The organism is Streptomyces sp. NPDC054796, assembly GCF_053611545.1.
Genome location: NZ_JBSHAO010000017.1, coordinates 55,567 through 110,751, shown reverse-complemented (window position 1 = coordinate 110,751; position 55,185 = coordinate 55,567). Strand labels below are relative to the sequence as shown.

Annotated in this window: 51 protein-coding genes and 4 tRNA genes (2 of these 55 cut by a window edge); 30 read left to right on the top strand and 25 right to left on the bottom strand. The window is 71.3% G+C overall.

Going from position 1 to position 55,185, the window contains the following annotated elements; all coding sequences use genetic code 11:
• The 3 genes from fahA to ACWGJ2_RS16870 all read right to left on the bottom strand — a co-directional run.
• A protein-coding gene (gene fahA, locus ACWGJ2_RS16880) for a fumarylacetoacetase (protein WP_453346853.1) crosses the window boundary here: on the bottom strand, nucleotides 1-991 show its 5' portion. The gene continues 236 nt to the left of window position 1, outside the view; the window shows 991 of its 1,227 coding nt (coding positions 1-991); it begins with the start codon at nucleotides 989-991; its stop codon lies beyond the left edge, outside the window.
• Nucleotides 992-1,430: 439 nt separating this feature from the next.
• Nucleotides 1,431-1,721 carry a DUF397 domain-containing protein gene (locus tag ACWGJ2_RS16875; RefSeq protein ID WP_453346852.1) on the bottom strand — a complete coding sequence of 97 codons (291 nt, stop codon included), beginning with the start codon at nucleotides 1,719-1,721 and terminating at the stop codon, nucleotides 1,431-1,433.
• Nucleotides 1,694-2,548 carry a helix-turn-helix domain-containing protein gene (locus ACWGJ2_RS16870; RefSeq protein ID WP_453346851.1) on the bottom strand — a complete coding sequence of 285 codons (855 nt, stop codon included), beginning with the start codon at nucleotides 2,546-2,548 and terminating at the stop codon, nucleotides 1,694-1,696. The genes ACWGJ2_RS16875 and ACWGJ2_RS16870 overlap by 28 nt, the downstream gene beginning before the upstream one ends.
• Nucleotides 2,549-2,763: 215 nt before the next feature.
• On the opposite strand from ACWGJ2_RS16870, the gene ACWGJ2_RS16865 reads away from it, so the two are divergent.
• Complete coding sequence (locus ACWGJ2_RS16865; protein WP_453346850.1) at nucleotides 2,764-2,904, top strand: hypothetical protein; 141 nt, start codon at nucleotides 2,764-2,766, stop codon at nucleotides 2,902-2,904.
• Between the two features lie 294 nt (nucleotides 2,905-3,198).
• On the opposite strand, the gene ACWGJ2_RS16860 is transcribed toward ACWGJ2_RS16865, so the two are convergent.
• From ACWGJ2_RS16860 to ACWGJ2_RS16840, 5 genes are all read right to left on the bottom strand, one after another.
• Nucleotides 3,199-4,098 carry a hypothetical protein gene (locus ACWGJ2_RS16860; RefSeq protein WP_453346849.1) on the bottom strand — a complete coding sequence of 300 codons (900 nt, stop codon included), beginning with the start codon at nucleotides 4,096-4,098 and terminating at the stop codon, nucleotides 3,199-3,201.
• A gap of 6 nt (nucleotides 4,099-4,104) precedes the next feature.
• The gene (locus tag ACWGJ2_RS16855; protein ID WP_453346848.1) at nucleotides 4,105-6,399 is read right to left on the bottom strand and encodes a hypothetical protein; all 2,295 of its coding nucleotides are present in this window, start codon (nucleotides 6,397-6,399) and stop codon (nucleotides 4,105-4,107) included.
• 20 nt (nucleotides 6,400-6,419) lie between these two features.
• The gene (locus ACWGJ2_RS16850; RefSeq protein ID WP_453346847.1) at nucleotides 6,420-6,998 is read right to left on the bottom strand and encodes a hypothetical protein; all 579 of its coding nucleotides are present in this window, start codon (nucleotides 6,996-6,998) and stop codon (nucleotides 6,420-6,422) included.
• A 480-nt stretch (nucleotides 6,999-7,478) separates the two neighbouring features.
• Complete coding sequence (locus ACWGJ2_RS16845; protein ID WP_453346846.1) at nucleotides 7,479-9,488, bottom strand: CocE/NonD family hydrolase; 2,010 nt, start codon at nucleotides 9,486-9,488, stop codon at nucleotides 7,479-7,481.
• Nucleotides 9,489-9,579: 91 nt separating this feature from the next.
• Entirely contained in the window at nucleotides 9,580-11,118 is a 1,539-nt protein-coding gene (locus tag ACWGJ2_RS16840; RefSeq protein ID WP_453346845.1) for a peptide MFS transporter, read from the bottom strand.
• A 330-nt stretch (nucleotides 11,119-11,448) separates the two neighbouring features.
• Here ACWGJ2_RS16840 and ACWGJ2_RS16835 point away from each other — a divergent pair, with 330 nt between their 5' ends.
• Nucleotides 11,449-12,462, top strand: coding sequence for a polyprenyl synthetase family protein (locus tag ACWGJ2_RS16835; RefSeq protein ID WP_453346844.1), 1,014 nt, complete (start codon nucleotides 11,449-11,451; stop codon nucleotides 12,460-12,462).
• A 155-nt stretch (nucleotides 12,463-12,617) separates the two neighbouring features.
• On the opposite strand, the gene ACWGJ2_RS16830 is transcribed toward ACWGJ2_RS16835, so the two are convergent.
• Complete coding sequence (locus ACWGJ2_RS16830; RefSeq protein WP_453346843.1) at nucleotides 12,618-13,298, bottom strand: DUF4232 domain-containing protein; 681 nt, start codon at nucleotides 13,296-13,298, stop codon at nucleotides 12,618-12,620.
• A gap of 581 nt (nucleotides 13,299-13,879) precedes the next feature.
• On the opposite strand from ACWGJ2_RS16830, the gene ACWGJ2_RS16825 reads away from it, so the two are divergent.
• The 3 genes from ACWGJ2_RS16825 to ACWGJ2_RS16815 all read left to right on the top strand — a co-directional run bounded on the left by ACWGJ2_RS16825 (nucleotide 13,880) and on the right by ACWGJ2_RS16815 (nucleotide 17,331).
• Nucleotides 13,880-15,205 (top strand): LolA family protein, encoded by a 1,326-nt coding sequence (locus tag ACWGJ2_RS16825; RefSeq protein WP_453346842.1) that lies wholly within the window; start codon nucleotides 13,880-13,882, stop codon nucleotides 15,203-15,205.
• 157 nt (nucleotides 15,206-15,362) lie between these two features.
• Nucleotides 15,363-16,385, top strand: a complete 1,023-nt coding sequence (locus ACWGJ2_RS16820; RefSeq protein ID WP_453346841.1) for an ABC transporter ATP-binding protein — start codon at nucleotides 15,363-15,365, stop codon at nucleotides 16,383-16,385.
• Entirely contained in the window at nucleotides 16,372-17,331 is a 960-nt protein-coding gene (locus ACWGJ2_RS16815; protein WP_453346840.1) for an ABC transporter permease, read from the top strand. The genes ACWGJ2_RS16820 and ACWGJ2_RS16815 overlap by 14 nt, the downstream gene beginning before the upstream one ends.
• Nucleotides 17,332-17,372: 41 nt before the next feature.
• Here the strand turns inward: ACWGJ2_RS16815 and ACWGJ2_RS16810 are convergent, their stop codons facing one another.
• The 8 genes from ACWGJ2_RS16810 to ACWGJ2_RS16775 form a co-directional block, all read right to left on the bottom strand.
• Nucleotides 17,373-17,834, bottom strand: a complete 462-nt coding sequence (locus ACWGJ2_RS16810) for a VOC family protein (RefSeq protein WP_453346839.1) — start codon at nucleotides 17,832-17,834, stop codon at nucleotides 17,373-17,375.
• A 111-nt stretch (nucleotides 17,835-17,945) separates the two neighbouring features.
• On the bottom strand, nucleotides 17,946-19,289 hold the full coding sequence (locus ACWGJ2_RS16805; protein WP_453346838.1) for a M28 family metallopeptidase: 1,344 nt from the start codon (nucleotides 19,287-19,289) through the stop codon (nucleotides 17,946-17,948).
• 217 nt (nucleotides 19,290-19,506) lie between these two features.
• Nucleotides 19,507-20,610 carry an EamA family transporter RarD gene (rarD, locus tag ACWGJ2_RS16800; protein ID WP_453346837.1) on the bottom strand — a complete coding sequence of 368 codons (1,104 nt, stop codon included), beginning with the start codon at nucleotides 20,608-20,610 and terminating at the stop codon, nucleotides 19,507-19,509.
• A gap of 207 nt (nucleotides 20,611-20,817) precedes the next feature.
• Nucleotides 20,818-21,918 carry a 2-oxoacid:ferredoxin oxidoreductase subunit beta gene (locus ACWGJ2_RS16795; protein WP_453346836.1) on the bottom strand — a complete coding sequence of 367 codons (1,101 nt, stop codon included), beginning with the start codon at nucleotides 21,916-21,918 and terminating at the stop codon, nucleotides 20,818-20,820.
• Entirely contained in the window at nucleotides 21,911-23,929 is a 2,019-nt protein-coding gene (locus ACWGJ2_RS16790) for a 2-oxoacid:acceptor oxidoreductase subunit alpha (RefSeq protein WP_453346835.1), read from the bottom strand. Before ACWGJ2_RS16790 ends, ACWGJ2_RS16795 begins: the two co-directional genes overlap by 8 nt.
• A 268-nt stretch (nucleotides 23,930-24,197) precedes the next feature.
• A complete protein-coding gene (locus ACWGJ2_RS16785) occupies nucleotides 24,198-24,857 on the bottom strand; it encodes a response regulator transcription factor (RefSeq protein WP_453346896.1) in 660 nt (219 codons plus the stop codon).
• 121 nt (nucleotides 24,858-24,978) lie between these two features.
• Nucleotides 24,979-26,328: a sensor histidine kinase gene (locus ACWGJ2_RS16780; RefSeq protein ID WP_453346834.1), complete on the bottom strand. Its 1,350-nt coding sequence runs from the start codon at nucleotides 26,326-26,328 to the stop codon at nucleotides 24,979-24,981.
• 122 nt (nucleotides 26,329-26,450) lie between these two features.
• Nucleotides 26,451-27,653: a sensor histidine kinase gene (locus ACWGJ2_RS16775; protein ID WP_453346833.1), complete on the bottom strand. Its 1,203-nt coding sequence runs from the start codon at nucleotides 27,651-27,653 to the stop codon at nucleotides 26,451-26,453.
• A 279-nt stretch (nucleotides 27,654-27,932) separates the two neighbouring features.
• Here ACWGJ2_RS16775 and ACWGJ2_RS16770 point away from each other — a divergent pair, with 279 nt between their 5' ends.
• The 11 genes from ACWGJ2_RS16770 (at nucleotide 27,933) to htpX (ending at nucleotide 39,470) form a co-directional block, all read left to right on the top strand.
• The gene (locus ACWGJ2_RS16770) at nucleotides 27,933-28,304 is read left to right on the top strand and encodes an NADH-quinone oxidoreductase subunit A (RefSeq protein WP_453346832.1); all 372 of its coding nucleotides are present in this window, start codon (nucleotides 27,933-27,935) and stop codon (nucleotides 28,302-28,304) included.
• The gene (locus ACWGJ2_RS16765; RefSeq protein ID WP_453346831.1) at nucleotides 28,295-29,080 is read left to right on the top strand and encodes an NADH-quinone oxidoreductase subunit B; all 786 of its coding nucleotides are present in this window, start codon (nucleotides 28,295-28,297) and stop codon (nucleotides 29,078-29,080) included. The genes ACWGJ2_RS16770 and ACWGJ2_RS16765 overlap by 10 nt, the downstream gene beginning before the upstream one ends.
• The gene (locus ACWGJ2_RS16760) at nucleotides 29,077-30,282 is read left to right on the top strand and encodes an NADH-quinone oxidoreductase subunit C (protein WP_453346830.1); all 1,206 of its coding nucleotides are present in this window, start codon (nucleotides 29,077-29,079) and stop codon (nucleotides 30,280-30,282) included. Before ACWGJ2_RS16765 ends, ACWGJ2_RS16760 begins: the two co-directional genes overlap by 4 nt.
• Nucleotides 30,279-31,241: a complex I subunit 1/NuoH family protein gene (locus ACWGJ2_RS16755; protein WP_453346895.1), complete on the top strand. Its 963-nt coding sequence runs from the start codon at nucleotides 30,279-30,281 to the stop codon at nucleotides 31,239-31,241. Before ACWGJ2_RS16760 ends, ACWGJ2_RS16755 begins: the two co-directional genes overlap by 4 nt.
• Nucleotides 31,238-31,837, top strand: a complete 600-nt coding sequence (locus tag ACWGJ2_RS16750; protein ID WP_453346894.1) for a NuoI/complex I 23 kDa subunit family protein — start codon at nucleotides 31,238-31,240, stop codon at nucleotides 31,835-31,837. Before ACWGJ2_RS16755 ends, ACWGJ2_RS16750 begins: the two co-directional genes overlap by 4 nt.
• Nucleotides 31,834-32,448 carry an NADH-quinone oxidoreductase subunit J family protein gene (locus tag ACWGJ2_RS16745; RefSeq protein ID WP_453346829.1) on the top strand — a complete coding sequence of 205 codons (615 nt, stop codon included), beginning with the start codon at nucleotides 31,834-31,836 and terminating at the stop codon, nucleotides 32,446-32,448. The genes ACWGJ2_RS16750 and ACWGJ2_RS16745 overlap by 4 nt, the downstream gene beginning before the upstream one ends.
• A complete protein-coding gene (nuoK, locus tag ACWGJ2_RS16740) occupies nucleotides 32,448-32,918 on the top strand; it encodes an NADH-quinone oxidoreductase subunit NuoK (RefSeq protein WP_453346828.1) in 471 nt (156 codons plus the stop codon). Before ACWGJ2_RS16745 ends, nuoK begins: the two co-directional genes overlap by 1 nt.
• Nucleotides 32,915-34,984 carry an NADH-quinone oxidoreductase subunit 5 family protein gene (locus ACWGJ2_RS16735; protein ID WP_453346827.1) on the top strand — a complete coding sequence of 690 codons (2,070 nt, stop codon included), beginning with the start codon at nucleotides 32,915-32,917 and terminating at the stop codon, nucleotides 34,982-34,984. The genes nuoK and ACWGJ2_RS16735 overlap by 4 nt, the downstream gene beginning before the upstream one ends.
• 26 nt (nucleotides 34,985-35,010) lie before the next feature.
• Complete coding sequence (locus ACWGJ2_RS16730; RefSeq protein ID WP_453346893.1) at nucleotides 35,011-36,750, top strand: complex I subunit 4 family protein; 1,740 nt, start codon at nucleotides 35,011-35,013, stop codon at nucleotides 36,748-36,750.
• Nucleotides 36,747-38,435, top strand: a complete 1,689-nt coding sequence (locus ACWGJ2_RS16725) for an NADH-quinone oxidoreductase subunit N (RefSeq protein ID WP_453346826.1) — start codon at nucleotides 36,747-36,749, stop codon at nucleotides 38,433-38,435. The genes ACWGJ2_RS16730 and ACWGJ2_RS16725 overlap by 4 nt, the downstream gene beginning before the upstream one ends.
• 171 nt (nucleotides 38,436-38,606) lie before the next feature.
• Nucleotides 38,607-39,470: a zinc metalloprotease HtpX gene (gene htpX, locus ACWGJ2_RS16720; RefSeq protein WP_453346825.1), complete on the top strand. Its 864-nt coding sequence runs from the start codon at nucleotides 38,607-38,609 to the stop codon at nucleotides 39,468-39,470.
• A gap of 23 nt (nucleotides 39,471-39,493) precedes the next feature.
• Here the strand turns inward: htpX and ACWGJ2_RS16715 are convergent, their stop codons facing one another.
• Both ACWGJ2_RS16715 and ACWGJ2_RS16710 read right to left on the bottom strand, forming a co-directional pair.
• Nucleotides 39,494-39,895, bottom strand: coding sequence for a YccF domain-containing protein (locus ACWGJ2_RS16715; RefSeq protein WP_453346824.1), 402 nt, complete (start codon nucleotides 39,893-39,895; stop codon nucleotides 39,494-39,496).
• Nucleotides 39,896-39,970: 75 nt separating this feature from the next.
• A complete protein-coding gene (locus ACWGJ2_RS16710; RefSeq protein WP_453346823.1) occupies nucleotides 39,971-40,609 on the bottom strand; it encodes a TetR/AcrR family transcriptional regulator in 639 nt (212 codons plus the stop codon).
• 229 nt (nucleotides 40,610-40,838) lie between these two features.
• On the opposite strand from ACWGJ2_RS16710, the gene ACWGJ2_RS16705 reads away from it, so the two are divergent.
• Nucleotides 40,839-42,446 carry an MFS transporter gene (locus ACWGJ2_RS16705; RefSeq protein ID WP_453346892.1) on the top strand — a complete coding sequence of 536 codons (1,608 nt, stop codon included), beginning with the start codon at nucleotides 40,839-40,841 and terminating at the stop codon, nucleotides 42,444-42,446.
• Here the strand turns inward: ACWGJ2_RS16705 and ACWGJ2_RS16700 are convergent.
• The gene (locus tag ACWGJ2_RS16700) at nucleotides 42,433-42,921 is read right to left on the bottom strand and encodes a YajQ family cyclic di-GMP-binding protein (RefSeq protein ID WP_453346822.1); all 489 of its coding nucleotides are present in this window, start codon (nucleotides 42,919-42,921) and stop codon (nucleotides 42,433-42,435) included. The two genes, ACWGJ2_RS16705 and ACWGJ2_RS16700, sit on opposite strands and share 14 nt — an antisense overlap.
• Nucleotides 42,922-43,111: 190 nt before the next feature.
• Here ACWGJ2_RS16700 and ACWGJ2_RS16695 point away from each other — a divergent pair.
• Nucleotides 43,112-43,193 (top strand) — tRNA-Tyr (locus ACWGJ2_RS16695).
• Between the two features lie 131 nt (nucleotides 43,194-43,324).
• Nucleotides 43,325-43,540, top strand: a complete 216-nt coding sequence (locus ACWGJ2_RS16690) for an EF-hand domain-containing protein (protein WP_453346821.1) — start codon at nucleotides 43,325-43,327, stop codon at nucleotides 43,538-43,540.
• A 353-nt stretch (nucleotides 43,541-43,893) separates the two neighbouring features.
• On the opposite strand, the gene ACWGJ2_RS16685 is transcribed toward ACWGJ2_RS16690, so the two are convergent.
• Together ACWGJ2_RS16685 and ACWGJ2_RS16680 are read right to left on the bottom strand one after the other, a co-directional pair.
• On the bottom strand, nucleotides 43,894-44,565 hold the full coding sequence (locus tag ACWGJ2_RS16685) for an NAD(P)H-binding protein (RefSeq protein ID WP_453346820.1): 672 nt from the start codon (nucleotides 44,563-44,565) through the stop codon (nucleotides 43,894-43,896).
• Between the two features lie 112 nt (nucleotides 44,566-44,677).
• The gene (locus ACWGJ2_RS16680) at nucleotides 44,678-46,054 is read right to left on the bottom strand and encodes an amidohydrolase family protein (protein WP_453346819.1); all 1,377 of its coding nucleotides are present in this window, start codon (nucleotides 46,052-46,054) and stop codon (nucleotides 44,678-44,680) included.
• A gap of 239 nt (nucleotides 46,055-46,293) precedes the next feature.
• On the opposite strand from ACWGJ2_RS16680, the gene ACWGJ2_RS16675 reads away from it, so the two are divergent.
• From ACWGJ2_RS16675 to ACWGJ2_RS16650, 6 genes are all read left to right on the top strand, one after another.
• Nucleotides 46,294-46,366: transfer RNA gene (locus ACWGJ2_RS16675), tRNA-Thr, on the top strand.
• Nucleotides 46,367-46,412: 46 nt separating this feature from the next.
• Nucleotides 46,413-46,485: transfer RNA gene (locus ACWGJ2_RS16670), tRNA-Met, on the top strand.
• 89 nt (nucleotides 46,486-46,574) lie between these two features.
• Nucleotides 46,575-46,739, top strand: coding sequence for a 50S ribosomal protein L33 (rpmG, locus tag ACWGJ2_RS16665; protein WP_003956487.1), 165 nt, complete (start codon nucleotides 46,575-46,577; stop codon nucleotides 46,737-46,739).
• 154 nt (nucleotides 46,740-46,893) lie between these two features.
• Entirely contained in the window at nucleotides 46,894-47,370 is a 477-nt protein-coding gene (locus ACWGJ2_RS16660; protein ID WP_453346818.1) for an FAS1-like dehydratase domain-containing protein, read from the top strand.
• Between the two features lie 5 nt (nucleotides 47,371-47,375).
• A complete protein-coding gene (locus tag ACWGJ2_RS16655) occupies nucleotides 47,376-47,810 on the top strand; it encodes a MaoC family dehydratase (RefSeq protein WP_453346817.1) in 435 nt (144 codons plus the stop codon).
• 123 nt (nucleotides 47,811-47,933) lie between these two features.
• Nucleotides 47,934-48,989: a UDP-N-acetylmuramate dehydrogenase gene (locus ACWGJ2_RS16650; RefSeq protein WP_453346816.1), complete on the top strand. Its 1,056-nt coding sequence runs from the start codon at nucleotides 47,934-47,936 to the stop codon at nucleotides 48,987-48,989.
• A 37-nt stretch (nucleotides 48,990-49,026) separates the two neighbouring features.
• Here the strand turns inward: ACWGJ2_RS16650 and ACWGJ2_RS16645 are convergent, their stop codons facing one another.
• A complete protein-coding gene (locus ACWGJ2_RS16645) occupies nucleotides 49,027-49,662 on the bottom strand; it encodes an NAD(P)-dependent oxidoreductase (protein ID WP_453346815.1) in 636 nt (211 codons plus the stop codon).
• A gap of 84 nt (nucleotides 49,663-49,746) precedes the next feature.
• On the opposite strand from ACWGJ2_RS16645, the gene ACWGJ2_RS16640 reads away from it, so the two are divergent.
• Nucleotides 49,747-50,361: a TetR/AcrR family transcriptional regulator gene (locus ACWGJ2_RS16640; RefSeq protein ID WP_453346814.1), complete on the top strand. Its 615-nt coding sequence runs from the start codon at nucleotides 49,747-49,749 to the stop codon at nucleotides 50,359-50,361.
• 92 nt (nucleotides 50,362-50,453) lie between these two features.
• Here ACWGJ2_RS16640 and ACWGJ2_RS16635 read toward each other — a convergent pair whose 3' ends face one another.
• Nucleotides 50,454-51,527 carry an adenosine deaminase gene (locus tag ACWGJ2_RS16635; protein ID WP_453346813.1) on the bottom strand — a complete coding sequence of 358 codons (1,074 nt, stop codon included), beginning with the start codon at nucleotides 51,525-51,527 and terminating at the stop codon, nucleotides 50,454-50,456.
• A 155-nt stretch (nucleotides 51,528-51,682) separates the two neighbouring features.
• Nucleotides 51,683-52,921 carry a pyridoxal phosphate-dependent aminotransferase gene (locus ACWGJ2_RS16630; RefSeq protein ID WP_453346812.1) on the bottom strand — a complete coding sequence of 413 codons (1,239 nt, stop codon included), beginning with the start codon at nucleotides 52,919-52,921 and terminating at the stop codon, nucleotides 51,683-51,685.
• Between the two features lie 236 nt (nucleotides 52,922-53,157).
• Here ACWGJ2_RS16630 and ACWGJ2_RS16625 point away from each other — a divergent pair.
• From ACWGJ2_RS16625 to rplK, 4 genes are all read left to right on the top strand, one after another.
• A tRNA-Trp gene (locus ACWGJ2_RS16625) sits at nucleotides 53,158-53,230 on the top strand.
• Between the two features lie 107 nt (nucleotides 53,231-53,337).
• Nucleotides 53,338-53,619 carry a preprotein translocase subunit SecE gene (gene secE / locus ACWGJ2_RS16620; protein WP_453346811.1) on the top strand — a complete coding sequence of 94 codons (282 nt, stop codon included), beginning with the start codon at nucleotides 53,338-53,340 and terminating at the stop codon, nucleotides 53,617-53,619.
• A 75-nt stretch (nucleotides 53,620-53,694) separates the two neighbouring features.
• Nucleotides 53,695-54,567 carry a transcription termination/antitermination protein NusG gene (gene nusG / locus ACWGJ2_RS16615; RefSeq protein ID WP_453346810.1) on the top strand — a complete coding sequence of 291 codons (873 nt, stop codon included), beginning with the start codon at nucleotides 53,695-53,697 and terminating at the stop codon, nucleotides 54,565-54,567.
• Nucleotides 54,568-54,772: 205 nt separating this feature from the next.
• Nucleotides 54,773-55,185, top strand: partial view of a 50S ribosomal protein L11 gene (gene rplK / locus ACWGJ2_RS16610; protein ID WP_453346809.1) — the 5' portion only. 22 nt of this gene lie beyond the right edge of the window; the window shows 413 of its 435 coding nt (coding positions 1-413); the start codon lies at nucleotides 54,773-54,775; the stop codon falls past the right edge of the window.

The window sequence follows — 55,185 nt, the reverse complement described above, 5'->3', positions numbered from 1 at the left end:
AGGCGCCGTTGACCGTCATGTGGGCGAGCTGCTGCGCGGCCGTCCAGTACATGGCGGAGAAGGGCGGCTCGGCGACGGTGTGGCCGTTGAGCGTGACCGTCAGCCGCAGGTCGAGGCCGCCAGGATCGGGCTCGGCCGCGTCGTCCAGGTAGGGGAGCAGGGGGACGTCGCGGGCCGGGGGCGCGGTGCGGGCCGCGTCGAGTGCGGGGAGCGGGGTGATCCACGGCGAGACGGACGTCGCGAAGGACTTGCCGAGGAACGGGCCCAGCGGCACGTACTCCCACGCCTGGATGTCGCGCGCCGACCAGTCGTTGAGGAGCGTCACCCCGAAGACGTGGTCGCGGAAGGAGGAGAGCGGCACGGAGGTGCCGAGCTGGGTCGGGGTGCCGACGACGAAGCCGACCTCCGCCTCGATGTCCAGCCGCCGCGAGGGCCCGAACGTGGGCACGGTCTCGTCGCGCGGCTTGCGCTGCCCCTGCGGGCGCACGACCGGGGTGCCGGAGACGACGACGGTGCCCGCGCGGCCGTGGTAACCGATCGGCAGGTGCTTCCAGTTGGGCGTCAGCGCGTCGCCGTCCGGGCGGAAGATCCTGCCGACGTTGGTGGCGTGGTGCTCGCTCGCGTAGAAGTCCACGTAGTCCGCCACCTCGAACGGGAGGTGGAGGGTCACGGCGGACAGCGACCACAGGTGCGGGGTGACGACCGCCGCGTGGGCGCGGTCCGTGAACCAGCCGCGCAGCTCGGCACGTACGGCGTCCCAGACCGGCCGGCCGGCCGCCATCAGCGGGTTGAGCGCGGGGGCCTGGAGCAGCGCGGTGTGCTCCGAGCCGAGCGCCGCCGCCACGGCGCCCGCGTCGAGCACGTGGGCGCCGTACCGGACGCCGATGCGGTGCCGCTCGGGTGTCTCCGCCGTGGTGAACAGCCCGTACGGCAGGTTGTCCGGTCCGAAGGGGTCGCCTTCGGGGAGGTCGAGCGGGTGCGCGTCGGTCATACGGGTGCCTCGCCTTCGAGGTCGCTGCGGGTCCCCTTCGCGGGGGCGGAAGGAAACGGGGGGTTGGCCGCTTCACGGGGGTGTTGCGCGGGACGGTTTGCCGGTGGGGTGGGTGCCGTAGGGTCCCGCGCTGGGTTTTGTGCCGCTGCACGGGGTGGGGGCGGTGCGTGGGGGTGCGGTTTCGAGTCCGGGGGCGGGCCGGTGGCTTCGGCGCGGCGTGTGGACCGGTAGTACGCGGCTGGCGCCGCGTGTTTCTTGGCTGGTGCCGGTGGCCGTGTGGGATTGCTGTGTGGTGGGGGTCGGTGCCGCGCCGGGGTGTCTCCTCGGGCGGCGACAAGTGCGGGTCTCGTTGCTGGCTGTCCGCCGTCACTCGTCGCCACCACTTGCGGGGACACCCCGCCACGTCCCCTCCCGCCCGGTGACCGACCTCAGCGCCTCTTCAGATCCGCGCCTCTTGCAGCGCCGCGACAAAGGCCGCCCAGGCCGGGCCCTGGAAGACGAGCGGGGTGCGGGCCGGGTCCTTGCTGTCGCGGACGGGGACGAGGCTCTTGACCGTGTCGGCTACCTCCACGCAGGCGCCGCCTTGGCTGTCGCTATGGCTCGACTTGCGCCATGTGGCGGCGCCGGGGAAGCCCTCGGCTATCTCCAGACATTCGCCGCCCTGGCTGTCGCTGTAGCTCGACTTGCGCCATGTGGCAGTGCTCAGGTCTCGTTCGTAGGCGGGGGACATCGGTTGCGTTCCTCCATCGTGGCCCTGATCAGTTCCCGACTGTCCGTAGGTGGCAGCGACTTGACCAGGAGGTGGTCGTAAATCGTTGAGTACCGCCTCACGGCTCGCGGTGACTCTACAACTTCACCGGTTCCCAGCCCTGCCAGATAGGCGGCGTCCGGCCCGTCCGGAAAGCTCAGCAAGATGAGTGAGCCACCCAGGGCTGCGTGTATGCCCGCCGCAAGCGGCAGTACCTGTAGCTGAATGTGGGGGTGCTCCGTCATCGCCAGCAGATGTGCGAACTGCTCGTCCATGATCCTGGGGTCGTTGCTGAACGAACGCAGGAGAATGGACTCGTCCAGCACCACCCACAGGTGAAGTGGATCTTCTCCCTCCAGGAGGCTGCGGCGGCTCATTCGCGCTTCCACCTGCTGCTTCAACTGCGGCTCTGAGAGGTCTGGCTGTCCGGCCAGCAGAAGCGCTTTGGCGTAAGCCGGGGTCTGGAGAAGCCCAGGCACGAGCTGAGACGCGTAGTACCGCATCCTTACCGCGCGCTCCTCCAGTTCCATGTATGGGCGAACCCAGTCCGGGTGCCGCTCGCGGTTCATGTGCCACCAGGCGACGTTGATCTCGTCGTCGGCTTTGAGGACGCGGTCGAGGTCGCGTGCCAGGTCCTCGTTCGGTGGCTCCGTGGCGAGTTCGATCTGGGCGATGCGGGACGCGGAGACGTAGACGCGATCCGCGAGAGCCTGCTGTGACCAGCCCAAACCCTCGCGTAGGCGGCGGACTTTGGAGCCCAGCGCCGCCGCAAGGGAGGAGCGCGGATCCAGGGATTTGGAACGAGGCATGGGTCACCTGCTCTGGATGATCTTAAATTCGCGGCTCTTAAAGATGTCACCCCTGGTGAGCGTACCGATACGCAGACAACATCTTCCGTGGAACAGGGCAACTGTCGGTGAGGGAGACGCACATGGGGATGGACGCAGAGCGACCGGTGCCGCCGTGGGGTGGGCATCTGGGGCGGACGGTGAGGGATAGCGCGACGGGGCGGGTGGGGGTGCTCATGGCCGTGTTGCCGTACGCCGAAGTGAGCCATCTCGCGGGCCTCGGACATCTCGGGAACGCGCACTGGGTCGTCTATCTGCGGCCCGTCGGCGGCGGACGGGAGTGGACGACCGTGCCGGAGGCGGTGACGTGGCCGTGAGCCCCGGCGACGGCCGCTGCCACCGGCCCGGGGTGCGCGGCCTTGTCCGTCGGGGCTGCGGCTGGGTCCTGTCCCGGCTGATACCGCCGACGGGGAGGCGTCGGCGGTGCACGGCTGTCGCGGGGTGGCCGTTACCGACGGCGGGCCCCGCGCCGGGCCCGCTCCCCGCGCACCGCAGCCCGTACGCGGAACGGGCGGCCGATGTGTGGCCGTGGGTCATGGACGGGCGGCCGTTGATCCGCCCGTACTTTCTCGCGTACGAGCGCGAGCGGGCCGCCAGGACGGAGCGTCGCCTCATGAACCGTTGAAGGCGCCCTCCGCATCGTCGAAGAGCCCCTGCGTGCGGTCTCCGCGAAGCTGGTTTTCGGAGAGCCCCACTTCTTCGGTCCTGTTCTGGATCAGCGCTTCGAGGTGGGGGAAGCCGTTCTGCTCGTAGTGCCTCACCGAGAGCTTCTTCGCCTCCGTGGCATCTTCCGATGTGCGACTGTCGATGGCCTCGCTGCGAATCCGGTAGAGGCGGCCCAGCACGGAGCCCGCGTCCTTGACGACGGCCGTGGCCTGGTCCGCGTGGTCCGGGGTGTCGATGAAGTCGTCCTTGCCGAGGCCCTGGAGGTTCGCGGAGACGATGTGCGTCTGGGACTTCTGCACGGTGGCGAAGGCACTGCCGTCCTCGAAGACCGCGCGCAGGACGCGGGTGACGTCCACTGTTTCCAGCTCTCCGTCTCCCGGGCCCGGAGCGCCTTCGTCACCGGCCGGGCCGTCGCCCTCGTGCAGCGCGCCGTGCACCTCGCGGGGATGGTGTGCCAGGGCGTTGGCCAGGTGCTGACGGATCTCCGTGGGCATGCTCCCGGGGTCCTCCGCCGTTCGGTCCGCGTAGGCGGCGACGGCCTTCTCCAGGACGCGACGCTGCTCCGCCGTGTGCCGACCGGGGGTCGCGGGCGGCCGTTCCCCGGCGGCCCGCCCAGTGGCAGCGGTTTCCAGCTTCGTGCCGCATTCGGTGAGGGAGGCCGACTCCTCGGCGTCCTCTCCCGAGGGGAGAAGGGACTGGCAGAACGCCGCCTCTTCCGCTGAACTGTCGCTCCCGCCCCACAGGCATCCGCCTGCCGTCACGGCGACGACAGAGGTGGCGACGGCCGCGAGGACGAACGCCTTGCGGCCCGGAAGGCGCGTACTTGTACTGGCCGGCTCCGTCATGCGACCTCACTCACCCGTGAATCCCTTGGAATCGCCGATTCCTTTGCCGTAGCCGCCTTCGGCCTCGTCCTGGAGGTCCGCGTAGCGGCCTCCCTCCGTCATCTTCTCGGCCCTGGTGACCCCGACGTCGTCCGCCCGCCTCTCGATCATTTCCTCCAGCCGGGGGTAGCCGTTCTTCGTGTAGTGGTCGATGAGCTGCTCGCGGGTCTTGTCCGTCACCTCGCTGTTGAGGTCCGCGGCCTGCTGCCCGGTGCCGATGTCGACGATGCGCTGAGCGGCGTCCCCGACGTAGGGGATGGGCGTCAGAGGTGCGCCGTAGGCGTGGTACTTGTACGTCTTCGCCCAGTTGTTCCGGTCGATCTGGCTGTCACGGTCGTCGGCCAGCACGTCGGCCCGGATCTGGTCGAGGTAGCCCATCGCCTTTCCGCTGGAGCGGACGACGCCCTCCGCACCGTCCGTCGCGCCGCCGGGTTTCCGGGTGAAGTCGTCGTGGTCGAGATGCTGGATCCGGTCTCCGATGTAGCCGACCTGCGAGTCGTGGATGGTACGGAACGCCTGGCCGTCCTCGGCGGCTCCTCGCAGGAATTGGACGAGGTCGCCGCGCTCGGTTCCGACGCGGTTCTCCGTCGTCTCGCTCACTCCTCGCAGGCTGAGCACCTCGTGTACATCGCTCGGGTAGTGGGCGATGGTGTTGGCCATGTTCTGCCGGATGTTCTCCGGCATCGCGCTCTGGTCGACCTTGGTGATGTCCGCGTAGGACTCCACGACCTTCTCGAAGACACGCACTTGCGCGTCACTGTGCTTGGAGAAGTCGTCCGTCGGCTTCTCCCCCGGCACATGCCCCGTCATCGCCGCCTCCAGCGCGGCCCCGAAGCCGCTGCGCGCGTCCTTGTCCTCGGCGTCCTGGCCCGGGACGATCTGGACCATGCCGCCGGGGGAGACCTGGGAGTGGTTCTTGTCCACCAGGTCCCAGTCGCGGTCCTTCTGGAGGTACGTGAGGCGGTCTTCGCCGTCGGCCGTGGCGGGGTCGAAGTAGGACGTCGCGACGGCCGGGTCCTTGCTCATCACGCCGAGGACGCCGTCGAGCGGGTCGTTGGCGAAGCGGCCCGTGCCGGTGTGGTCGAAGAGGCCGGTCTTCTTGTCCTTGTCGCCGGAGAAGTCGCCCTCCAGGTCCCAGATGTCCGGGTCGCCGCCCTGCTTCTCGTCCTCCGCGGCGCGGATGTCGTCGGCGACGCCGTGCAGGAAGGTCCGGCCGAACTTCTCGTCGCTCTGCTCCATCAGGCTGACGAGGCTCTGGTAACCCCGTACCTTCTGGTCCGGGTCGTGGCCGGTCTTCTCCGCGAGGGTGAGGTCGTACTCCTTCACCCCGTCGGCGCGCAGCCGCTTCCGCCACCGCTCGGAGAAGGCGTCGGCCGACCCCGGCTTGTTGACGCTGTCGGTCTTCGTCGCCGTCGCCAGGGAGTTGGCGAGGCTCTTCTCCAGGCCGAGGTACTGCTTCCTGTGGTCCTTGTCGTCGTAGTAGGCGAGGTTGTCCAGGGAGTTGGCCGCCTTGATGACGCCCTCGGGGCCCATGGAGTCGAGGAGGGTACGGCTGTACTCGGGGTCGTCCTCGTTCTGCTTCGTGAGGAAGCGCAGCTCGCTCATCTCGTGCGCGGACAGCTTCTCGCCGTCGGCGAGCTTGTCGTACAGCTTCTCGGCGCGGTCCGCGTTGGCCGCTCCCGCGTCGCCCTTCAGCGCGCCGTTGAAGCCGTCCTCGGTGCCCTTGCCCCCGTCGGAGGGGTCGGACTTGAGGGCTTCCATGAAGTTGCGGTCGGCGTCACGGACGTTCTTGACCTTCGCCGCGATGGCGTCGGTCCACTCCGTCTCCAGCTTCTCGCGGGCCGCCTTGTCCTCGCGGTACTCGTCCGCCTTGTCCTTGCCGTACTTCTCCTCGACCTTGTCGAAGTCCATCGCGCACTTGCCCGTCGCGCTGACGTGCATGCCCGCCTCGCGCGCCGCCTTCGCCTCGTCGAGAACGCGCTGCCGCATCCTCTTGAGGACCCTGTGCGCCTCGTCCAGCAGGGAGCTGACGGCCTTGGCCTCCTTGCGGGCGCTCTCGTACTCCTCCAGCGTCTTCTGCGCCTCGATGCTGTAGAGGGTCGCCGAGAACCCCTTCCAGCGGGCCTCGGCGACGCCCTTCACGTCGTCGCGGTAGCTGGTGTGCAGGTCGTCGAACTTGTCGCTCATGTCCTGCCACGAGCGCGAAGCCTCCTTGAGGAAGCTCAGGTCGGTGTCGACGATGGTCTCGTAGTCGACGGGCATGCCTCGTGTCCTCTCCGGTCTCAGAGGTCCGTCAGCTTGCTGCGGCCCGGGGCCCAGGGGCCCGGCGGGCCCTCGGTCGTCGTGAGGAACGGGCTGTCGGAGGGGGAGGAGCCGCCGGGGATCAGGCCGAAGCCCGACTCGCGGCGGCCCTCGGTGCCCTGGAAGAGGAGGTTGGTCTGACGCAGGTTCGACATCTCGCTGTTGAGGCGCCCGATCAGCTTCTTGAGGTGCCGGTCCCATTCGCGCTTGCGGAACTGGAGGCCCGTTCGTACGTCCCAGTCGCGCATGCCGCCCGGGCTGGCGATGGCCAGCGGGGGGCGGGGTTCGTGACCGGGCAGGAAGACGGAGACGCCGCCGCTGCTGCCGCTGCCGCCTCCGGTGATCGCCTCCGTGTCGGCGTCGGCGGCGTTGCCCGCGCTACGGGTGTCGGGGCCGACGTGCTCCTCGATGCGCGCGGCGGCCTTCTTCTTGTCGGCCTGTACGTGCTGGAGGCTGCCGTTGTCACCGCCGCCGTCACCGGCGCTGTTCAACCGCGTGCCCGGCGAACCCCGCTGCCCCGTACCGGACTTGAGCCCCGCCCACTCCTCATCGAACCCCAAGGCGTCCCCCCGCATCTTGGTACATCGCTGGTCAGCGCGATGTATCTACATGCCTGTAGTTACTCTACGGGAGTGTAGAACATGGCCGCTTCACGGAGTGCGCCTGCCCGGGTGCCCCCTCGCCGAGCGGGACGCTTGCCCACAACAGTGGCGCACCGGTGCCAGCACGGTTGCCGCCCACAGCATGGGAACAACCCCGGCAGGCCACCGGCCTGCGGTTGGTCACCGGGCTGGGAGGTGGTGCGGTGGGGTGTCCCCGCAGGTCGAGAAAGTCACCGGCGGAAAGCCGAAAGCGAGACCTTCACGCCGAGGAGACGCCCCGGCGCGGCGCCGACCCCACCCACACAGCACCCCACACGACCACCGGCGCAAGCCAAGACCCACGCGGCGCAAGCCGCGAACAACCGGAACCACACGCCGCGCCCACCCACCAACCCGCACCCGGAGAACAGCGAACCGCCCAGCGCAGCGCCCCGCCCCCTACCCCGCCGTGCGCCGCACGCGGCGTTCCCACGTGCGGCGGAAGACCTCCGTCTCACCGTCCGCGCAGACGACCTCGTTCGTCGTGACGAAGTCCGCGCCGTCCGTCGTGATCTCGGAGCGGGTGCGGATGCGGGCGTCCCAGCCCAGTTCGGGGCGGTGGAGGCGGATCGTCCAGTCGGAGCGGGCGCGGGCGCTCAGCGGGTCCGACTCGTCGATGGTGTACGTCTCCAGCGCGTCCTCGGTGAACTCCAGGCCGTCCGGGTAGATCCGGGTGCCGCCGTAGCGCGGGTCCACCTCCAGCTTCCACGTCCCGGCCGCGACGTCCCGCACGACCACCCGCTCCGGCCGCTGCCCGGCCGCCTCCGGATACCGCACCCCCAGCGGCTCCGCCTGCTCCGGCTCCTCGAAGACGATCGGGGCGCGGGCCGCGTCGCCCAGAGGGTCGCGTACGGGCAGGTCCAGCGCGCTCGCGCCCGGGTCCACCGTCCAGCCCGCCTCGCTGCCGGGCTGCGGCCAGACCCAGGGCCAGTAGGCGGAGGACAGCGCGAGCCTGATGCGGTGTCCGGGCGGGAAGGCGTGGCCGATGCCGTTGAGTTCGAAGGTGACGTCCTCCGTCGCGCCCGGCTCCCACTCGGCGACGGTGTCGCGCCCGTGCCGGGCCGCCAGGTTGAGGACACCACGGGTGACGAGCGTGGAGGAGCCGTCGGGTGCGACGTCGCAGACGCGGGCGATCACCTGGCCGCGCGGCACGTCGGAGGTGAGCCGCAGCCGCACGCGCGGGCGGCCCAGGATCTCCACCCGCGCGTCGAGCGCCGCCGAGTCGAAGCAGACCGACCGGCCGTCCTCCTCGCGCTGGTCGGGCGGCAGATCGGAGTCGTTGCCGAACGGGAAGTAGCGGCCCGCGTCGACGCCCGTGTGCTGCGGCGAGCGCACCCGCATGGGCCCGGTGCCGGGCAGCGCGTACGGCGTCATCGTGACGCTCGGGGAAGGCCACGCGTCGTCGCCGACCCAGCGGCCTGGCAGCTCCGGGTAGACCGTGGCGGGCGGGTGCGACTCGCTGATCCACGAGCGCAGCCTCGGCTCCTCCATCACACCCGTGTCCTCGCCCTTGAGCCAGTGGTCCCACCAGCGCAGCGTCTCCTGGAGGAAGCCGATCGCGGGTCCGGGCGGCAGCCCCCGGTCCGGGTACTGGTGCGACCAGGGCCCGATCAGGCCGCGCGTCGGCGCGTCCAGGTTTTCGACGAGGCGCAGGACGGTGTCGCGGTACGGGTCGTGCCAGCCGCCGACGGCCAGGACGGCGGCCTTCACCGCCGAGTAGTCCTCGCAGACGCTGCCGTGCCGCCAGTAGTCGTCGCGGGACTGGTGGTCGAGCCAGGTGTGGATGAACGGCTCCACGGCGTCCAGGCGGCGCATCCACATGTCCCGCCACACGTCGCCGACCTGCGCCGGGTCCGGCGGACGCGAGACGAAGGCGAGCATCGTGGAGGCCCAGGCGTGCATGTCGACGGCGAGGACGGAGCCGCCCGTGTAGTGGACGTCGTTGTCGTAGCGGTCGTCGGCCGAGCAGACCGTGACGATCGCCTTGAGCGCCTCGGGCGCGCGGGCCGCGAGCTGGAGGCTGTTGAAGCCGCCCCACGAGATGCCGAACATGCCGACCTTGCCGCTGGACCAGGGCTGCGCCGCCAGCCAGCCGATGACGGCGACGCCGTCGGTCAGCTCCGTCTCGTCGTACTCGTCGCCCGGCAGCCCCTCCGAGTTGCCGTGCCCGCGCACGTCCACGCGCACGGAGGCGTAGCCGTGGCCCGCGTACCAGGGGTGGCGCTGCGCGTCGCGGGGCGCGGTCCAGTCGCTCAGCCGGTACGGCAGGTACTCCAGCAGCACGGGCACGGGCTCGTCGGTGACGGGGCGCCATACGCGCGCGTAGAGGAGGGTGCCGTCCGGCATCGGGATGCGGACGTCCTCGCGCAGGACCTGGTGGGGGAACTGGTCAGGGGTGCGGATACGCATGGGTCCTCTGCTCGTGCTCGTGCTCGTGCTTGCCGACGCTGCTCGCCGGGGTCTCGGATGACGGGTGGGTGGACGGGAGCGGGGCCGGGGCTCAGTGGACCGGGGCCATCGTGCGGCGCAGCCACGGGACGACGGCGAGGACGGCGAGGCCCGCGACGACGGTGACGGCGCCGTTGAGGCCGAAGTAGGCGGGCGCCGAGAGCTGGTCGTAGAGCTTGACGGTCTGCGCCTGGATGCCGTTGGCGAGCGCGATCGACAGCATCCACAGCGCCATGGTCTGGCTCGCGAACGCGGCGGGCGCGAGCTTGGTCGTCGTGGACATGCCCGTCGCCTGGAGGATGACGTCACCCGTGCCGAGCAGCACGTACGAGCCGACGATCCACCATGCCGCCATCGTCCAGCCCGCGCCGTCGCCCTCGCGCCCGAACGTCGCCCAGGCCATCAGCAGGAAGGAGAGCCCGCCCAGGACGACACCGATCGCGATCTTCTGCGAGGCGTGCGGCTGACGGCGGCCGAGCCGCACCCACAGCGCCGCCACCAGCGGCGCGGCCAGCACCTCGGCCACGCCGAGCACGGAGTTGTACCAGGTGGAGGGGAACTCCCAGCCGAAGACCTCGGTGTCCGCGTGGTCGGCGGCCAGCAGCGTCATCGTCGAGTACGACTGGAAGAGGACGAGGTTGAAGACCACCGACGAGGCGAACAGCACGATGTAGGGCCGCAGCCTGCCCCGCTCCTCGGCGCTGACGCGCGGGCTGCGGAACATCACCACGAAGTACGCGACGGGCGCGACGACCGAGACCAGCGAGGTCACGTCGACGAACCGGCTCATCGTCAGCCACCCGGCGGCGGCCAGCACCCACGCCAGCGCGCCCACGGCCACCACACTCCCGGCGATGATCCACAGCGCGCGGCGCATGGCGCTGGGCGGCAGCGCGAACTCGGCGCCGTGCTTGCGGCCCGCCAGATCGCGGCGGCCCAGCACGTACTGGATCAGCCCGAGCGTCATGCCGATCGCCGCAGCCGAGAAGCCCCAGTGCCAGCCCTGCTTCTGGCCGAGCCAGCCGGAGACGACGGGGCCGAGGAAGGCGCCGATGTTGATGCCCATGTAGTAGAGCGCGAAGCCCGCGTCGCGGCGGTTGTCGTCGGTGCCGTAGAGCTTGCCGACCATGGAGGAGACGTTCGGCTTGAGCAGGCCCGTGCCGATGATGATCAGGCCGAGGCCGACCCACGTCATGGCCGGGGTGGGGACGGCCATCGAGTAGTGGCCGCAGGCGATGAGGATGCCGCCGTAGAGGACCGCGCGGTAGGAGCCGAGGATGCGGTCCGCGAGCCAGCCGCCCGCGACGGAGACGAGGTAGACGAGCGTGCCGTACGCGGCGACGACGGAGGCGGCCGTTCCGGAGGCCATGCCCAGGCCGCCGTTCGCGAGGCTGTCGGCGAAGTACAGGACCAGGATGGCCTGCATACCGAGGAAGGAGAACCGCTCCCAGACCTCGAGCCCTGACAGGGGCAGCAGGCCCCTGGGGTGGCTCAGGAAGGTGCGCTCACCAGGCCCGCCCCCCTCCTCGCCCTCGCCGCCGTGGCCGCGTCTCTCGGGGGCGGGTTGGCTGGATGTATACGGCAGGGGCACGGGTGACTCCAGTGGCTCGGGTGACTCGCGTGCTCTGCTCTCCCCGTTCTCGCGCGGCAAACCACCGTTTAAGGGTGATGAGAAACATACCCCTCAATGCGCACAATGCCCCATGAAGCACACGAGGGCCGCCGCCGGGAGCCGCGAACGAGCCGGGGCGGGGCCGCGAACGAGCCAGGAATGGGCGGGGATGCGGCGTGCTGGGCGGGCGCTGGCCGTGATCGCTGGGTGACCGGATACGCTTCCAGGTGATGGTGGCACTGAGATATTGAGACACCGCACGATCGCAGTTGATCGTTCATTCATCGTACGCAGACAGGAGTACCCCTCGTGACCGTCGTCGGGCCCTTCGGACTGACCGTGCGGGACCAGGCTCTCGAAGTCGACGTCCAGGCCGGGTTGGCGGCTGTCGAGGAAGGTCTCATCGAGGCCACCAAGAGCGATGTCCCCTTCATAACGGAAGCGGCACAGCACCTCGTACGGGCCGGCGGCAAGCGCTTCAGGCCGCTGCTGGTGATGCTGGGAGCGCAGTTCGGCGACCCCCACGCGCCGGGCGTGGTGCCCTCGGCCGTGGTCGTGGAGCTCACCCACCTGGCGACGCTGTACCACGACGACGTCATGGACGAGGCCGACGTGCGGCGCGGGGTCCCCAGCGCCAACGCCAACTGGGACAACTCCGTCGCGGTGCTCACCGGCGACTTCCTCTTCGCGCGCGCCTCCCACCTGCTGGCCGACATCGGCCCCGATGCCGTCCGCATCCAGGCCGAGGCGTTCGAACGGCTGGTCACGGGCCAGATCCTGGAGACCGCCGGGCCCGGCGGAAACGGCGATCCCGTCGACCACTACCTCGATGTCATCGCGGGCAAGACCGGCTCCCTGATCGCCGTCGCGGGCCGCTTCGGCGCGATGATGGCGGGCGCCGACGAGCAGGTCGTCTCCATCCTCACGCAGTACGGGGAGCGCATCGGCACCGCGTTCCAGCTCGCCGACGACGTCCTCGACATCGCCAGCGACTCCCACGAGTCCGGCAAGACCCCCGGCACGGATCTGCGCGAGGGCATCGCCACCCTGCCGGTGCTGCATCTGCGGGCCCGTGCCGCCTCGCCCGAGGCCACGGCCGAGGACCGCGCGCTGGCCGCGCTGCTCGACGGCGATCTGACGGACGACGCGCGCCACGCCGAGGCCCTCGCGGGACTGCGCGCCCACCCCGCGCTGGAGCAGGCCCGCCGCGACACCGTCCGCTACGCGGAAGAGGCGCGCGCCATGCTCGCGCCGCTCAAGGACTGCGCCGCGAAAACGGCCCTCTCCGACCTCTGCGACGCGGTCGTACACCGCGCGGGCTGAGGCCGGAGAGGGCCGCGTTCCTGCTGTTCCTGCTGTTCCTGTCGGGAGTGGCCGGGAGTGGCCGGGAGTGGCCGGGAGTGGCCGGGGTGCCGCACCCGCGTGGGTGCGGCCCTCCCTACTGCCTGCGGTTCCCGGATACCGCCGTCCGACCCGCGTTACTGCTTGCCGGTGCCGACGGGGTCCACCGTCACGTCGCTGGTGGAGTGGTCGGTCACGGGGATGTTGAGGCCGATCTTCACCGTCTTGGAGTGCGTCTCGTTGGGCGGGGTGACGACGAGGCGGTCGATGTCCACACCGGAGCCGCCGGTGTCGTTGCGCGGGGTGTGCAGGGTGAAGCGGGTCTCGTCGCCGTTCTGGAGGGCGACGGCGGGGGCGTCGAGGTCGCTGCGGTTGGCGCTGATGCCGCCGGGGCCGCCGTCGGCCTTGAGGTCGACGCCCGGGAAGCCCTTGAGGGAGCAGGCTTCCCCGGTGTTCTTGAAGGTGACCACGACATCGCCCTCGCCCATTCCGTGAGCGGCGCTGAGGGCCAGGTTCGACGTCTTGCAGGTGCCGGTGGTGATCTGGCCGTTGCCGCTGCCCTCGGCGTCCTTCGCCTCCGTCGAGCCCGTCGAGCCCGAGTCGCCGCCGGTGTTCATGGCGCTCTCCTCGGAGCCGCCCGCGCTGCCGGAGCCGCCGGTGCTGCCGCTGTCGCCGCCGGAGGTGCCGGACGAGGACGAGGAGGACGAGGCGGCGGAGTCGCTGGAGCCCGCGGCGGAGGTGTCGTTCCCCTGGCAGGCGGTGAGCGAGAGACCGGCGGCGAGGGCCAGGGCGGCAATGGTGATCTTCTGAGCGCGCATCGTTTCTTCCTTCGCTGTGGTGTGGCGGTGCGCCCGCTCGGTCCGAGCGGGCGTTTCTGCGTTTCCGACAAGTGAGATCCGCCCGCCCCGGGGAAAGTTTTCGCTGGTCGCCTCCTTGGACACGGCTGTTACACGCGGGCCTCCGTGGACCGTGGGGCGCGCCGCGCGCAGGCCCGCCGCCGCACGCCTGAACGCGGGTTCGCACGGTTCTCACCGCGGACCCGTGCGGCGGCCGGCCGCTGGGACAGACTCGTGACGGGGCGGCTATTGAACGGCACGGACTGCCGTGACGGGTGGCCCGTGACGAGTGAGCGGCGGCGGGCACGTGGCGTGGCCCTTACACGTTCATCGGGGGACGGACCCGTATCCGCACGCCGGACGACCGAGGAGGGTACGCGCCACGTCCTCCCCCGGGAGTACGGGGAGTTGATCCCCGGGACTGATGCCCGGACCCGCGGAATTTGGTGCGATAGGGGAGAACACCCCGCACCATCCCGTAGCGGCTCGGGTGAGAATGGCGGACAGGGATGGACGAGTGCGACGTACGGAACCGCCACCGACCACGGAGGTAGGGCACACAGATGGCACAGATCCAACCGAACAAGCCCAGCAGTCCCAGCGGCTCCAGAAAGAAGGCGGTCCGGTACGGCGTGCCGGTCGCGGTCGCGGGAGTGGCCGCGGCCACCGTCGGGCTGGTGCCCGCGCTCGCCAGCACAGGTGACCCGGACCTGCCGAAGATCACGGCGGAACAGCTCGTCGCGAAGATGGCGAAGTCGGATGTCCAGCACCTCTCCGGCACGGTGAAGATAAGCACCGACCTCGGTCTCCCGGAGCTTCCGGGCGTCGGCGGCTCGGGTTCGGGCTCCGGCTCCGGTTCCGGTTCCGGCTCCGAGGAGGGCGGTCCCTTCGGCGGCGGCTCGCACGGCTCCGAGAACAAGGGGTCCGGGGACGAGAGCGGAGAGGACGGCGAGGACTCCTCGGCCACGCCCACGCCCCAGGACAAGCTGATGGAGCTGGCCTCCGGCGAGCACACCCTCCGCGTCGCGGCCGACGGCCCCGAGAAGCAGCGCCTCTCCGTGATCGAGGAGGCCGCCGAGTACAGCCTCATCCACAACGGCGACGACGTGTGGACGTACGACAGCGGCAGCGACTCCGCCACCCATATGACCGCTCCCAAGGGCGCCTCCGACAAGGCGAAGAAGGAGCACGACAAGGAACTGGGCAAGGGGCTGGAGAACGTCACCCCGCAGAAGGCGGCCCAGCAGGCGCTGAAGGCGGTGGACGACACCACGTCGGTCTCCGTGGACGGCACGGCGAAGGTCGCGGGCCGGGACGCGTATCAGCTCGTCATCGAGCCGAAGAAGGCCCCGGACTCGACGGTCGAGTCGGTCCGCGTCATGGTCGACGCGGACACGGGCGTCCCGCTGAAGTTCACCCTGAACCCGAAGAGCGGCGGCAAGGCGGCCATCGACGCGGCCTACACCGAGGTCGATTTCGGCAAGCCCGCCGCGAGCACCTTCGACTTCAAGCCCCCGAAGGGCACCAAGGTCGAGGAGCACCAGCTCGGCGACGAGTCGGCCCACAAGGGCCACGGTGACAAGGGCGACAAGGGAACCAAGGGCGGGAAGCAGGACCTCTCCGGGCTGAACGTCATCGGCAAGGGCTGGAACTCCATCGCGGAGATCGACGTGCCCAAGGGCGCCCTGGGCGGCAGCGGCACCGAGGGCGGCCAGGCCGGGAAGCTCCTCGACAGCTTCACCGAGGAGGCCAAGGGCGACTTCGGCACGGGCCGCGTCTTCAGCACCCGGCTGGTCAACGCCCTGATCACCGACGACGGCAAGGTCTACGCCGGTGCCGTCACCAAGGAGGGCCTGATCAAGGCGGCCGACGCGGCAGCGAAGAAGTAGCCGCGCGGCACGAGAACGAACACCGCGCACCGGTCCGGAACCGGAAACCGGCACCGGAGGCCGGAACCGGCATCGTCCCGGACCGGTCAGCGGACACGTCACCGGCCCCCGCCCGCTCGCACGGCGGGCGGGGGCCGGTCGGACCTCGGGGAGCACCATGGCACAGCCGCCCGGCGAAGCGGTCGTCGAGACGCGTGGCCTCAGCAAGCGTTTCCGCGGCGGCCAACTGGCCGTCGACGGCCTCGATCTGACCGTGCCACGCGGCAGCGTGTTCGGTTTCCTCGGGCCCAACGGCTCGGGCAAGACCACCACCATCCGGATGCTGCTCGGCCTCATCGAGGCGACGGGCGGCAGCGCCGAACTGCTGGGCGAGCCCATGCCGGGAGCGGCCAAGCGCGTGCTGCCACGCGTCGGCGCCCTGATCGAGGGCCCCGCGCTCTACGGCTTCCTCTCCGGGCGGGACAACCTCGTCCGGTTCGACTCCGCCGACCCGACCGCCGACCCCGGCACCCGCGCGGCGCGGGTGGGGCAGGCGCTGGAGCGGGTCGGCCTCTCGTCGGCCGCGGGCAAGAAGGCCAAGGCGTACTCCCTCGGCATGAAGCAGCGCCTCGGGATCGCCGCCGCGCTGCTCCAGCCCCGCGAGCTGCTGGTGCTCGACGAGCCGACGAACGGTCTCGATCCGCAGGGCATGCGCGAGATCCGCTCCCTGGTGCGGGAGCTGGCGGGCGACGGCATCACCGTCTTCCTCTCCTCCCACCTCCTGGACGAGATCGAGCAGGTCTGCTCGCACACGGCCGTCATGAACCGCGGACGCCTGGTCACCCAGGGCACGGTCGCCGAGATGGCCTCGGGCGCCCGTGGACGCCTCGCGGTCACCACCCCGGACACGGCGGAGGCGGTGCGCGTACTCAAGGAGCACGGGGTGACGGATCTGGCGGTCGCGGAGGACGAGGTCACGGGGGAGCTGCCCTGGGGCGGCCCCGTCGACGCGGCGGGTTCAGCCGATACCGTCGACGCAGCCGCCGATCCGGCCGATCCGGGTGATCCTCCCGACCTCGCCGAGCTGAACGCGGCACTGGTGCGCGCCGACGTGCGCGTGCGGGCCTTCGGCCTCCAGCGTGCCTCGCTGGAGGACGTCTTCGTCTCACTCACCGGGGAGGGCTTCGATGTCGCAGGCTGAGAGCACCCGCCCGACGGGCGAGGCGACGGGCGGCACGGCGGGCGAGGCGCCGACGGGCTCCGGCGGCGTCGCAGGAGCGGGCCCCGCCGCGCTGCGCGCTGCCGCGCCCAGCCCCCTCTGGGCGCTCTCCCTCTTCCGCAGCGAACTGGTCATGACCTTCCGGCGCTGGCGGACGCTCGCGCTGCTGGGGGTGCTGGCCGCGATCCCCGTGCTGGTCGGCATCGCCGTGAAGATCGAGACCTCGGACGGCGGGGGAGGGGGCGGCGGCGGTGAGGGCCCGGCCTTCATCTCGCAGATCACCAACAACGGCCTGTTCCTGGTCTTCACCTCCCTCGCGGTCACCCTCCCCTTCTTCCTCCCGATGACGGTGGGGGTGATCGCGGGCGACGCGGTCGCGGGCGAGGCGAACTCGGGGACGCTCCGCTATCTGCTCGTCGCGCCCTCGGGCCGGACCAGGCTGCTGCTCGCGAAGTTCGTTTCCGTGCTGGTCTTCTGCCTGGCGGCCACCCTCGTCGTCGCCCTCGCGGCGCTGGTGGTGGGCGCGCTGCTCTTCCCCGTCGGGGACGTGACGCTGCTGTCCGGCAGCACCGTGCCCTTCTCGGAGGGACTGCTGCGGTCGCTGGCCATCGCCGTCGCGGTCGCCGTCTCGCTGCTGGGGCTCGCCGCCGTGGGGCTGTTCATCTCCACGCTCACCAGCAGCGGGATCGCCGCCATGGCCGCGACCGTCGGACTGCTGATCACCGTGCAGATCGCGAACAGCATCCCGCAGCTCGACGACATCCACCCGTATCTCTTCCCTGAGTACTGGCTGAGCTTCGCCGATCTGCTGCGCGATCCGGTCTACTGGGACGAGATCCTCAAGAACCTCGGCCTCCAGGCCCTCTACACCGCCGTCTTCGGCTCCGCCGCCTGGGCCCGGTTCAGCACCCGCGACATCACCGTCTGACCCCTGCCATCATCCCCCCCGGTCCTCCCGTCGCGCCGTCGTCAGGCCACGCAGAACTCGTTGCCCTCGGGATCGAGCAGGAGGTGCCACTCGCCCTGCGGCTCCTGGACGTGCCGCACGCGGGTGGCGCCCAGGGCCACCAGCTTCGCGACGGTCGCCTCGCGCTGCTCGGGCCCCGCGTGGACGTCGATGTGCAGCCGGTTCTTGGCCCGCTTGGACTCCGCGCCCGCCTCGGGGACGCGCTGGAAGAGCAGCCGTCTGCCCGTCCCGATGCCGGTGTCCGGCGCCACCGGATCGTCCGGGTGCCGCACGGCCACCGCGTCCCGGAAGTTGCGGCGCCCGTCCTTCTCGACGCACATCGAAGCGTCGATGGCCCCGAGGCCCAGCAGCCGCTCGATCACGGGAGTGTTGTCCTCGATCGCGTAGTCCAGCGCGGCGGCCCAGAACGCGGCCTGACCGTGCGGATCGGCCGCGTCGATCACGAGTTTCCAGCCGAGTGCCATGAGAAATCCCCCTCGTCGCCAGTGTGAGCCGAAGCTAACGCACGGCACTGACAACGAGGGGGAGGGACGCGGTCAGGGACGCGGACCGCTCAGAGTCCGCTCAGAGTCCGCTCAGAAGACGAGCTTCCAGCTGTCGATGTAGCCGGTGTCGTTCGCGACCTGGTCCTGTACGCGCAGCTTCCAGGTGCCGTTCGCCGTCTCGCTGGAGGCGTCGACGGTGTAGGTGGCGATCACGTTGTCGGCGGAGTCCGAGCTGCTGTAGCTCTTCAGTCGGTACGCGGTGCCGTCCGGCGCCACGAGGTCCACGACGAGGTCGCCGCGCCAGGTGTGCTTGATGTCCACGCCGACCTGGAGGTTGGCGGGCGCGTTGCCCGTACGCCCCGTGACGGTGACCGGGGACTCCACGGCGGCGCCGCGGTCGGGGACGGTGACGTCGGCGGTGTTCTCGAACGTCGTGCCGTCCGGCGGCGGGGTGCCCGTACCCGCGCCGAGCGTCCAGACCGCGTGGGCGATCGCATCGCTGTTGCGGTCGAGCGCGGTGTCGTTGATGTTGCTCGTGGTGTCGCAGGAGGAGTGGTAGCAGCGGTCGAACGCCTGGCCCGCCGTGCCGCCCCACTTCTGGGCCTGCGCCGTGGTCTTGGTGCGGCTCGCGCCGGTGAAGAGGCCGCCGACGGGTATCCCGGCGTTCTTGAAGTTGGAGTGGTCGGAGCGGCCGTCGCCCTCGGTCTCGATCTCCGTGGAGATGCCCTTGGACGCGTACCAGTCCTTGAAGACCTTCTCCAGCTGCGTGTCGTCGTCGTAGACGAAGTAGCCGGGGTTCGGCGAGCCGATCATGTCGAAGTTCAGATAGCCGCTGAACTTCGCACGCTCGGTCGTCGACAGGCTGTTGACGTAGTTGCGCGAGCCGACGAGGCCGAGTTCCTCGGCGCCCCACCAGCCGAAGCGCAGATGCTGCTCGGGGTTCAGGCCCTCGCGGGAGACGGCCAGCGCGGTCTCCAGAATGGCCGCCGAACCGGAACCGTTGTCGTTGATTCCGGGCCCCGACGTGACGGAGTCGAGGTGCGCCCCGGCCATCAGCACCTGGTTGGGGTCCCCGCCCGGCCAGTCGGCGATGAGGTTCCAGCCGGTGGCGCCGTTGGAGGTGAAGGACTGGAGCGTGGTGGTGTAACCGGCCGCGTCCAGCTTGGCCTTGATGTAGTCGATGGAGGCCCGGTACCCGGCGCGGCCGTGCGCCCGGTTGCCGCCGTTGGCGGTGGCCAGCGACTGGAGCTGGCTCAGGTGCGCCTTGACGTTGGCGAGGGGGATGTCCGGCGCGGCGAGAGTGGGGGCCGGCGGCGCGGGCGGCGCGGAGGGTGCCGCCAGCGCGGGTGCGGCGAGTGAGACCAGCAGCCCTCCGCCCGCGAGGGCCGTGGCCAGACGCCGTATCCAGGGTCTTCGAGCAGTGCGTGATGACATGGTGTGCTCCGGATTCCGTACGAGGTGGGAACGGAACGTGCGTGCTCCCCGCGCGGTGGCGCGGGGAGTTGGAGCTGTGCTGTTCGGTGACGCTTGATGCTCGGGTGCCGGGATGTCCGCGACAAGCCGGAAATCGGACAGCGCCCGCCGATTACCGGCCTTCCGCCGCGCCGGACGCCACCACCCGCTCGCCCGGACCCGCCGTCTCCGGGCTGGGTTACGGGCCTTCGGCTGTGTCGGGTGCCGCCGCTCGCGCGGACCCGCCGCCTCCGGGCGCGGCCACGGCAGCCTTCTCGTCGGCCCTGGCGCCTTCGGCCCCGGCTGCCCCCTCAGCCGCAGCCCCCTCAGCCCCCTCAGCCCCGGCCGCCCCGGCCGGACCCGCGTCCGCCACCTCGGCCTTCCCCGCCGCGCCCGCGGCGTGTCGCAGTGCCGCCCGCCCCCGCCGCGCGTGCCGCAGCGCGTCCCACGTCAGCAGGCACAGCGCGGCCCACACCAGCACGAAGCCCGCCCAGCGCTCCGGCGGCATCTCCTCGTGGAAGACGGTCAGCCCGAGCAGGAACATGAACACGGGCGCCAGGTACTGCAACAGCCCCAGCGTGGACAGCGGCAGCCGCACCGCGGCGCCGCCGAAGAAGATGAGGGGCAGCGCGGTGGCCAGCCCGGAGAAGACGAACAGCAGCGTGTGGCCCACGCCCTCGGACGCGAAGGTGCCGTCACCGGTGACCCCGAGGTAGACCAGGAACCCGAGCGCGGGCAGGAACTGCACCGCGGTCTCGGCGCCGAAGCCCTCCACCCCGTTGAGCCGCACCCGCTTCTTGATCAGCCCGTACGTGGCGAAGCTCAGCGCGAGCGCGAGGGAGAGCCACGGTGTGCGCCCGTACGCGAACGTCATCACGGCCACCGACACCACGCCGATCCCCACGGCGACCCACTGCGCCGGGCGCAGCCGCTCACGCAGCAGCAGCACGCCGAAGGCGATGGAGACCAGGGGGTTGATGAAGTAGCCGAGGGAGGATTCGAGGACGCGTCCCTCGTTGACCGCCCAGATGAACAGGCCCCAGTTGACCGAGATCGCGACGGCGGCGAGGACGATGAGGCCGAGCTTGCGCGGCTGCCGCAGCAGCGGGCCTATCCAGGCCCAGCGGCGCAGCGCGAGGAGTATCAGCACGACGGTCGGCAGCGACCACACCATGCGGTGGGCCAGCACCTCGGCGGCCCCAGTGGACTCCAGCAGGTGCCAGTACAGGGGCAGCAGCCCCCACAGGCCATAGGCGCCGAAGCCGAAGAGCAGACCGGTGCGCTGCTCGCTGTGCGTTCCCACGAGGCCCCCTCCAGGACGGTCGACGAGGACCACGAACGTAGCGCCGCACGCCACCCGCTGTCATTTCCGTTTCGCATTTTGGTCCTGTCGACGGCGGGATGTGCGGGGGCGGAACGCGGAAGGGCCCCGCCGGTGTGTACCGGCGGGGCCCTTCCGTATGACTCCGTACGACGGACCGAAGAACGGACCGAAGAGGCGCGTGGCCCCTCAGCCGACCACCGTCCAGGTGTCGTTGCCCGCGAGCAGCGCGCCGAGATCGCCCTTGCCGTTGCGCTCGACGGCCTGCTCCAGCTGCTCGGCCATGTCCGTGTCGTAGACGGGACGCCGCACGTCGCGCAGCACGCCGATCGGGGTGTGGTGCAGCGTGTCCGCGTCGGCCAGCCGGGAGAGCGCGAAGGCGGTGGCAGGGGAAGCGGCGGCGGCGTCGTGCGTCAGCACCCCGTCCGTGCCCTCCTCCGCGACGTCGATGACGCGCAGCTCGCCCGTCGACGGATCGCGCACGACACCCTTGGAGCCGAGGCCGTCCTCGCCGGGCACGCCGAAGCGGATGGGCTCGCCGTGCTCCAGGCGGATCACGGCCTCCTGGGCCTGCTGCTTGTCCTTGAGGACCTCGAAGGCACCGTCGTTGAAGATGTTGCAGTTCTGATAGATCTCCACCAGCGCCGTGCCGGGGTGGTCGGCGGCGGCGCGCAGCACGCTCGTGAGGTGCTTGCGGTCGGAGTCGACCGTACGGGCCACGAAGGACGCCTCGGCGCCGAGCGCGAGCGAGACGGGGTTGAAGGGCGCGTCCAGCGAGCCCATCGGCGTCGACTTGGTGATCTTGCCGGCCTCGGACGTCGGGCTGTACTGGCCCTTGGTGAGGCCGTAGATCCGGTTGTTGAAGAGCAGGATCTTCAGGTTCACGTTGCGGCGCAGCGCGTGGATCAGATGGTTGCCGCCGATGGACAGCGCGTCTCCGTCGCCCGTGACGACCCACACGCTCAGATCGCGGCGTGCCGAGGCGAGACCGGTGGCGATGGCCGGGGCGCGGCCGTGGATGGAGTGCATCCCGTAGGTGTTCATGTAGTACGGGAAGCGGGACGAGCAGCCGATTCCGGAGACGAAGACGATGTTCTCCTTCGCCAGCCCGAGGTCGGGCATGAAGCCCTGGACGGCGGCGAGCACCGCGTAGTCCCCGCAGCCGGGGCACCAGCGCACTTCCTGATCGGACTTGAAGTCCTTCATGGACTGCTTGCCCTCGGCCTTGGGCACCAGGGAGAGCGCGTCGGCCTCCTGGGCGTCGGGGCCCTCCAGCAGGGTCTCAGCCATGGGTGATGGCCTCCTTGAGAGCGGTCGCGAGCTGTTCCGCCTTGAACGGCATGCCGTTGACCTGCGTATACGACTGTGCGTCGACGAGATACTTGGCGCGGACCAGAGTGGCGAGCTGTCCGAGGTTCATCTCGGGCACGACCACCTTGTCGTAACGCCTCAGCACCTCTCCGAGGTTCCGGGGGAACGGGTTGAGATGGCGCAGATGCGCCTGGGCGATCCGCCCGCCCTCCCGCCGTACCCGGCGCACGGCCGCGGTGATGGGCCCGTAGGTGGACCCCCAGCCGAGCACCAGTGTGTCCGCCTCGCCGCTGGGGTCCTCGGCCTCGATGTCCGGGACCTCGACGCCGTCGACCTTGGCCTGGCGCGTGCGGACCATGAAGTCGTGGTTGGCGGGGTCGTAGGAGATGTTGCCCGTGCCGTCCTGCTTCTCGATGCCGCCGATGCGGTGTTCGAGGCCTGGCGTGCCCGGCACGGCCCAGGGGCGCGCGAGGGTCTGGGGGTCGCGCTTGTACGGCCAGAAGACCTCGGTACCGTCGTCCTGCTGGTGGTTGTAGCCGTTGGCGAACTGGACGCGCAGATCCGGGAGTTCGTCCAGCTCGGGAACCCGCCAGGGCTCGGAGCCGTTGGCGAGGTAGCCGTCGCTGAGCAGGAAGACCGGGGTGCGGTAGGTCAGGGCGATGCGCGCGGCTTCGAGCGCCGCCGTGAAGCAGTCGGCCGGGGTCGAGGGCGCCACGATCGGGACGGGCGCCTCGCCGTTGCGTCCGTACATCGCCTGGAGCAGATCGGCCTGCTCGGTCTTGGTGGGCAGGCCCGTGGAGGGGCCGCCGCGCTGGATGTCGATGATGAGCAGCGGCAGCTCCAGCGAGACGGCGAGCCCGATGGTCTCGGACTTGAGCGCCACACCGGGGCCCGAGGTCGTCGTGACCGCGAGCGAGCCGCCGAAGGCCGCGCCGAGCGCGGCGCCGATCCCGGCGATCTCGTCCTCGGCCTGGAAGGTGCGCACACCGAAGTTCTTGTGCTTGCTCAGCTCGTGCAGCACGTCCGAGGCCGGGGTGATGGGGTACGAGCCGAGGTACAGCGGCAGGTCCGCCTGCTGGGACGCCGCGACGAGCCCGTACGCCAGGGCCAGGTTCCCGGAGATGTTGCGGTACGTGCCGGGCGGGAACGCCGAGGAGGCCGGGGCCACCTCGTAGGAGACGGCGAAGTCCTCGGTGGTCTCGCCGAAGTTCCAGCCGGCCCGGAACGCGGCGATGTTGGCCTCGGCGACCTCCGGCTTCTTGGCGAACTTGGTGCGCAGGAAGTGCTCGGTCTGCTCCGTCGGCCGGTGGTACATCCACGACAGCAGGCCCAGCGCGAACATGTTCTTGGACCGCCCGGCTTCCTTGCGGCCCAGCTCGTAGGTCTTGAGCGCCTCGACGGTGAGCGTGGTCAGCGGCACCTCGTGCACGCTGTAGCCGTCGAGGGAGCCGTCCTCCAGGGGGCTGCCCTCGTAGCCGACCTTGGCCATCGCGCGCTTGGTGAACTCGTCCGTGTTGACGATGATCTCCGCGCCGCGCGGCACGTCCGCGATGTTCGCCTTCAGTGCGGCCGGGTTCATCGCGACCAGCACGTTCGGTGCGTCGCCCGGGGTGAGGATGTCGTGGTCGGCGAAGTGGAGCTGAAAGCTGGAGACGCCCGGGAGGGTGCCGGCGGGGGCCCTGATCTCGGCGGGAAAGTTCGGCAGGGTCGACAGGTCGTTGCCGAAGGAGGCGGTCTCGGAGGTGAACCGGTCGCCTGTGAGCTGCATGCCGTCGCCGGAGTCGCCCGCGAACCGGATGATCACTCGGTCCAGGCGCCGGACCTCTTTGCCGGCCCTGTCCTTCTTGCCGTTCTTGCCGTTCTGGTCGGGCCCCGCGGACAGGGCGGGGCTGTCTGTCGAGTCGGCTGTGCCGGCTGTGTCGGCCTGGGAAACGTCGTTCTCGTCGGCAGGAGACTGCGGCCCGGCTGGGCTACTGACCTCGCTGGTCACGGTGGATCTGACCTCCCTAGAGGCGGCGGCTCGCCTGCCATCGTACGTCGGTAAGGGTGCCCTTCCCGGGGAAGATCGCATGATGGACCGCATTTTGAGACGCTTGTCCGTCTCTGGAGCCTCACGCCCTGAACACCCCCCGGTGTACCCCTCAAGCTCCACATTTCGCCCCGCACGCCCCGTCGTGACAGGTCATCGGTCCAGTTCGTCGAGAAACGGTCGATCCGGTTGTAGAAGTCGCAGAAACGGTGGAAACGGTCGGGAAAGCCTAAGAATTAAGATAGGTGAGCACGGCCAGCACCCTACGGTGATCCGCGTCACTCTGGGACAGCCCCAGCTTCAGGAAGATGTTGCTGACGTGCTTCTCCACGGCCCCGTGGCTGACCACGAGCTGCCGCGCGACGGCGGAGTTCGTCCGGCCCTCGGCCATCAGCCCCAGCACCTCCCGCTCCCGCGGGGTCAGCCCCGCCAGCACGTCCTGCTTGCGGCTGCGGCCGAGCAACTGGGCGACCACCTCGGGATCGAGCGCGGTGCCGCCCTCGGCGACCCTCACCACCGCGTCGACGAACTCCCGCACCTCGGCCACCCGGTCCTTGAGCAGATAACCGACCCCGCGGCTCGATCCGGCCAGCAGCTCCGTCGCGTACTGCTCCTCCACGTACTGCGACAGCACCAGCACCCCGAGATCCGGGTGCGCCTCGCGCAGGGCGATGGCGGCGCGCACCCCCTCGTCGGTGTGCGTCGGCGGCATCCGTACGTCCGCCACCACCACGTCGGGCAACTGGCCCGCGTCGGCCAGCTCCGCGACGGTCTTGACCAGCGCGTCGCCGTCGCCGACCCCGGCGATCACCTCGTGCCCACGGTCCGTCAGCAGCCGGGTCAGGCCCTCCCGGAGCAGCACCGAGTCCTCGGCGATGACCACCCGCACCCTGTCCTCCACGATCACTGGCCCCCGGCTCCCCCGCCCTCGCCCTGATGAGACGGGACCAGCATCCCACTTTTCGGGGCGGTGGAGGGGCGTACGGACGCGCCACGTGGGGCGCATCGGGTCAGCCGCGTCCCGCGTGCCAGGGGAGCTGCGCGGTCACGGTCGTCGGGCCGCCCTCGGGCGACTCCAGCAGCAGCATCCCGTCGACGGAGCCGAGGCGTTCGGCGAGTCCGGAGAGTCCGGTTCCGGTGGTGGTGTCGGCGCCGCCCCTGCCGTCGTCCGTGACCTGGATGAACAGGCGGGTGTCGCTGCGCCAGATGTCGATGGTGGCGCGGGTGGCGTGGCTGTGCTTGCTGATGTTCTGGAGGAGTTCGGAGACGGTGAAGTAGGCGATGCCCTCGATGGCCCTCGCCGGACGCTCTTCGAGGTCGGCCGTGACGGTGACGGGGACGGTGCAGCGGGCGGCGAGTGAGGAGAGGGCGGGGCCGAGTCCCCGGTCGGTGAGGATGGCGGGGTGGATGCCGCGCGCGAGGTCCCGTAGTTCCTGGAGGGCGAGTTTCACCTCGCCGTGTGCCTCGTCGACCATCTTGGCCGCGGCCTCGGGGTCTTCGAGGAGCTTCTCCTTGGCCAGTCCGAGGTCCATGGCGAGGGTGACGAGGCGGGCCTGGGCGCCGTCGTGGAGGTCGCGTTCGATGCGGCGCAGGTCGGCGGCGGCCGTGTCCACGACCACCCCCCTGTCCGCCTCCAGCTCCGATACCCGCGTCGCCAGGGAGGAGGGGCCGAGCAGCCCGCGGACCAGCAGCCCGTCGACCTGGGTGAGACCCCGTACGAGCCAGGGCGTCAGCAGCACGAACACCAGGCCCGTCGCCGAGACGACGGCCAGCTCGGAAGGGTTGTCCAGCATGTAGCGGGGTTCGCCGTTCGCGTCGTTCCACAGTTGGATGCCGGGCTCGTCCCCGGGGAGTGCCCACCGCCACATCGGATAGGAGAGCAGCCCCAGCCCGCAGGACCAGAAGACCACCGCGAAGCAGAAGACGACCAGGGCCCAGGGGAAGTACAGCACCGAGTAGAGCAGGTGACGCCAGCTCACCCCGTCGCGCAGAAGGGCGCCGATGACGCCCAGCGGGCCCTTGCGGCGCTGCGTCACCCGTACGGGTGCGGGTTCCCCCACCCGCACACCGAGCAGCGCGCGGGCGCGGGCCCGCTCCATGCGGCCGATGACGCGGCAGCCCGCGAGCCCGAGCGCGAGTACGGGGATGCCGAGGAAGGTGACCAGCAGGCCCGCGCCGAGGGAGAGGGGGATCACCGCGTAGGTGAAGGCGAAGATCGCGACGGGCAGCCCCGTGACCGCGTACAGCAGCTCCCGCCACGTGCGGCCCTCGAAGGGAGCGCGCAGCAGCGCGGGCACCCGGCTCCTGTGGTGCTGTCCGGCGCGCGACGCGCCCGGCCTGTCGTCGTATGCCGTGGCCATGGTCGTTGTCCTCGTCCTCGTCGTCGTTCTGATCGAGCTTGCTCGTGGCGTGGTTGCTCGTGCTTGCCCGTGCTGCTCGTGCTGCTACTGCTCGTACGGGTGATGTGTGGGGGTGGGCGCGTTCACCTCACGGCACGGGGCTCCTGGTGGCGGTCGCGCCACGGGAGTTCGGCGGTGATGGCCGTCGGGCCGCCGGCGGGGGAGTCGACGAGGAAGAGGCCGTCGACGGAGCCGAGGCGTTCGGCGAGTCCGGAGAGTCCGGTTCCGGTGGTGGTGTCGGCGCCGCCCTGGCCGTCGTCGGTGACCTGGATCAGCAGACGGGTGTCGCTGCGCCAGATGTCGATGGTGGCGCGGGTGGCGTGGCTGTGCTTGCTGATGTTCTGGAGGAGTTCGGAGACGGTGAAGTAGGCGATGCCCTCGATCGCGGGGGCCGGGCGCCGCTTCAGCTCCTCGGTCACCGTGACGGGGACGGAGCAGCGGGCGGCGAGTGAGGAGAGGGCGGGGCCGAGTCCCCGGTCGGTGAGGATGGCGGGGTGGATGCCGCGCGCGAGGTCCCGTAGTTCCTGGAGGGCGAGTTTCACCTCGCCGTGTGCCTCGTCGACCATCTTGGCCGCGGCCTCGGGGTCTTCGAGGAGCTTCTCCTTGGCCAGTCCGAGGTCCATGGCGAGGGTGACGAGGCGGGCCTGGGCGCCGTCGTGGAGGTCGCGTTCGATGCGGCGCAGGTCGGCGGCGGCCGTGTCCACGACCACCCCCCTGTCCGCCTCCAGCTCGGCGACGCGTCGCTCCATCTCGTCGGACGGCGAGAGCAGCGCGCGCACCATGGCCCGGTCGACGTTGGTCAGCCCGCGCGCCAGCCACGGGAGCACGGGCCAGCCGACGAAGAGGGAAACGAAGGTGAGCGCCGCCGTGAACCAGACCCACGGCAGCCTGACGACGAAGTAGAGCGCGGTCCGCCACGCGACCGAGTCCTTCAGCCGCGCCCACAGCCACGGGAAGAAGCCGTGCTGCCACGCGCGCAGCGGGCTCGGCGCCTCGACGTGCAGACCGAGCAGCGCGCGGGCGCGGGCCCGCTCCGCCTTGCCCAGTTGGCGGCAGCCGAGGAGGGACAGGGCGAGGAAGGGCAGCCCGACGACCGTGACCGAGAGCAGCACACTGACGGCGACGACGACGGCGATGTAGACAAAGCCGAGCAGGTTGACCGGCAGATTGGAGAGGAGATGGGCGGTCTCCCGCCAGGTCCGCGCGTCGAGCGGGGCGCGGGGAGGGGGCAGCCGGTCGTCGCGGGTGGCGTCGCCACGGGTGGAGGGGAAGGGGCTCGCGGTCATGCTCACAAGACTGTCGGGCGGCGCGGGGGTGCGCCATGGGGTGCGGAGGTGCGTGCGAGTAGGGATAACCCCACCAGGGCGCGGGTAGCGGGGCCCGGGTGGCCGGGGTGGGGCGGGTGCGCCGTGGGTGCTTCAGGTGGCGGGTGGTGCCTCACGGGTCGGCGCGGCCGTGGGTGACGCGCCGGTTCGCCAAGGGCCCGCAGGGCCTAGACTCCCGTGCGTACAGATCGTCGAACACGACACACCACCACCACAGCGAGCGAGTGAGGACGGGCGGACGTGCCGGACTACTTCCACGGCTACTCGGTCGTCGGGCTGGTCGCGGTCGTCGGGGTGCTGTTCGTCGCCGTGGCCTTCGGGGCCGGGCGACTGCTGCGGCCCGTGGTGCCGACGCCGGAGAAACTGCTCACGTACGAGTGCGGCGTGGACCCGGTCGGCGAGGGGTGGGCGCACACGCAGGTCCGCTACTACGTCTACGCCTTCCTCTACGTCATCTTCGCCGTCGACTCGATCTTCCTGTTCCCGTGGGCGACGGTCTTCGCCGCACCTGGGTTCGGCGGTGTCACGCTGGTGGAGATGTTCATCTTCCTCGGCTTCCTCACCGTGGGCCTGCTGTACGCATGGAAGAAGGGCGTCCTGGAATGGACGTAAGGACGACGGACCTGCCCGAGCCCTCCCCGCGCAAGCTGGGACCCCTGGCCCGGCTGGCTCCCGAGCCGATGAAGGTGGTCCTCAACTGGGGCCGCCGCTACAGCCTCTGGGTCTTCAACTTCGGGCTCGCCTGCTGCGCCATCGAGTTCATCGCCGCTTCGATGGCGCGCCACGACTTCATCCGGCTCGGGGTCATCCCCTTCGCGCCGGGCCCGCGGCAGGCGGACCTGATGGTGGTCTCCGGCACGGTGACCGACAAGATGGCCCCGGCCGTGAAGCGGCTCTACGAGCAGATGCCCGAGCCCAAGTACGTGATCTCCTTCGGCGCCTGCTCCAACTGCGGCGGCCCGTACTGGGACTCGTACTCCGTGACCAAGGGCGTCGACCAGATCATCCCCGTCGACGTCTACGTCCCGGGCTGCCCGCCCCGGCCCGAGGCGCTGCTCCAGGGCGTGCTGAAGCTCCAGGAGAAGATCGCGGCCGAGTCGACGGCCAGCCGGTACGGGCCCGGCACGGGTGACGGGCCCGCCGGTAACGGTGACGGCACGGGTGACGGCGCGGCGGTGTCCGGGGGCCGCCCCTCGGCGGCGGCCCTGACGAGCGGACTGGTGACGCCGCCGGGTGCGTCGGGCGGACCGGGTGCACCGGGTGCGTCGTCCGCGCCGGGTACGTCGGGTGGGCCGGACACGTCGTCCGCGCTGGGTGCGTCGGGCGGGCAGGGTGCGTCGGACACGCCGGGTGGGTCGGACAAGGGCACCGAGGAGAGCGGCCGGTGACCGACGCCCAGGACCCCAGCACCCCGGGAGCCCCCGGCACCCCGGACACCGGCGCGGAGCCCGCGGCCGGCGCGACGACGGAGCCCGGCGCGGCAACGGAGTCCGGCGCCGCGCCAGAGGCTCCGCCCGCCCCGCCCGTCGGATGGCTGCCCCGCGGCGCCGACGCGCTCTTCGGCGAGGGCGCGCACGCGGAGGAGGCGTACGGCCTCCTCACCGTCGATGTCCCCGCCGCCTCCTGGATCCCCGCGCTGGAGACGGCCCGCGACCAGCTCGGATGCACCTACTTCGACTGGCTGAGCGCGGTCGACGAACCGGGCACCGGCTTCCGCGTCTGCGCCCACGTCGTCGCCCTGCCGACCGGCCCGCGACAGGCGGAGGCACCGGAACAGGCGCCGGGCCTCAACCGTCTGGTGCTGCGCACCACCGTCCCCCACGAGGCACCGGTCCTGCCGACCGCGACCCCCGTGTACGCGGGCGCGGCCTGGCACGAGCGCGAGACCCACGAGATGTTCGGCCTCGGCTTCACAGGACACCCCCATCTCGTACCCTTGCTGCTCCCCGACGGCTTCGAGGGACACCCCCTGCGCAAGGACTTCGTCCTGGCCGCACGCGTCGCCAAGGCGTGGCCGGGCGCGAAGGAGCCGGGCGAGTCCGAGCACGGCGGCCCGAAGCGCCGTCAGATGCTTCCCCCCGGCGTCCCCGACCCGAACGAGTGGGGCCCGCTGAAGGGCCAGCTCCCGCCCGTACCCTCGCGCCCCGCGCGGGGCCGCGCCGCGTCCGGCGAGCGCCCGGCGCGCCGTACCCGTTCGGCCACCGCCGGCTCCGCGAGCCAGCAAGGCCGGCGAGAAACACCCTCGGCAGAGACGCCCGCGAGCAGCCCTGAGCGCCCGGCGCGACGCACCCGTTCCGCCTCCGCCGGCTCCGCCAGCCAGCGCACGACCCCCGAGAAGGCGGCCGAGCAGGCCCCCGATCAGCCCCCCGGCCCCGAACAGGCGGCACCGGAGCCCGCGAAGGAGCCACGCGCAGAGCCGGGCACCCGCTCCTCCGACGCCCCCTGGCACACTGCCCGCCCGGCCTTCGAGTCCCCGGAGCAGACGACTCCGGACACGACGGGCCCCGCCGAGGCGGAGGCGGAAGACAACCGGCGGGCCGGACGGCGGACCGGTGAGGACGAGGAGAAGCAGACAGGGGGCGACGACTGATGGACGTGCTCGACGTCGCATGGCGCCTGCTCGCCGTGCTGCTCGCGTTCCTCGTCCTGCCGCTGCTCGTGGGTCAGACCGAGCACAAGGTCATGGCCCATATGCAGGGGCGGGTCGGCCCGATGTACGCGGGCGGCTTCCACGGCTGGGCGCAACTCGTCGCCGACGGCGTGAAGTTCGCGCAGAAGGAAGACATCGTCCCGACGGGCGCCGACCGCCGCATCTTCCAGCTGGCCCCGGCCGTAGCGCTCATCCCGTACCTCCTCGTTCTCGTCGCCATCCCCGTCGCGCCCGACGGGGGTGTCCTCCAGGCCGTGGACGCGGGCATCTTCTTCGTGCTCGCCGTGATGGGCGTCGGCGTGCTCGGCTCGCTCATGGGCGGCTGGGCCTCGGCCAACAAGTTCTCCCTCCTCGGCGGTCTCCGCACCGCCGCGCAGCTCATGGCGTACGAGCTGCCCATGCTGCTCGCCGCCGCCTCCGTGGCCATGGCAGCCGGAACCCTCTCCCTTCCCGGCATCCTGGACGCCTGGGAGTGGTGGTGGCTGCCGTGGCAGGCCATCGGTGGCCTGGTCTTCTTCGTCGCCGGACTCGCCGAACTCCAGCGGCCTCCCTTCGACGCCCCCGTCGCCGACTCCGAGATCATCTTCGGTGCCTACACGGAGTACACCGGACTCCGCTTCGCGCTGTTCCTCCTCGCCGAGTACGCGGGCATCGTCATCCTGTCCGCGCTGACCACCGTGCTCTTCCTCGGCGGCTGGCACGGGCCGTGGTCCGGTGAGCTGGGCTGGGTGTGGACCCTGCTCAAGACCGCCGTACTGGCCTTCGGCGTCATCTGGCTGCGGGTGAGCTACCCGCGGCTGCGCGAGGACCAGATCCAGCGCGTCGCCTGGACCGTGCTCGTGCCGCTCGCCCTCCTCCAGATCGCCCTCACCGGCGTCATCAAGGTGGTGATCTCCTGATGCCCCTCCCCGGATCCGGGCTCGCCAAGGGCCTGGCCGTCACCCTCCGCACGATGACCCGCCGTTCGGTCACCGAGCACTATCCCGACGTCCAGCCCGAACTGCCCCCGCGCACGCGCGGCGTCATCGGCCTGTTCGAGGAGAACTGCACGGTCTGCATGCTGTGCGCCCGCGAGTGCCCCGACTGGTGCATCTACATCGACTCCCACAAGGAGACGGTGCCCCCGGCAGCGCCCGGTGGCCGCGAGCGCAGCCGCAACGTGCTCGACCGCTTCGCCATCGACTTCTCGCTGTGCATGTACTGCGGTATCTGCATCGAGGTCTGTCCTTTCGACGCGCTGTTCTGGTCACCGGAGTTCGAGTACGCCGAGACGGACATCCACAACCTCACCCACGAGCGCGACAAGCTGCGCGAGTGGATGTGGACGGTGCCCGAGCCGCCCGCGCTCGACGCCTCGGCCGAGGAGCCCAAGGAGATCGCCGCCGCCCGCAAGACGGCGGACAAGCTCGCCGCGGCCCAGCAGGCCGAGACCGACGCCGCGGCCCAGCAGGCCGAGGACCAGCCCCAGCAGCCCCAGCAGGAGGGCGACGCGTGACCGCCGCCGCTGCCCACCCCGGCTTCCTCTCACCGACCGGGGTCGAGATCGTCTTCGTGCTCGTCGGCCTCGCCACGCTCGGCGCGGCGGTCGTCACCGTCACCACCAAGCAGCTCGTGCACGCCGCGCTGTGGCTCGTCGCCGCGCTCGGCGGAGTCGCCGTCGAATACCTCCTCCTCACCGCTGAGTTCATCGCCTGGGTGCAGGTGTTGATCTACGTCGGTTCCGTCGTGGTCCTCCTCCTCTTCGGGCTGATGCTCACCAGGGCGCCCATCGGCCGTTCGCCGGACGCCGACTCCGGCAACCGCCGGGTCGCGCTGGCCGTCGCGGTGGCCGCGGCGGCGACCCTGGTCACGCTGGTCGTGGACGCCTTCCGTGCGACCTGGATCGATCTCGACTCCGCCGTGCTGGGCTCCGCCAAGGTGACCGGCGAAGCGCTCTTCCGGCACTGGGTGCTGCCCTTCGAAGCGCTCTCCGTCCTCCTCCTCGCCGCGCTCGTCGGCGCGATCGTCCTCTCCCGCCGCCCCGGCCGGGACGACGTGCCGAAACCCCGCACCAGGAACGGCGGCGCCCCCGCTCGCAAACCCCCCTTCAGGGAGGGCCGGCACTGATGCACCTCGCCTATCCCGCCGTCCTCGCCGTCCTCCTCTTCTGCACCGGTCTCTACGGCGTCCTCGCTCGCCGCAACGCGATCCTGGTGCTGATGTCCGTCGAGCTGATGCTCAACGCCGTCAACCTCAACCTCGTCGCCTTCGACGTCTGGCTCCGCGACACGCTCCACGCGGGCCAGGCGCTCACGCTCTTCACCATCGCCATCGCCGCCGCCGAGATCGGCATTGGTCTCGCCGTCGTGCTGCTCGTCTACCGCAACCGCGGCAGCTCCGACGTCGACAGACTGAGAGACCTCCGGGAGGGAGGCGCTGCGGGCGTCTCCGCAGGCGGCTCTGACGATACGGAAAGTCTGACACTCGCCACTGACAGTGACGGTGGCGACGGCGGAAACAGCACCGCCGACAGAGCCGGTGACGGCGACGGAAAACGCATCGACCAGGGGAAGACCGCAGGAAGGCGGACCGCGTGACCACCACGACCCTCGCCGTCCTCGTCCCCCTGCTGCCCTTCCTCGGCGCCGTCGCCGGACTCCTCCTCGGGCGGCGCGTGCCCGGCCTCGTACGGCCCCTCGCCGTACTGCCCACGCTCCTCGCCGCCGTCCTCGCCGTCCTCGTCGCCGCTCGGCAGGGCGGCGGCACCGCGCTGCGCGCCGCGACCGAGCTGGCGCCGACGGGCAACGACGCGCTGCCCATCCAACTGGCCCTGCACCTGGACGGCTTCGCGGTGCTGGTGGCCGTGCTCGTCGGCGTCGTCGCCACCTGCGTGCAGGTGTACTCCACCGGGTACCTCCGCGACGACCCGCGCTACGCCTCGTACGCGGCCCTCGTCTCCCTCTTCACCGCCGCGATGCTGCTCGTCGTCTACAGCGACGACCTCATCGTGCTGCTGGTCGGCTGGGAGATCATGGGCATCTGCTCGTACTTCCTCGTCGGGCACTACTGGGAGACGAGCGCCGCGCGCTCCGCCTCCCTCAAGGCGTTCCTGGTCACCAAGCTCGGCGACGTCCCCTTCCTGATCGGCATCCTGGCCCTCGCGTCCGACGCGGGCACCTTCCGCATCAGCGGGATCACCGCCAAGCTCGGCTCCTCCCTCTCCGGCTTCGAGCTGGCCCACCCCACCGTGGTGGGGCTGCTGCTGCTCGCCGGGGTCGCGGGCAAGTCGGCGCAGTTCCCGCTGCACACCTGGCTGCCGGACGCGATGGCGGGCCCCACGCCCGTGTCCGCGCTGATCCACGCCGCGACGATGGTCGCCGCCGGTGTCTACTTCGTGGCCCGGCTGCTGCCGGTCTTCGCCGCCTCGGCCGTCGTGCTCGTCGTGCTGGCGCTGATGGCCGCCGCCACCATGATCGGTTCGGCGCTCGCGGCGCTGGCGCAGGACGACATCAAACGTGTCCTCGCCTACTCGACCGTCGGCCAGCTCGCCTACGTGGCCGCAGCGCTGGCCGTCGCCGACCGTGGCGCGGCCGTCTTCCACATCCTCACCCACGGCGCGTTCAAGGCGCTGCTCTTCCTCGCCGCCGGGGTCGTCATCCACGCCGCGGGCACCAACTCGCTGGCGGCGATGGCCCGCATGGGAGGCATCGCCAAGCGGGCCCCCGACGCGTACTGGACCATGTCCGTCGGGCTCCTCGCGCTGGCAGCCGTCCCGCCCTTCGCGGGCTTCTTCTCCAAGGAAGCGGTACTCGGCGCCGCCGAGCACGCGGCCTTCGGCGAGCAGCACGGCGTACCGGCGGGCGCGGGCTGGGTCGTCCTCGTGGCCGGGATGTTCACCGCGCTCCTCACCGCCGCCTACGCGACCCGGCTATGGCTCCTGGCCTTCCGCGGCAACGGCGCCCCCGAGCCCGATCCCGATCCCGAGCCCGGGTCCGACGCCGCATCCGCGCACGGGGACGCACACGGCCGGGTGCCCGTCGTCATGAACGTCGTCCTGTGGATCCTCGCCCTGCCCTCCCTCGCGCTGGGCCTGCTCTTCGGCGCGCTCCCCGGCTGGTTCGACGGCCACTCGCTCGCGCCGACCCTCGCCACCTCCGTGCTGGCCACGGGCGTCGCGCTCGTCGGCGGGATCATGACCTACGCGGCCTGGCGGCACACCACCGCGCTCGCCGCGGCGCGCACGCCCCTGGGCGCCGTCGCCGCGCACCCCGACGCCGACCCCGCGCTCTCCGAGGCCGAGGCCATCGCCACCCACGAACCCGCCTACGGCGACATCGCCTCGGCGCCCGACCCCGCCGACCCCGGACGGCTCCTCCTCGGCCCCCTCCACCGCCACGCGGTGCACGGCTTCCACCTCGACGCCGCCTACGCCGCGCTGGTGGTCAGGCCGACCCTCGCCGCCGCCGGGCTGGTGCGCTTCCTCGACCGCGACGTCGTCGAGACCTATGTGCGCGGAGCGGGACTCGGGCCGCGCCTCCTGGGCACGCTCGTACGCCGCACCCAGACGGGCAACGTGCAGACCTATCTCGGGGCGCTGCTCGCGGGCTCCCTCGTCCTCGCCCTGGCCGCGGTACTCGTCGCCACCGGAACCGGAGGAGCGTGAGCGTGCTCTCCCTCAGCAACACCGTCATGCAGCTTCTCCTCGCCGCCGTCCTGGTGCTGCCGCTGCTCGGCGCCGCCGCCGCGCTGCTGCCCGCGCCTCCGGGGCTGAAGGGCAGCGGCCCGGATCAGGCCGTGCTCCGCCACGGCGTCACCGTCACAGGGGCCGTGCTGGCCGCGACGGTGGTGCTCGCGCTCGGCTTCGACCACGGTCACCCGGCGGCCATGCAGGCCGAGTCCGACGTCGCCTGGATCCCGTCGCTCGGTATCCGTCTCCACCTCGGCATCGACGGCGTCTCCCTCCCGCTCCTCGTGATGACCGCGCTGCTGACCTTCCTCTGCGCGCTCTACAGCTACCGCAAGATGCCCGCGGGCCCGTCCCCGAAGGCGTTCGTCGCGCTGATCCTCGTCCTGGAGTCCGGCACCCTCGCCACCTTCGCCGTCCTCGACCTGATGCTGTTCTTCCTGGCCTTCGAGATGGTGCTCATCCCGATGTACTTCCTCATCGCCCGCTGGGGCGGCGGGGACAAGGCACGCGCTGCCTGGAAGTTCATCCTCTACACGCTGCTCGGCTCCGTCGTGATGCTGCTCGGGCTGCTGCTCATCGGCCTTCGCAGCGGCACCTTCGACATGGTCGCACTCGCCTCCGACAACGGCCGCGGACTGGGCCACACCACCCAGCTCCTGGCCGTCCTCGCCATCGGCGCCGGACTCGCCGTCAAGACCCCGATGTGGCCGCTGCACAGCTGGCTCCCCGACGCGCACACCGCCGCGCCCACGGCCGGTTCGGTGCTGCTCGCGGGCGTGCTGCTGAAAATGGGCACCTACGGGTTCGTGCGCATCCTGCTCCCCGTCGCCCCCGAGGGCATGCGGACCTTCGCGCCCTACCTGGCCGCGTTCGCGGTCGTCGGCATCGTCTACGGGTCGCTCGCCTGCCTCGCCCTGGCCCGCAGGGGCGCGCGCGGCGACCTCAAGAGGCTCATCGCGTACTCCTCCGTCGGGCACATGGGCTTCGTCCTCCTGGGCATCGCGTCCATGACCCGTACGGGTGTGAACGGCGCCCTGTTCGCCAACATCGCGCACGGCCTCATCACCGGGCTGCTCTTCTTCCTCGTCGGCGCCCTCAAGGACCGCACAGGTACCACCGACCTGGACGCACTCTCCGGCAGGAGCGGCGCGGCCCTCTACGGGAGCGCGCCCCGCTTCGGCGGCCTCCTCGCCTTCGGGGCCGTCGCCTCCCTGGGGCTGCCGGGGCTCGCGGGCTTCTGGGGCGAGATGCTCGCGCTGCTCGGCGCGTTCCACCCGGCCGACGGGCTCAGCCGCCCCGCCTTCCTCACCTTCATGGCGGTCGGCGCACTCGGCACGCTGCTGACGGCCGCTTACATGCTCGTCGTCGTGCGGCGCGTGTGCATGGGCGACCCGCACGAGGCGCCGACGTACGGCCCGGCGGGTCCGGCGGACGGCGCGACGCGTGAACCGGAGCGCGTCGCCGTGGGCGCGCCCGCCGCGCCCGCCGCGCGCGCCGAGGTCGGGTCCGACGCGGAGACCGGCGCCCCCGAACCCGGCACCGGTCCCGAACCCGGCGCAGGCCCAGGCCCAGGCACCGCATCCACCCCCGCACCCACACCCGTGCCCGACGTGCGCCCGTACGAGTTCGCCGCCTGGACCCCCCTCGTCGCCCTCACCGTCCTCGCCGGACTGTGGCCCGCGGTGCTGCTCGGGCTCACCGAACCGGCCGTGCAGAACCTCCTGCCAGGAGTGACCCGATGACCACCGTCACCACCGCCGCAGGCGCCGTCCAGTCCGTCGACTGGGTCGCCATCGCACCGCCGACCGTCGCCGCCGTGGTGGGCCTCGCCGTCCTGGTCGCCGACCTCTTCCTGCGCGAGGGCCGCAAACCGCTGCTCGGCCGGGCCGCCGTCGCGGGGCTCGCGCTGTCGGCGCTGGCGCTGCTGCCGCTCGTCGGCGGGGACGAGCGCGCGACGTTCTGCCTGACTGCCGACCCAGCCGCGTGCAGCTACGTGGCCGACCGCTTCACCCTTGTGGTGCAGTTCCTCGTCCTGGGGGCCGCGTTCGTCGTCGGTCTGCTGTCGATGTCCTCCGTACGGGACAGCGAACTGCCCCCGGGCGAGTTCTGGTTCCTGCTGCTGTCCTCCGCCGCCGGAGCGGCGCTGCTGCCCGCCTCGCGCGATCTGGCCACCCTCGTGATCGCGCTCGAAGTGGCCTCGCTCCCGGCGTTCGCGTTGGTCGGGCTGCGTCGCGGCGAACGGCTCTCCTCCGAGGCGGCGCTGAAGTTCTTCCTGTCCTCCGTCACCGCGACGGCCGTCATGCTGCTCGGCGTCAGCTTCGTCTACGCGGCAGCAGGCAGCCTCCACCTCGGTACCGTGGCGGAGGAACTCCCGGACGCTGATCCCAGGCTGAGCACCCTGGCGACCGTCGGCGTCGCGCTCACCCTCGTCGGCTTCGCCTTCAAGACAGCGGCGGTCCCCTTCCACTTCTGGGTCCCCGAGACGTACGTGGGCGCGCCCCTGCCCGTCGCCGCCTACCTCTCCGTCGTCGGCAAGGCCGCCGGGCTCTCCGGGCTGATCCTCGTCACCGTCGTCGCCTTCCCCTCCTACGGCGACGTGTGGGGCCCCGCGCTCGCCGTGCTGGCCGCGCTCACCATGACCGTCGGCAACGTCGCCGCGCTGCGCCAGCGCGCCGACCGCACGTACAGCGCCGTCCGCCTCCTCGCCTGGTCCTCGGTCGGGCAGGCGGGCTATCTGCTGGTGCCGATCGCCGCCGCGGCCTACGTCGACGAGCCGGGCGAGGCCGTGGGCGCCACGGTCGCCTACGCGCTGATGTACGCCGTCGTGAACCTCGGCGCCTTCGCCGTCGCCGCCGTCCTCGGCCGCCCCGGCACGGCGACTCCCGGGGGCGCGCGTCCGGGGCCGGACCCGGACGGCCTGGACGTGGCCCGCGACACCGCGGCCAACCGCCTCACCGATTACCGCGGCCTCTACGCCAGCAGCCCCCTCACGGCCCTCGCGATGGGCTTCTTCCTGCTCTGCCTCGCGGGGCTGCCCCCGGGCGTCATCGGCCTCTTCGCGAAGGTCACCGTCTTCCGCTCAGCCGTGGACGCGGGCCTGGGCTGGCTCGCCGTCGTCATGGCGGTGAACGTCGTGATCGCGCTCTACTACTACCTGCGCTGGACGGCGGTGCTCTTCCGCGCCCCGGAGCGGGAGCCCGAGGTGGCGTACGAGACGGAGGCCGGTCAGGAGCCCGGCGCCGCCGCTCCGGCCACCGCCACCGCCACAGCCACCGCGACCGCCGTACGGGCGGACGCCGCGACCCACGCGCGGCTCGCCGTGAGCGCCCCCCTCGCCGCGAGCATCGCCCTCACGGCCGTCCTGGCGCTCGCCCTCTCCGGCGCCCCGCAGCTCGTCCTGCGGTTCGCCTCGGGCGGCCTGCTGTAGCGCTGTGGCGCTTGTAGCGGCGTAGGGGCCGGGCCCCGGCCCAGGCGCCCCGGCCGTGCCGCGGGAACCCACCACCTTCGCCTCGCGTTGGTCTGTACGTGAGGGTCCACTGGAAGGTGGAACATCCACCTGGCTCAGGGTTCCCCTGCTGCACCACCTGGAGGGCGTACCGTGCACCGCCGGCACAACGGGCTGAGGACAGCCCTACTCCTCGGGGGACTGTCCGCTCTCATCATCGTCATCGGCAGCTTCTTCGGCCGTGCGGGACTGGTCGTCGCGCTGCTCGTCGCACTGGGCACCAACGCCTATGCGTACTGGAACAGCGACAAACTCGCGCTCCGCGCCATGCGGGCACGCCCCGTCAGCGAGTTCGAGGCGCCGGAGCTGTACCGCATGGTCCGCGAGCTGTCCACGGCGGCGCGGCAGCCCATGCCGCGCCTCTACATCTCGCCGACGCAGGCGCCGAACGCGTTCGCCACCGGCCGTAACCCCCGTAACGCGGCCGTGTGCTGCACCGACGGCATCCTGCGCCTGCTGGACGCGCGCGAGCTGCGCGGGGTCATCGGGCACGAGCTGAGCCATGTCTACAACCGGGACATCCTCATCTCGTCGGTCGCCGGAGCCCTCGCCTCCGTCGTGATGTTCCTGGTCAACTTCGCCTGGCTGATCCCCTTCGGCCGCTCCGACGACGATGACGGGCCCGGCCTGTTCGGGATGCTGCTGATCATGATCCTGGGCCCGCTGGCCGCGTCCCTGATCCAGCTCGCCGTCTCCCGCTCCCGCGAGTACGAGGCCGACGCCTCCGGCGCGCAGCTCACCGGCGATCCGCTGGCCCTGGCCTCGGCGCTGCGCAAGCTGGACGCCGGGACCAAGCAGTTGCCGCTGCCTCCCGAGCCCCGGCTGGAGACGGCGAGCCACATGATGATCGCGAACCCGTTCCGGCGCGGCGAGGGCCTGTCCAAGCTCTTCTCCACCCACCCGCCCATGGACGAGCGGGTGGCCAGGCTGGAGAGGATGGCGGGCTGGCGCCGGTAGCGCCGCCCGCTATGGCGTGAACGTCACCTCGCGCCGAAGCGCTGGTCGCTCGGGACGACGTCCCTGCCCAGCGGCATCAGCGAGATCGGGATGAGCTTGAGGTTCGCCCAGCCGAAGGGGATGCCGATGATCGAGACGAACAGCGGGATGCTGGTGAGCAGGTGCCCGAGGGCCAGCCACCAGCCCGCGAAGACGGTCCAGATGACGTTCCCGACGAAGGACGGCGCCCCGGCACCCGGGCGCTCCACCGTCGTACGGCCGAACGGCCACAGCACATAGCCCGCGATCCGGAACGAGGCCACGCCGAACGGGATCGTGATGATCAGGACGCAGCAGATGACGCCCGCGATGACGTAGCCGATCGCCATCCAGATTCCGCAGAAGACGAGCCACAGCAGGTTGAGGATCAAGTCGAGCAGCTTCATGCTCGTAAGCCTCCCATGCGACCGCCGTTCATGATCAAAACCGTTCATGGTTGAGGCGGTTCATGAACGAGGCCGTTACGTTCCCGACTGAGCCGTGTCTTCCGCGGTCCCCGTCCCCGTACCCGTACCCGTCCCCGTACCCGCGTCCGTGACGATCCGCCGCATGGCCTCGATCAACTCATGGCCGGGCAGCGCGTAGTCCGGGGCGAGGGCCTTCTGGACGACGAGGCCGGCGACCAGTGCGTGGTAGAAGCCGCCGTAGACGCGGGCCTCGTCCTCGGTCACCTCGTCCTGAGGCTTCCCGTTGAAGAGGGACACGAGCCCCGCACGGGCCTCGGGCAGCACCTGGGCGAAGGCCGCACGCAGCTCCGGATCGTCGTCCGCGCTCAGCACCGCCTCCAGGTTCGCCGACCAGAGGCGCTGATGCCGCTCGAAGAGCGCCGTGGCCTTGGACCAGCCCGCCTCGAAGCGCTCCGCCAAGGGGGCTTCGGGGGAGACCTCCTTCTCCAGCGCCTCCTGGACGTCGTCGCCCCAGTCGCCCACGGCCGCGAAGAGCGCCTCACGCATCAGCGCGTCCTTGGAACCGTAGTGATAGCCGATCGAGGCGAGATTCGTCCCGGACGCCTTCACGATGTCCCGCGCGGTGGTGCGCGCGTACCCCTTCTCCAGCAGGCAGCGCTTGGCGCCCTCCAGCAGATCCTCGCGATGTCCCATGCGCACGACTGTATCGGTGCGCTGTACGGCCGTCCCAGACGTACGTACGTCTTATACGAACGTCCTAGACAAGTGTTTAAGACGCCCGTATATTCGCGCCATGCCAACCTCTCCGACACCTCCCTCCGACCCCTCGCGGTCGCCGTTACAGCCGTCTCCGTCTCCGTCGCCCCCGCCCCCGACGCCGCCGCGCGCCGGGCGGCGCGAGTGGACGGCGCTCGTCGTGCTGATGCTGCCGCTGCTCCTGGTCTCCATGGACGTCTCCGTCCTCTACTTCGCCGTCCCCGCCATCAGCGCCGACCTCGCGCCCAGCGCGGCGCAGCAACTGTGGATCTTCGACATCTACGCGTTCGTCCTCGCCGGACTGCTGATCACGATGGGTTCACTGGGCGACCGCATCGGCCGCCGCAGACTGCTGCTGCTCGGGGCCGTCGCCTTCGGGGCGGCCTCCGTGACCGCCGCGTACGCGACCAGCGCCGAGCTGCTGATCGCCGCACGCGCCCTGCTCGGCATCGGCGGCGCCACGCTGATGCCGTCGACCCTGGCGCTCGTACGCAACCTCTTCCTCGACGCACGCCAGCGCGCCGCCGCCATCGGCGTCTGGTCGGCGGTGATGACGGGCGGCGTCGCGCTGGGCTCGGTGCTGAGCGGGGTGCTGGTGGAGCACTTCTGGTGGGGCTCGGTCTTCCTCGTCAACGTCCCCGCGATGCTGCTCCTGCTGGCCCTCGCTCCGGTGCTCATACCGGAGTCCAGGGATCCGGAGCCCGGACGGTTCGACCTGCTGAGCGTCCCGCTGTCGATGGCCGCCGTACTGCCCGTGATCTACGGCCTGAAGCGCGCCGCCGAGCACGGCCCCGACGGCGTCTCCGGGCTCGCCGTCCTCGCGGGACTCGGCTTCACGGCGGCCTTCGTGCGACGTCAGCGCACCCGTGAGGCCCCGATGATCAGCCCGGACCTGTTCCGCGAGCGTGGCTACGCGTCAGCGGTCGTCCTCAATCTCGTCGCCGCCTTCGCGATGATGGGCTCGGCCTACTTCACGACGCAGTACCTCCAGTCCGTGCTCGGCATGGGAGCACTGGAGGCGGCGCTGTGGAGCCTGGCCCCGTCCGTGGCCATCGGCGCCGCGGCCCCCGTCGCCACCACCCTCGTCCAGCGGGGCGCCGACCGCGCCCGCGTGGTGTGCGGAGGGTTCCTCGTCGCGGCGGCCGGATTCGGGGTGCTCGGGCTGTGCGGTACGGATTCCCTGGTGACGGTGCTCGTCGGCGCGGGGGTGCTGGCCTGCGGCATCGTCACGGTGATGTCGCAGCTCACCGACCTCGCGCTGGGCGCGGTCCCGCCGCGACGCGCCGGCACGGCCAGCTCCGTACTGGAGACGGGGCAGGAGTTCGGCGGGGCCCTGGGCATGGCCCTGCTCGGCAGTGTCGGCGCGGCGCTCTACCGTCGCGACCTCGACGGCTCCCTGCCCGGCGGCCTCCCCGCGCGGGCGGCCGAAGCGGCCCGCGAGACGCTCGGCGGCGCGGCGGCCGTCGCGGAGCGGCTGCACGGGCGTACGGGGGAGGCGGTGCTCGGCGCGGCGCGCGAGGCGTTCACGCACGGGATGCGGGGCGCGGCGCTCGTCGCGGTCGTGGTGCTGGTGGGGGCCGCGCTGGTCAGCGTGCGGGCGCTGGGACAGGAGCGGGGGCGGGGGCGGGTGCCGGAAACGGCCCGTTCCGGCACCCGTACCGGTGCCCCTGCCGACGTCCCCGGGGACGGTTCCGGCGCCCCTGGGGACGGTTCCGGCGTCCCGCCGTCGCCCGGCGAGGGCGCGGAGGCTCAGCGACCGCTCAGCGGTAGTTGACGAACTGGAGGGCGAAGTCGAAGTCCTTGCCCTTCAGCAGGCTGATGACGTCCTGGAGGTGGTCACGGCTCTTGGAGGACACCCGCAGCTCGTCGCCCTGGACCTGGGCCTTCACGCCCTTGGGGCCCTCGTCGCGGATGATCTTCGCCACCTTCTTGGCGTCGTCCTGGGAGATCCCCTCCTTCAGGGACCCGAAGATCTTGTACTCCTTGCCGGACGACTGCGGCTCGCCCGTGTCCAGCGCCTTCAGGGAGATCCCGCGCTTGACCAGCTTGGACTGGAAGATGTCGAGGACGGCCTTCACGCGCTCCTCGGAGTTGGCGCGCATCTCGATCTTCTCGCCCGACCACTCGATCGAGGCGCCCACGCCCTTGAAGTCGTAGCGCTGCGCGATCTCCTTGGCGGCCTGGTTGAGCGCGTTGTCGACCTCCTGCCGCTCGACCTTCGAGACGATGTCGAAACTGGAGTCGGCCATGGTGAGTTGGCTCCTCGTGCGTAGATCCGTCAGGGAAGCGGCCCGCGCGCGGCCCGCGCAGCAAGCCTAGCCACCCGCCCCCTCATCCACCGCTGATCAACCGAGTGGCGAACCACCCCCGGTCATCGGGTATGGTTTACACCGTTGCCACAGAGCACCGCCCCCGAGCGGCGCCCAGGCGACAATCCCAGGCGGTGTGCCCGAGCGGCCAAAGGGAGCAGACTGTAAATCTGCCGGCTCAGCCTTCCCAGGTTCGAATCCTGGCGCCGCCACAGGAAGCCAAGAGGCCCCTGACCTGCTGTGAAGCAGGCGGGGGCCTTTTGCTGTACCCGAGGCCCTTGTACGCGGGTTGGCTCTCTACGCTGTGCTGGCCGGATATCCGATCATCGAGAGGGACAGTTCCGTGGCCGACATTGACGCCGCACGCAAGACGTTCGAGAAGTTCGACCGGGACGGCGACGGGTTCGTCACCGCGGTGGAGTTCCAGCAGGCCATGGTGGAGCTGGGGGACCGGCACTACACGGTCGGGCTGGCCGAGGCGATCCTCAAGACGCGGGATGCCAACGCGGACGGCGTGCTCTCGTTCGACGAGTTCTTCCAGCGCGCCAAGGAGGTCTGACGGGCCCTGCCCTCACCCTCAGCGCGGGACCTCCGGTCCCCTCTTCACGGGCCAACCGTCCCGCGCGACACCCTCCTCGCTGAGCGGAACGCCTGCTCACAGCAAGTGGCGCCGGCCGTTAGTCGGCCACGTAGCCGGGAGGGGACGTGGTGGGGTGTCCCCGCAAGTGGTGGCGACGAGTGCCGGGGGAAACACGTAAACGAGACCCGCACTTGTCGCCGCCCGAGGAGACACCCCGGCGCGGCACCGACCCCACCCACACAGCACCGCACCACGGCGCACCCCCACAGAGCCGCACCGGGCAAACGGCGAACCGCACAGCGCAGCGCCCCGCACTCCGCGAAGGGGACCGCTCAGCCCCGGGCCACCCGCGCGACCGCGTCCGCGACCCGCGTCTCGCCCCCGATCAGCTCCAGCGTCATCCCCGCCGTACCCGGCTCATCGAGCAGCCCCGCCAGCACCGCCGCGACATCGTCGCGGGTCACCTCGTCGCGCCCCGTGTGCTCCGCGAGGGACACCAGCCCCGTGCCCGGGTCGTCCGTGAGGCGGCCGGGGCGCAGGACCGTCCAGTCGAGGCCGTCCCGCGCCCGTACGGCGTCGTCCGCCGCGCCTTTGGCGCGCAGGTACGCCGCGAAGACCGGGTCCATCCCGGCGGGCGGCTCGGTGAGGGAGGCGTCCGCGTTCATGGACGAGACGACCAGGAAGCGCCGTACACCGGCACGCTCGGCCGCGTCCGCGAACAGGAGCGCCGCGTCCCTGTCGACGGTCTCCTTGCGCGCGGCACCGCTGCCGGGCCCCGCACCCGCGGCGAAGACGGCACCGTCGGCGCCCTCCAAGTGCTTGGCGACCTCCTCGACGGAGGCCGACTCCAGGTCGCAGACCACGGGTTCCGCACCCGCCGCGAGCAGATCGCCCGCCTGCTCCGGCCTGCGGATGATGCCCGCTGCCTCGTCTCCGCGCCCGGCGAGCAACCGCTCCAGCCGAAGTGCGATCTGACCGTGTCCACCAGCGATGACTGTGCGCATACTCCCGACCGTACGCCTCCCCGCGCGCCCGTCACGGCACCCCGCCCCCACCCTCACTCCACTGCGCCCCGCCCGCCCCCGCCGTCCTCGAAACCAGATGCCTGACCGCCCGTCAGCCCTGTGACTGCCGCGGCAGCCCGAGCCCGCCCGGCGCGGCGAAGTCGCAGAACTCGCGCACCGCGCTCGTGCGCGAGACCACGCGCCCCCGGTGGATGACGACCCGGCTGTACGCGAGCGAGAGCATCCCCGCGATCTCCGTGCCCCGTACGGCCAGCAGCTCGGCGGGGAAGCCCGCCTCGACGCGTACCTCGGGCAGGCCCATCGCCTTCCGCGCCCGCGCCGCGACCGCCTCGTAGGCCGCCGCCGGGGCCGCCTCGCCGTGGGAGGCGAGGAGGTAGGCGGCCTCCAGCGGGTCGCCCCTGCCCACCGGGTTCGCGGCGTCGCGCAGCGCCCCGCTGCCCGCGGCGACCGCGACCCCGGCGGCGGACAGCAGCCGTACGGGCGCGACGCGCGAGGGCGAAGAGGGCACGGAGGGCGAAGGGCGCTCCAGTACGCGGCAGTTGCCCTGCGGCAGGCAGACGACGGTGACGCCCGCCGCCGCCAACTGGTCGGCCGTGCGTGCCGCCGTCTCGTAGGGGAGGCCGCCGAGCCCGCCGCAGGGGCCGATGGTGACGCCGGGCCTGAGCCCGCCCGCCGCCGCTGCCAGCCGGGACAGGCGCGCGGGATCGCCCCCGTCCGTGTGCAGGTCGACGGCGCAGCCGTGCTCGGCTGCCACGTCCAGCACCGCTTCCACGTAGCCGCCGGGGTCGGGGTCCAGGTCCGGGCAGCCCCCGACGACCGTCGCGCCCATCTTCACCGCGTCCCGCAGCATCGCGAGCCCGTCGGCGCCCGCGACCCCCGTGAGCAGACGGGGCACGGCGACGGTGGTCAGTTCGCACAGCCCCCGCAGCGTGCGACGGGCCAGCAGCACCGCCTCCAGAGAGCGCAGCCCGGCCACGTCACCGATGCGTGTGTGGGTGCGCAGCGCGGTCGCGCCGTGGCCGAGCTGGAGCAGCGCGGCCTCGGTCGTACGCCGTCTGACGTCCTCGGGCGCGCTGCGCGGGGGCCCGGCCGAGCCGGGGGTGTCGGCGGTGAGCGCGGTGTCGTAGTGCGCGTGGGGTTCGGCGGGCGCGGGAAGCAGCAGATAGCCGGAGAGGTCGACGCGGGCGCCGCCGGGCGGCAGCCGCCCGGGCGCGAGGCTGCCCGCCGTGCCGACCGCCTCGATGCGCCCGCCGCCGAGGCGTACGTCGACGGTGCGCCCGTCGGCCAGCCGGGCCCCGCTCAGCAGGAGCGCGTGCGGCGGCGCGGGCACGGGCGTCTCGGAGGCAGAGGCAGAGGCGGAAGCAGAGGCGGAAGCGGAAGCGGGGGCCGCGGGGGATTCGCGGGGCTCCGGCTCGTGGCGGGCTTCCGGACCGGAATCCCTCGGCTCCTGCGGCTGGCTGTCGGCCATCGGACTCCCCGGCGCTCGGTGGGACGGTTCGGGGCCCGGCGTGTGCCCCTGAAGATCACAGCAAGATCACGCAGCGTGTGACGAGGGTAGGACCCGCGCGGGGCACCGGCGAGGAGGAGCCGAATAGTCGTACTGGTGTGGTGCGGGAGGCACTTGAGGCGCGGGCGCGGGGACACCCGCGTGACCCTCCGATACCGATTTCATCTTCGGCGGCCAAGCGTGTAATGTCTTCATCGCTCGCCCCAATAGCTCAGTCGGCAGAGCGTCTCCATGGTAAGGAGAAGGTCAACGGTTCGATTCCGTTTTGGGGCTCTGATGTGAGAGGTCTCCCGCCACCCGGTGGGGGCCGCCACATCGTGGCGGTGTAGCTCAGTCGGTAGAGCAAGCGGCTCATAATCGCTGTGTCACCGGTTCAAGTCCGGTCACCGCTACTTCACCGACAGTAGCCGGTTGTGGGCTCGTTCCTCCGATCGGCTACTCTTTCTGTGTTAAACCTGTCCGTTCGTCAAGGAGCACTCACGTGGCTGCCACAGACGTCCGCCCGAAGATCACGCTGGCCTGCGTGGAGTGCAAGGAGCGGAACTACATCACCAAGAAGAACCGGCGTAACAACCCGGACCGTCTTGAGATGAAGAAGCACTGCCCGCGCTGCAACTCGCACACCGCGCACCGCGAGACGCGCTGACAAAGTCTCTTCTGCGAGGCCATCCCCGAACTCGGGGGTGGCCTCGTCGTATTGCGTGGCCCGTTCGTTCCGTGCCCCGCGCTCCCCGTTCCCCAGCTCTCCGCTCTCCGCTCTCCGCTCTCCGCAATTCACGGCCGCAGGAGGTGCCGCGTACATGGCGCTCGACCAGTCCTTCGTCGGGCGGAACTATCCGCCCGCCCGCTCGTACGAAGTGGGCCGCGAGAAGATCCGCGAATTCGCCGAGGCCATCGGTGACGCCAATCCCGCCTACACCGATCCGGACGCCGCCCGTGCCCTGGGCCACGACGACGTGATCGCCCCGCCGACCTTCGTCTTCACCATCACCTACACGGCGGCAGGCCAGGTCATCGAGGACCCGCAGCTCGGGCTGGACTACACCCGCGTCGTGCACGGGGACCAGAAGTTCGCCTACACCCGGCCCGTACGGGCGGGGGACAGGCTCACCGTCGACTCGACCATCGAGTCGATCAAGTCCCTCGCTGGCAACGACGTCCTGGACATCCGCGGCGAGGTCCACGACGCCGAGGGCGAACACGTGGTGACCGCCTGGACCAAGCTGGTGGCCCGCGCGGCGGAGCCCGCACCGGAACCCGCGGCAGAGGGAGCGTGACGAAGATGACAGCGAAGATCGCCTACTCCGACGTCGAGGTCGGCACCGAGCTGCCCTCCCAGAGCTTCCCCGTGGACCGGGCGGCCCTCGTGCGCTACGCGGGCGCCTCCGGCGACTTCAACCCGATCCACTGGAACGAACGGTTCGCCAAGGAGGTCGGACTGCCGGACGTGATCGCGCACGGCATGTTCACCATGGCCGAGGCGGCGCGCGTCGTCACGGACTGGGCCGGTGACCCGGCCGCCGTCGTGGAGTACGGGGTGCGCTTCACCAAGCCCGTGGTCGTCCCCGACGACGGCGAGGGCGCGGTCATCGAGGTCGGCGCGAAGGTCGCGGCCAAGCTGGACGACGAGGCGCGCACCGTCCGCGTCGACCTGACCGTCATGAGCGCGGGCCAGAAGGTGCTGGGCATGTCCCGCGCGGTGGTCCGGCTCGCCTGAACCGGCTCGCCTGAACCGTCCAGCCGGAACCCCGGGGCGGAACCGTCCCGGGCGCGAGGACGCGGGGCGTGGCGCCGGTGGCCTCGGCGCCGGCACGCGGATCACTCTCGTACGCTTGAGCGCGTGCAGGAACTCCACGAAGCCCCCCTCGCCCCCCTGACCACCTTCCGGCTCGGCGGCCCGGCCGCCCGCCTGATCACCGCCACCACCGACGACGAGGTGGTCGCCGCGGTCCAGGAGGCCGACGACGCCGGTACGCCGCTGCTGCTCATCGGCGGCGGCAGCAACCTCGTCATCGCCGACGAGGGCTTCGCGGGTACAGCCGTACGCATCGCCACCTCCGGCTTCACGCTCTCGGGCGAGCGCCTGGAGCTCGCCGCGGGCGAGAACTGGTCGGACGCGGTCGCCCGTACCGTCGAGGCGGGCCTCGCCGGGATCGAGTGCCTGGCGGGCATCCCCGGCAGCGCGGGCGCGACCCCGGTCCAGAACGTGGGCGCCTACGGGCAGGAGGTCTCCTCCACCATCACCGAGGTCGTCGCCTACGACCGCCGCGCCCGCGAGACCGTCACCCTCCCCAACGCGGAGTGCGGCTTCTCGTACCGGCACAGCCGCTTCAAGGCCGACCCCTCGCGCTACGTAGTGCTGCGGGTCCGCTTCCTGCTGGAGGACGCGGGCGGGCTCTCGGCGCCCCTCAAGTACGCGGAGACCGCGCGGGTCCTGGGCGTCGAGCCCGGCGAGCGGGTGGCCGCGGCGACCGCGCGCGAGACCGTGCTGAAGCTGCGCGCCGGCAAGGGCATGGTGCTCGACCCCGAGGACCACGACACCTGGTCGGCGGGGTCCTTCTTCACCAACCCCGTCCTGGACGAGGCCGACTTCGCCGCCTTCACCGAGCGCGTCGCGGAACGGCTCGGCGCCGACGTGGCGGCGCCCGCCTTCCCCGCGGGGGAGGGGCGCACGAAGACCTCGGCCGCCTGGCTCATCGACAAGGCGGGCTTCACCAAGGGCTACGGCAGCGGCCCGGCCCGCATCTCCAGCAAGCACACCCTCGCGCTCACCAACAGGGGCGACGCCACCACCGCAGACCTGCTCGCGCTCGCCCGCGAGGTGCGGGACGGGGTGTACGAGGCGTTCGGCGTGACGCTCGTCAACGAACCGGTGACGGTCGGCTGCACGCTCTGAGTCCGCGAGCCCTCCGAGCCCGCGAGCCGTCCGGGGCTCAGATGGCGACCCCCACCACCTGCTTCACGGTCGCCGCATCCCCCAGCATCGCGAGCATCGCGTGCGCCAGGTCCGAGCGCGGTATGTGGTGCCCGCCGGAGACGGCGCCGCCGAGGGTGCGCCGGTAGCGCTCCGTCCGCGGGGCGTCGGTGAGCCGCGGCGGCCGTACGACCGTCCACTCCGCCGCGCTCGCGAAGATCTCCTCCTCCATCACCGCGAGGTCGGCGTAGACGTCACGGAAGGCCCGCCGCACCAGCGGCAGCATGACCTTGCGGTACAGCGGTCCCTCGCCCTCGGGCGCCGGGCCGACCGGCGCCGCGCTCACCGCGATGTACCGGCTGACCCCCGCCTGCTCCAGGGCGCGCAGGATCGCCCGCGTGCCCTCCGAGGCGATCCCCGCGCCCTTGTTGTGGGGCGAGCCGAGGCCCGACAGCGCGGCCTCGCGCCCCTCCAGCGCGGGCACCAGCGACTCCGCGTCCGTCACGTCCGCAGTGATCACCTCCAGCCGCTCGTGGCTCACGGCCAGCCGGCCCGGATCCCGTACGACAGCGGTGACCTCGTGCCCCGCGTCCAGCGCCTGGAGGACGAGCTGCACGCCCGTACCGCCCGTCGCGCCGAAGACCGTGATGCGCATGATGGCCCTCTCCTCTTCCGCGTCCCGCGCCCTCTCCGGCGCCGACAGGTAGGTAAGTATTCACTCACCCAATACAGTGAGTGAATGCCCACCCGGAAGTCAACGCGCGCCCGCATTCTCGACGCGGCCGAGCAACTGATGCGCACCATCGGCCTCGCCCGCGCCACGACCAAGGAGATCGCCCGCGAGGCGGACTGTTCGGAGGCGGCCCTCTACAAGCACTTCCCCAGCAAGGAGGACCTCTTCGTCCACGTGCTGCGCGAGCGGCTGCCCCGGCTCAACCCCCTGCTCGACGAGCTGAACGCGGCGCCCCGCGCGCAGGACCGCTCCGTCGAGGAGAACCTCACGGAGACCGCGCGTCAGGCCGCGCTCTTCTACGAGCGCAGCGTGCCGATCGCCGCCTCCCTCTACGCCGAACCCCGCCTCAAGGAGCGGCACTACGAGGCCATGCGTGAACTCGGCGCGGGCCCGCACGTGCCCCTCGAAGCGCTCGCCGCCTATCTGCGCAGCGAGCGCGAGGCGGGCCGCATCCGCGCGGACGCCGATCCGGAAGCCGCTGCCAGGCTGCTGCTGGGCGCCTGCGCGCAGCGCGCCTTCCTTCGGGACTTCGATCCGGGCGACCCGTCGCCCGAGGCACTGGAAGCCTTCGCCTCGGGGACGGTCAGGGCCCTGCTCGCGGGTATCGCCCCGGAGGCGTGACCCCCGCCCGCACCCGAACCCGCACCCGGACCGGAGCCCGCACCCGCACCGGAGCCCGCCGAGTAGCGGGACCGTCAGTCGGCCGCCAGCAGTCAGTTGCCGGCCAGCCAGCCGTCGATGTCCGCGAGCACCCCGTCCCGCACCCCCTCCGGCATCGAAGCGCCGCGCACCGACTGCCGCGCCAGCTCGGCCAGTTCCGCGTCGGTGAACCCGTGCGCCTCCCGCGCCAGCTCGTACTGCGCCGCCAGCCGCGACCCGAACAGCAGCGGGTCGTCGGCGCCCAGCGCCATCGGGACGCCCGCGTCCCACAGCACCCGCAGCGGCACGTCCTCGGGCTTCTCGTAGACGCCCAGCGCGACGTTCGACGCGGGGCACACCTCGCAGGTGACGCCCCGTTCGGCCAGCCGCGACAGCAGCTGCGGGTCCTCGGCGGCGCGCACTCCGTGCCCGACGCGCCCCGCGCGCAGGTCGTCCAGGCAGTCGCGGACGCTGGACGGGCCCGACAGCTCGCCGCCGTGCGGCGCCGCCAGCAGCCCGCCCTCGCGCGCGATGGCGAAGGCGCGGTCGAAGTCGCGGGCGAAGCCCCGCCGTTCGTCGTTGGACAGCCCGAAGCCGACGATGCCGCGGTCCCGGTAGCGCACCGCGAGCCGCGCCAGCGTGCGCGCGTCCAGCGGATGCTTCATCCGGTTCGCCGCCACCAGCACCCGTATCCCCAGCCCCGTCTCGCGCTGCGCGGTCTCCACGGCGTCGAGGATGATCTCCAGCGCCGGTGACAGACCGCCCAGGCGGGGCGCGTACGACGTCGGGTCGACCTGGATCTCCAGCCAGCGCGACCCGTCCCTGACGTCCTCCTCTGCGGCCTCGCGCACCAGCCGCTGGATGTCCTCGGGCTCCCGCAGACAGGAGCGGGCGATGTCGTACAGCCGCTGGAACCGGAACCAGCCGCGCTCGTCCGTGGCGCGGAGTCTGGGGGCACCTCCCGGGCGAAGCTCCGGGGGCGGCTCGCCGCCGCTCAGGGCCTCGGGCAGATGGACGCCGTACTTGTCGGCCAGCTCCAGCAGGGTGCCGGGCCGCATCGATCCGGTGAAGTGCAGATGCAGATGAGCCTTCGGCAGCCTGCGGAGGTCTCGTTCGGCGGTTCCGCCGTGGGCAGGCACACTCTCCATCCAGAGATCTTGCCGCATGGCACCCTGCCGCCGGTAGTCGGTTCCCTGAACGTGCGCGCCCCGAACGCGAGCCCGAACAGGAAAACGGGCGGGACGCACGCCGCGTCAACGGCGTGCGCCCCGCCCGTCGCGGGGTGCGTGTGTGCGGCGACGCGTCAGTCGCGCGCCTCGCCCAGCAGCTTCTGCATCCGCGAGACGCCCTCGGCCAGGTCCTCGTCGCCCAGCGCGTAGGACAGCCGCAGATAGCCCGGGGTGCCGAACGCCTCGCCCGGCACGACCGCGACCTCGGCCTCCTCCAGGATCAGCTCGGCCAGCTCCACGCTGGAAGCGGGCCGCTTGCCGCGGATCTCCTTGCCCAGCAGGCCCTTCACGGCCGGGTACGCGTAGAACGCGCCCTCGGGCTCGGGGCACTCCACGCCGTCGATCTCGTTCAGCATCCGCACGATGGTGCGGCGGCGGCGGTCGAACGCCTCGCGCATCTTCGCGACCGCGTCCAGGTCACCTGAGACGGCGGCGATGGCGGCGGCCTGGGCGACGTTGCTCACGTTGGACGTGGCGTGCGACTGGAGGTTCGTCGCGGCCTTGATCACGTCCTGCGGGGCGATGACCCAGCCCACGCGCCAGCCGGTCATCGCGTACGTCTTGGCGACGCCGTTGACGACCACGCACTTGTCGCGCAGCTCCGGCACGACCACGGGCAGCGAGCTGAACTCCGCGTCGCCGTAGACCAGGTGCTCGTAGATCTCGTCCGTGAGCACCCACAGGCCGTTCTCGACGGCCCAGCGGCCGACGGCCTCCACCTGCTCGCGGGAGTAGACGGCGCCCGTCGGGTTGGAGGGCGAGACGAAGACGAGCACCTTGGTGCGCTCGGTGCGGGCCGCCTCCAACTGCTCGACGGAGACGCGGTAGCCCGTCGTCTCGTCGGCGACGACGGGCACCGGGACGCCACCGGCGAGGCGGATCGACTCGGGGTAGGTGGTCCAGTAGGGCGCGGGCACGATGACCTCGTCGCCCGGGTCGAGGATCGCGGCGAACGCCTCGTAGATGGCCTGCTTGCCGCCGTTGGTCACCAGGATCTGGGACGCCTCGACCTCGTAACCGGAGTCACGGAGCGTCTTCGCGGCGATGGCGGACTTCAGTTCGGGCAGGCCCCCCGCCGGGGTGTAGCGGTGGAACTTGGGATCGCGGCACGCCTCGACCGCCGCTTCCACGATGTAGTCGGGCGTCGGGAAGTCCGGCTCACCCGCGCCGAAGCCGATCACCGGGCGCCCGGCGGCCTTGAGGGCCTTGGCCTTGGCGTCGACGGCGAGCGTCGCGGACTCGGAGATCGACCCGATACGGGCCGATACGCGTCGTTCTGTCGGGGGCTGTGCAGGAGGAGTCGCAGCGGTCATAGAGGCATAGTCCCAGACCGCGCGGCGGCGCGGCACGGGGGTTTGCCGAGGCCCCGGGCCCGCGCCGGAGCCGAGCGACGGGCCCGTGCGGGAGCGGGCCGCGCGGGATCCTGTTCGACGCTGCGCGCCGGAGCACGTACACTCCTACGTCGTTGGCCTTCACCGACCATGCGGCGCTCGCGCCGGGCACGCCGCGGAGCCGCGCGGATGCGGTAGGTTGTTGAAGAACATCACAAAGGGTCGTAGCTCAATTGGTAGAGCACTGGTCTCCAAAACCAGCGGTTGGGGGTTCGAGTCCCTCCGGCCCTGCTACACACATCTTCACCATGGTGTGTGCTTGCGTACGTACTGAATTGCACCGCCGTGCGGCCGGGCCGGACGCCGCAGGGCACACGACCCGGATCAGGTGAGGACGAGTGACGGAGATCACGGATACCACCGAGGTCCCCGAACCCGGAGGGTCGTCGGAAGGCAAGAAGCCGCGACGGGGCGGGAAGCGCGGAAAGAAGGGGCCTCTGGCCCGTCTCGCGCTCTTCTACCGCCAGATCGTCGCCGAGCTCCGCAAGGTCGTCTGGCCGACGCGGCACCAGCTCTCGACGTACACCTCAGTGGTGATCGTCTTTGTCGTCATCGTCATCGGACTGGTGACCGTGATTGACTATGGGTTCACCGAACTCGTCAAGTACGTCTTCGGCTGACCGTCCGCGGAGGCCGCGCGCCCCGCGGTCGTTTCCGCACGTTCGACCCCTTGTAGCCAGGAAGAAGCAGCCACCGTGTCTGACCCGAACCTGAACGACGCAGTCGAGCCCGCAGAGGGTGACGACACCGCGCGCGACATCGTCGAGGCAGCGGACAGCGTCGACCAGGCGGAAGCTGCCGACGCCGCCGCGGGCGAGCCCGCCGAGGAGGCCGCTCTCCACGTCGAGACCGACGAGATCGCGGAGACCGCCGAGGACACCGAGGTCGAGGACACCGTGGAGGCCGCGGCCGAGGACGACGAGGAGCCCGAGGAGGAGCCGGTCGACCCCGTCACCGCCCTTCGCGACGAGCTGCGTCACCTCCCCGGCGAGTGGTACGTGATCCACACCTACGCGGGTTACGAGAACCGCGTGAAGACGAACCTCGAACAGCGCGCCGTGTCGCTCAACGTCGAGGACTACATCTTCCAGGCCGAGGTGCCGCAGGAAGAGGTCGTCCAGATCAAGAACGGCGACCGCCGCACCGTCCGCCAGAACAAGCTCCCCGGTTACGTGCTCGTCCGCATGGACCTGACGAACGAGTCGTGGGGCGTCGTCCGCAACACCCCGGGCGTCACCGGCTTCGTCGGCAACGCCTACGACCCGTACCCGCTGACGCTGGACGAGATCGTCAAGATGCTCGCCCCCGAGGCCGAGGAGAAGGCCGCTAAGGCCGCCACGGCCGACGAGGAGGGCAAGCCCGCCGGTGGCGGCGGCCGCAAGGTCGAGGTCCAGGTGCTGGACTTCGAGGTCGGCGACTCGGTCACGGTCACGGACGGACCGTTCGCGACGCTCCAGGCGACGATCAACGAGATCAACGCCGACTCGAAGAAGGTCAAGGGCCTCGTCGAGATCTTCGGCCGCGAGACTCCGGTCGAGCTGAGCTTCGACCAGATCCAGAAGAACTGACCGTTCTTCCGCTTCTCGGCCGGTCAGCGTAAAGGCGCAAGGCCGAGCGGCGTAAAGACTTCCGACAGGTCAGACGGGCCCTTGGGGCCGGTCTGACCTGCTCGGTTTCAGAGCCTGCCACGGTACGGGCTATCGTGGTGCGGTATGCCTCCACCCGAATGAGGGATGGAGGACGAATCACCTCTCACTAGGACCCGGAGAGAGCATGCCTCCCAAGAAGAAGAAGGTCGCGGGGCTGATCAAGCTCCAGATCCAGGCCGGTGCCGCCAACCCGGCTCCGCCGGTCGGCCCGGCGCTGGGTCAGCACGGCGTCAACATCATGGAGTTCTGCAAGGCCTACAACGCCGCGACGGAGTCGCAGCGCGGCTGGGTCATCCCGGTGGAGATCACGGTCTACGAAGACCGCTCCTTCACCTTCATCACCAAGACCCCGCCGGCCTCCAAGATGATCCTGAAGGCCGCAGGCGTCGAGAAGGGCTCCGGCGAGCCGCACGTGAACAAGGTCGCGAAGATCACCCGCGACCAGGTGCGTGAGATCGCCACCACCAAGATGCCCGACCTCAACGCGAACGACCTGGACCAGGCCGAGAAGATCATCGCCGGTACCGCCCGTTCCAT

Excerpts from the sequence above, each read along its gene's own strand:
- ACWGJ2_RS16810 (WP_453346839.1), bottom strand. The coding sequence starts at position 17,834 with ATGGCACTCGGCTGGAAACTCGTGATCGACGCGGCCGATCCGCACGGT.
- nuoK (WP_453346828.1), top strand. The coding sequence starts at position 32,448 with ATGCACCTCGCCTATCCCGCCGTCCTCGCCGTCCTCCTCTTCTGCACC.
- ACWGJ2_RS16845 (WP_453346846.1), bottom strand. The coding sequence starts at position 9,488 with ATGCGTATCCGCACCCCTGACCAGTTCCCCCACCAGGTCCTGCGCGAG.
- ACWGJ2_RS16685 (WP_453346820.1), bottom strand. The coding sequence starts at position 44,565 with ATGCGCACAGTCATCGCTGGTGGACACGGTCAGATCGCACTTCGGCTG.
- ACWGJ2_RS16795 (WP_453346836.1), bottom strand. The coding sequence starts at position 21,918 with ATGGCTGAGACCCTGCTGGAGGGCCCCGACGCCCAGGAGGCCGACGCG.
- ACWGJ2_RS16860 (WP_453346849.1), bottom strand. The coding sequence starts at position 4,098 with ATGACGGAGCCGGCCAGTACAAGTACGCGCCTTCCGGGCCGCAAGGCG.
- ACWGJ2_RS16655 (WP_453346817.1), top strand. The coding sequence starts at position 47,376 with ATGACAGCGAAGATCGCCTACTCCGACGTCGAGGTCGGCACCGAGCTG.
- ACWGJ2_RS16660 (WP_453346818.1), top strand. The coding sequence starts at position 46,894 with ATGGCGCTCGACCAGTCCTTCGTCGGGCGGAACTATCCGCCCGCCCGC.
- ACWGJ2_RS16870 (WP_453346851.1), bottom strand. The coding sequence starts at position 2,548 with ATGCCTCGTTCCAAATCCCTGGATCCGCGCTCCTCCCTTGCGGCGGCG.
- ACWGJ2_RS16705 (WP_453346892.1), top strand. The coding sequence starts at position 40,839 with ATGCTGCCGCTGCTCCTGGTCTCCATGGACGTCTCCGTCCTCTACTTC.
- ACWGJ2_RS16715 (WP_453346824.1), bottom strand. The coding sequence starts at position 39,895 with ATGAAGCTGCTCGACTTGATCCTCAACCTGCTGTGGCTCGTCTTCTGC.
- ACWGJ2_RS16635 (WP_453346813.1), bottom strand. The coding sequence starts at position 51,527 with ATGGAGAGTGTGCCTGCCCACGGCGGAACCGCCGAACGAGACCTCCGC.
- ACWGJ2_RS16830 (WP_453346843.1), bottom strand. The coding sequence starts at position 13,298 with ATGCGCGCTCAGAAGATCACCATTGCCGCCCTGGCCCTCGCCGCCGGT.
- ACWGJ2_RS16820 (WP_453346841.1), top strand. The coding sequence starts at position 15,363 with ATGGCACAGCCGCCCGGCGAAGCGGTCGTCGAGACGCGTGGCCTCAGC.
- ACWGJ2_RS16775 (WP_453346833.1), bottom strand. The coding sequence starts at position 27,653 with ATGACCGCGAGCCCCTTCCCCTCCACCCGTGGCGACGCCACCCGCGAC.
- ACWGJ2_RS16630 (WP_453346812.1), bottom strand. The coding sequence starts at position 52,921 with ATGACCGCTGCGACTCCTCCTGCACAGCCCCCGACAGAACGACGCGTA.
- ACWGJ2_RS16875 (WP_453346852.1), bottom strand. The coding sequence starts at position 1,721 with ATGTCCCCCGCCTACGAACGAGACCTGAGCACTGCCACATGGCGCAAG.
- ACWGJ2_RS16640 (WP_453346814.1), top strand. The coding sequence starts at position 49,747 with ATGCCCACCCGGAAGTCAACGCGCGCCCGCATTCTCGACGCGGCCGAG.
- ACWGJ2_RS16855 (WP_453346848.1), bottom strand. The coding sequence starts at position 6,399 with ATGCCCGTCGACTACGAGACCATCGTCGACACCGACCTGAGCTTCCTC.
- ACWGJ2_RS16825 (WP_453346842.1), top strand. The coding sequence starts at position 13,880 with ATGGCACAGATCCAACCGAACAAGCCCAGCAGTCCCAGCGGCTCCAGA.
- ACWGJ2_RS16645 (WP_453346815.1), bottom strand. The coding sequence starts at position 49,662 with ATGCGCATCACGGTCTTCGGCGCGACGGGCGGTACGGGCGTGCAGCTC.
- ACWGJ2_RS16680 (WP_453346819.1), bottom strand. The coding sequence starts at position 46,054 with ATGGCCGACAGCCAGCCGCAGGAGCCGAGGGATTCCGGTCCGGAAGCC.
- ACWGJ2_RS16865 (WP_453346850.1), top strand. The coding sequence starts at position 2,764 with ATGGCCGTGTTGCCGTACGCCGAAGTGAGCCATCTCGCGGGCCTCGGA.
- ACWGJ2_RS16700 (WP_453346822.1), bottom strand. The coding sequence starts at position 42,921 with ATGGCCGACTCCAGTTTCGACATCGTCTCGAAGGTCGAGCGGCAGGAG.
- ACWGJ2_RS16815 (WP_453346840.1), top strand. The coding sequence starts at position 16,372 with ATGTCGCAGGCTGAGAGCACCCGCCCGACGGGCGAGGCGACGGGCGGC.
- ACWGJ2_RS16765 (WP_453346831.1), top strand. The coding sequence starts at position 28,295 with ATGGACGTAAGGACGACGGACCTGCCCGAGCCCTCCCCGCGCAAGCTG.
- ACWGJ2_RS16730 (WP_453346893.1), top strand. The coding sequence starts at position 35,011 with ATGCAGCTTCTCCTCGCCGCCGTCCTGGTGCTGCCGCTGCTCGGCGCC.
- ACWGJ2_RS16780 (WP_453346834.1), bottom strand. The coding sequence starts at position 26,328 with ATGGCCACGGCATACGACGACAGGCCGGGCGCGTCGCGCGCCGGACAG.
- ACWGJ2_RS16725 (WP_453346826.1), top strand. The coding sequence starts at position 36,747 with ATGACCACCGTCACCACCGCCGCAGGCGCCGTCCAGTCCGTCGACTGG.
- ACWGJ2_RS16710 (WP_453346823.1), bottom strand. The coding sequence starts at position 40,609 with ATGGGACATCGCGAGGATCTGCTGGAGGGCGCCAAGCGCTGCCTGCTG.
- ACWGJ2_RS16805 (WP_453346838.1), bottom strand. The coding sequence starts at position 19,289 with ATGTCATCACGCACTGCTCGAAGACCCTGGATACGGCGTCTGGCCACG.